44 protein-coding genes are annotated in these 42,714 nt (G+C 72.6%); 25 read left to right on the top strand and 19 right to left on the bottom strand.

Annotation, left to right across the window (positions count from 1 at the left end; all coding sequences use genetic code 11):
- Positions 1–29 precede the first annotated feature (29 nt).
- On the bottom strand, positions 30–1,169 hold the full coding sequence (locus tag AB0J04_RS29610; protein WP_363171630.1) for an aminoglycoside phosphotransferase family protein: 1,140 nt from the start codon (positions 1,167–1,169) through the stop codon (positions 30–32).
- A 232-nt stretch (positions 1,170–1,401) separates the two neighbouring features.
- Here AB0J04_RS29610 and AB0J04_RS29605 point away from each other — a divergent pair, with 232 nt between their 5' ends.
- Positions 1,402–2,904, top strand: a complete 1,503-nt coding sequence (locus AB0J04_RS29605; protein WP_363171629.1) for a hypothetical protein — start codon at positions 1,402–1,404, stop codon at positions 2,902–2,904.
- Between the two features lie 26 nt (positions 2,905–2,930).
- Here the strand turns inward: AB0J04_RS29605 and AB0J04_RS29600 are convergent, their stop codons facing one another.
- Positions 2,931–4,313: a SpoIIE family protein phosphatase gene (locus AB0J04_RS29600; protein WP_363171628.1), complete on the bottom strand. Its 1,383-nt coding sequence runs from the start codon at positions 4,311–4,313 to the stop codon at positions 2,931–2,933.
- A 350-nt stretch (positions 4,314–4,663) separates the two neighbouring features.
- Between AB0J04_RS29600 and AB0J04_RS29595 the strand changes: the two genes are divergently transcribed.
- On the top strand, positions 4,664–5,077 hold the full coding sequence (locus tag AB0J04_RS29595; protein ID WP_363171627.1) for an SsgA family sporulation/cell division regulator: 414 nt from the start codon (positions 4,664–4,666) through the stop codon (positions 5,075–5,077).
- A 13-nt stretch (positions 5,078–5,090) separates the two neighbouring features.
- On the opposite strand, the gene AB0J04_RS29590 is transcribed toward AB0J04_RS29595, so the two are convergent.
- Both AB0J04_RS29590 and AB0J04_RS29585 read right to left on the bottom strand, forming a co-directional pair.
- Positions 5,091–6,116, bottom strand: coding sequence for a Gfo/Idh/MocA family oxidoreductase (locus AB0J04_RS29590; RefSeq protein WP_363171626.1), 1,026 nt, complete (start codon positions 6,114–6,116; stop codon positions 5,091–5,093).
- Positions 6,117–6,174: 58 nt separating this feature from the next.
- Complete coding sequence (locus tag AB0J04_RS29585; protein WP_363171625.1) at positions 6,175–7,269, bottom strand: chemotaxis protein; 1,095 nt, start codon at positions 7,267–7,269, stop codon at positions 6,175–6,177.
- 131 nt (positions 7,270–7,400) lie between these two features.
- Between AB0J04_RS29585 and AB0J04_RS29580 the strand changes: the two genes are divergently transcribed.
- Complete coding sequence (locus tag AB0J04_RS29580) at positions 7,401–8,180, top strand: alpha/beta fold hydrolase (protein WP_363171624.1); 780 nt, start codon at positions 7,401–7,403, stop codon at positions 8,178–8,180.
- A gap of 20 nt (positions 8,181–8,200) precedes the next feature.
- On the opposite strand, the gene AB0J04_RS29575 is transcribed toward AB0J04_RS29580, so the two are convergent.
- Together AB0J04_RS29575 and AB0J04_RS29570 are read right to left on the bottom strand one after the other, a co-directional pair.
- The gene (locus AB0J04_RS29575) at positions 8,201–9,661 is read right to left on the bottom strand and encodes an FMN-binding glutamate synthase family protein (protein ID WP_363171623.1); all 1,461 of its coding nucleotides are present in this window, start codon (positions 9,659–9,661) and stop codon (positions 8,201–8,203) included.
- Entirely contained in the window at positions 9,662–11,323 is a 1,662-nt protein-coding gene (locus AB0J04_RS29570; RefSeq protein WP_363171632.1) for an alpha/beta hydrolase, read from the bottom strand.
- Between the two features lie 189 nt (positions 11,324–11,512).
- On the opposite strand from AB0J04_RS29570, the gene AB0J04_RS29565 reads away from it, so the two are divergent.
- On the top strand, positions 11,513–12,217 hold the full coding sequence (locus tag AB0J04_RS29565; protein ID WP_363171622.1) for a chaplin: 705 nt from the start codon (positions 11,513–11,515) through the stop codon (positions 12,215–12,217).
- 96 nt (positions 12,218–12,313) lie between these two features.
- On the opposite strand, the gene AB0J04_RS29560 is transcribed toward AB0J04_RS29565, so the two are convergent.
- Entirely contained in the window at positions 12,314–13,525 is a 1,212-nt protein-coding gene (locus tag AB0J04_RS29560; RefSeq protein WP_363171621.1) for an MFS transporter, read from the bottom strand.
- 83 nt (positions 13,526–13,608) lie between these two features.
- Here AB0J04_RS29560 and AB0J04_RS29555 point away from each other — a divergent pair, with 83 nt between their 5' ends.
- Positions 13,609–13,974 (top strand): MerR family transcriptional regulator, encoded by a 366-nt coding sequence (locus tag AB0J04_RS29555; RefSeq protein ID WP_363171620.1) that lies wholly within the window; start codon positions 13,609–13,611, stop codon positions 13,972–13,974.
- 41 nt (positions 13,975–14,015) lie between these two features.
- The gene (locus AB0J04_RS29550) at positions 14,016–14,792 is read left to right on the top strand and encodes a GNAT family N-acetyltransferase (RefSeq protein ID WP_363171619.1); all 777 of its coding nucleotides are present in this window, start codon (positions 14,016–14,018) and stop codon (positions 14,790–14,792) included.
- A gap of 63 nt (positions 14,793–14,855) precedes the next feature.
- Here the strand turns inward: AB0J04_RS29550 and AB0J04_RS29545 are convergent, their stop codons facing one another.
- Entirely contained in the window at positions 14,856–15,119 is a 264-nt protein-coding gene (locus AB0J04_RS29545) for a GlsB/YeaQ/YmgE family stress response membrane protein (protein WP_363171618.1), read from the bottom strand.
- Between the two features lie 260 nt (positions 15,120–15,379).
- On the opposite strand from AB0J04_RS29545, the gene AB0J04_RS29540 reads away from it, so the two are divergent.
- A complete protein-coding gene (locus AB0J04_RS29540; protein WP_363171617.1) occupies positions 15,380–16,810 on the top strand; it encodes a hydrolase in 1,431 nt (476 codons plus the stop codon).
- Here the strand turns inward: AB0J04_RS29540 and AB0J04_RS29535 are convergent.
- Together AB0J04_RS29535 and AB0J04_RS29530 are read right to left on the bottom strand one after the other, a co-directional pair.
- A complete protein-coding gene (locus tag AB0J04_RS29535) occupies positions 16,803–16,937 on the bottom strand; it encodes a hypothetical protein (protein WP_363171616.1) in 135 nt (44 codons plus the stop codon). The genes AB0J04_RS29540 and AB0J04_RS29535 overlap by 8 nt on opposite strands.
- 142 nt (positions 16,938–17,079) lie before the next feature.
- The gene (locus AB0J04_RS29530) at positions 17,080–17,670 is read right to left on the bottom strand and encodes a GNAT family N-acetyltransferase (RefSeq protein ID WP_363171615.1); all 591 of its coding nucleotides are present in this window, start codon (positions 17,668–17,670) and stop codon (positions 17,080–17,082) included.
- 100 nt (positions 17,671–17,770) lie between these two features.
- Here AB0J04_RS29530 and AB0J04_RS29525 point away from each other — a divergent pair, with 100 nt between their 5' ends.
- Complete coding sequence (locus AB0J04_RS29525) at positions 17,771–18,538, top strand: metalloregulator ArsR/SmtB family transcription factor (protein ID WP_363171631.1); 768 nt, start codon at positions 17,771–17,773, stop codon at positions 18,536–18,538.
- Between the two features lie 93 nt (positions 18,539–18,631).
- Here AB0J04_RS29525 and AB0J04_RS29520 read toward each other — a convergent pair whose 3' ends face one another.
- Entirely contained in the window at positions 18,632–19,072 is a 441-nt protein-coding gene (locus AB0J04_RS29520) for an SPW repeat protein (RefSeq protein ID WP_363171614.1), read from the bottom strand.
- A 126-nt stretch (positions 19,073–19,198) separates the two neighbouring features.
- Positions 19,199–19,894: a type 1 glutamine amidotransferase domain-containing protein gene (locus AB0J04_RS29515; protein ID WP_363171613.1), complete on the bottom strand. Its 696-nt coding sequence runs from the start codon at positions 19,892–19,894 to the stop codon at positions 19,199–19,201.
- Positions 19,895–20,114: 220 nt separating this feature from the next.
- Between AB0J04_RS29515 and AB0J04_RS29510 the strand changes: the two genes are divergently transcribed.
- Complete coding sequence (locus AB0J04_RS29510; RefSeq protein WP_363171612.1) at positions 20,115–20,903, top strand: SGNH/GDSL hydrolase family protein; 789 nt, start codon at positions 20,115–20,117, stop codon at positions 20,901–20,903.
- Between the two features lie 25 nt (positions 20,904–20,928).
- On the opposite strand, the gene AB0J04_RS29505 is transcribed toward AB0J04_RS29510, so the two are convergent.
- On the bottom strand, positions 20,929–22,296 hold the full coding sequence (locus tag AB0J04_RS29505) for a deoxyribodipyrimidine photo-lyase (protein WP_363171611.1): 1,368 nt from the start codon (positions 22,294–22,296) through the stop codon (positions 20,929–20,931).
- 145 nt (positions 22,297–22,441) lie between these two features.
- Here AB0J04_RS29505 and AB0J04_RS29500 point away from each other — a divergent pair, with 145 nt between their 5' ends.
- From AB0J04_RS29500 to AB0J04_RS29485, 4 genes are all read left to right on the top strand, one after another.
- On the top strand, positions 22,442–22,609 hold the full coding sequence (locus tag AB0J04_RS29500; protein ID WP_363171610.1) for a hypothetical protein: 168 nt from the start codon (positions 22,442–22,444) through the stop codon (positions 22,607–22,609).
- A gap of 80 nt (positions 22,610–22,689) precedes the next feature.
- Positions 22,690–22,779 (top strand): putative leader peptide, encoded by a 90-nt coding sequence (locus tag AB0J04_RS29495; RefSeq protein ID WP_363171609.1) that lies wholly within the window; start codon positions 22,690–22,692, stop codon positions 22,777–22,779.
- 209 nt (positions 22,780–22,988) lie between these two features.
- Positions 22,989–23,543, top strand: coding sequence for an NADPH-dependent FMN reductase (ssuE, locus tag AB0J04_RS29490; RefSeq protein WP_363171608.1), 555 nt, complete (start codon positions 22,989–22,991; stop codon positions 23,541–23,543).
- A 33-nt stretch (positions 23,544–23,576) separates the two neighbouring features.
- Positions 23,577–24,188 carry an LLM class flavin-dependent oxidoreductase gene (locus tag AB0J04_RS29485; RefSeq protein ID WP_363171607.1) on the top strand — a complete coding sequence of 204 codons (612 nt, stop codon included), beginning with the start codon at positions 23,577–23,579 and terminating at the stop codon, positions 24,186–24,188.
- Between the two features lie 172 nt (positions 24,189–24,360).
- Here AB0J04_RS29485 and AB0J04_RS29480 read toward each other — a convergent pair whose 3' ends face one another.
- Positions 24,361–25,389: an acyl-CoA dehydrogenase family protein gene (locus AB0J04_RS29480; protein WP_363171606.1), complete on the bottom strand. Its 1,029-nt coding sequence runs from the start codon at positions 25,387–25,389 to the stop codon at positions 24,361–24,363.
- Positions 25,390–25,489: 100 nt separating this feature from the next.
- Here AB0J04_RS29480 and AB0J04_RS29475 point away from each other — a divergent pair, with 100 nt between their 5' ends.
- From AB0J04_RS29475 to AB0J04_RS29465, 3 genes are all read left to right on the top strand, one after another.
- A complete protein-coding gene (locus AB0J04_RS29475; protein ID WP_363171605.1) occupies positions 25,490–25,840 on the top strand; it encodes a YciI family protein in 351 nt (116 codons plus the stop codon).
- A 3-nt stretch (positions 25,841–25,843) separates the two neighbouring features.
- Positions 25,844–27,046 carry an RNA polymerase sigma factor gene (locus tag AB0J04_RS29470; protein ID WP_363171604.1) on the top strand — a complete coding sequence of 401 codons (1,203 nt, stop codon included), beginning with the start codon at positions 25,844–25,846 and terminating at the stop codon, positions 27,044–27,046.
- A gap of 147 nt (positions 27,047–27,193) precedes the next feature.
- Positions 27,194–28,519: an aldehyde dehydrogenase family protein gene (locus tag AB0J04_RS29465; RefSeq protein WP_363171603.1), complete on the top strand. Its 1,326-nt coding sequence runs from the start codon at positions 27,194–27,196 to the stop codon at positions 28,517–28,519.
- A 121-nt stretch (positions 28,520–28,640) separates the two neighbouring features.
- Here the strand turns inward: AB0J04_RS29465 and AB0J04_RS29460 are convergent, their stop codons facing one another.
- Complete coding sequence (locus AB0J04_RS29460) at positions 28,641–29,111, bottom strand: pyridoxamine 5'-phosphate oxidase family protein (RefSeq protein ID WP_363171602.1); 471 nt, start codon at positions 29,109–29,111, stop codon at positions 28,641–28,643.
- 412 nt (positions 29,112–29,523) lie between these two features.
- Here AB0J04_RS29460 and AB0J04_RS29455 point away from each other — a divergent pair, with 412 nt between their 5' ends.
- Complete coding sequence (locus AB0J04_RS29455; protein WP_363171601.1) at positions 29,524–29,919, top strand: VOC family protein; 396 nt, start codon at positions 29,524–29,526, stop codon at positions 29,917–29,919.
- A gap of 56 nt (positions 29,920–29,975) precedes the next feature.
- Positions 29,976–31,052 carry an adenosine deaminase gene (locus AB0J04_RS29450; RefSeq protein ID WP_363171600.1) on the top strand — a complete coding sequence of 359 codons (1,077 nt, stop codon included), beginning with the start codon at positions 29,976–29,978 and terminating at the stop codon, positions 31,050–31,052.
- Here AB0J04_RS29450 and AB0J04_RS29445 read toward each other — a convergent pair.
- Positions 31,037–31,549: a DUF664 domain-containing protein gene (locus AB0J04_RS29445; RefSeq protein ID WP_363171599.1), complete on the bottom strand. Its 513-nt coding sequence runs from the start codon at positions 31,547–31,549 to the stop codon at positions 31,037–31,039. The two genes, AB0J04_RS29450 and AB0J04_RS29445, sit on opposite strands and share 16 nt — an antisense overlap.
- Before the next feature lie 25 nt (positions 31,550–31,574).
- Entirely contained in the window at positions 31,575–32,456 is an 882-nt protein-coding gene (locus AB0J04_RS29440) for a LysR substrate-binding domain-containing protein (protein ID WP_363171598.1), read from the bottom strand.
- Positions 32,457–32,564: 108 nt separating this feature from the next.
- Between AB0J04_RS29440 and mgrA the strand changes: the two genes are divergently transcribed.
- The 5 genes from mgrA (at position 32,565) to AB0J04_RS29415 (ending at position 38,553) form a co-directional block, all read left to right on the top strand.
- Positions 32,565–33,560, top strand: coding sequence for an L-glyceraldehyde 3-phosphate reductase (mgrA, locus tag AB0J04_RS29435; protein WP_363171597.1), 996 nt, complete (start codon positions 32,565–32,567; stop codon positions 33,558–33,560).
- A gap of 586 nt (positions 33,561–34,146) precedes the next feature.
- A complete protein-coding gene (locus AB0J04_RS29430; RefSeq protein WP_363171596.1) occupies positions 34,147–34,557 on the top strand; it encodes a hypothetical protein in 411 nt (136 codons plus the stop codon).
- Between the two features lie 58 nt (positions 34,558–34,615).
- Entirely contained in the window at positions 34,616–36,955 is a 2,340-nt protein-coding gene (locus AB0J04_RS29425; RefSeq protein ID WP_363171595.1) for an FHA domain-containing protein, read from the top strand.
- A gap of 9 nt (positions 36,956–36,964) precedes the next feature.
- The gene (locus AB0J04_RS29420; RefSeq protein ID WP_363171594.1) at positions 36,965–37,573 is read left to right on the top strand and encodes a hypothetical protein; all 609 of its coding nucleotides are present in this window, start codon (positions 36,965–36,967) and stop codon (positions 37,571–37,573) included.
- Positions 37,573–38,553 carry a serine/threonine-protein kinase gene (locus AB0J04_RS29415; protein ID WP_363171593.1) on the top strand — a complete coding sequence of 327 codons (981 nt, stop codon included), beginning with the start codon at positions 37,573–37,575 and terminating at the stop codon, positions 38,551–38,553. Before AB0J04_RS29420 ends, AB0J04_RS29415 begins: the two co-directional genes overlap by 1 nt.
- Here the strand turns inward: AB0J04_RS29415 and AB0J04_RS29410 are convergent.
- Complete coding sequence (locus tag AB0J04_RS29410; protein WP_363171592.1) at positions 38,544–38,957, bottom strand: nuclear transport factor 2 family protein; 414 nt, start codon at positions 38,955–38,957, stop codon at positions 38,544–38,546. The two genes, AB0J04_RS29415 and AB0J04_RS29410, sit on opposite strands and share 10 nt — an antisense overlap.
- A 48-nt stretch (positions 38,958–39,005) precedes the next feature.
- Positions 39,006–40,271 carry a streptophobe family protein gene (locus AB0J04_RS29405; protein ID WP_363171591.1) on the bottom strand — a complete coding sequence of 422 codons (1,266 nt, stop codon included), beginning with the start codon at positions 40,269–40,271 and terminating at the stop codon, positions 39,006–39,008.
- Between the two features lie 377 nt (positions 40,272–40,648).
- Between AB0J04_RS29405 and AB0J04_RS29400 the strand changes: the two genes are divergently transcribed.
- Positions 40,649–42,055, top strand: a complete 1,407-nt coding sequence (locus AB0J04_RS29400) for a DUF6777 domain-containing protein (protein ID WP_363171590.1) — start codon at positions 40,649–40,651, stop codon at positions 42,053–42,055.
- Positions 42,056–42,174: 119 nt separating this feature from the next.
- A complete protein-coding gene (locus AB0J04_RS29395) occupies positions 42,175–42,627 on the top strand; it encodes an ATP-binding protein (RefSeq protein ID WP_363171589.1) in 453 nt (150 codons plus the stop codon).
- Positions 42,628–42,714 lie beyond the last annotated feature (87 nt).

The following is a 42,714-nucleotide window of genomic DNA, read 5'->3' as shown; positions in this document are numbered from 1 at the left end:
GTTCGGGCGCACCGCGGACCTTCGTCCCCTCAGCGAGTGCCGACCGCCGCTCGCACCGCCCGTCGGGCGAGCTGGCAGTCGTCGTGCAGGCGCCGCAGCAGCAGGCGCTGTTCCTCGCCGGACGGCGCGGCGCCCGGGTGGGCCGCCCCCGGGGTTGTCGGGGCCGTGTCGTGCATCGAACGCTGCACGGCGGTCTCGTAGGTACGGATCTCACGGGTCAGGACCAGCATCAGGTTCACCAGGAAGGCGTCCCGCGAGGCCGGGCCCGCCGACTGGGCGATCTGGCTGATCTGACGGCGCGCCACCGGCGCGTCGCCCAGTGCCGACCACAGCGTCGCCAGGTCGTAGCCCGGCAGATACCAGCCCGCGTGCTCCCAATCCACCAGCACTGGACCGGCCGGTGAGAGAAGGATGTTCGACAGGAGGGCGTCGCCGTGGCAGAACTGGCCCATGCCCTGCCGGCCCGCGGTGGCCGCGATGCCGTGCAGCAGCTTCTGGAGGTCGCCGAGGTCCCGGTCGGTGAGCAGACCCAGCTCGTGGTAGCGGGAGATCCGGGCCGCGTAGTCGAGCGGCGCGTCGAACGCCCCCGCCGGCGGCCGCCAGGCGTTGAGCCGGCAGACCGCGCCGAGCGCCGCCCGCACGTCCGCCCGCGGCGGGGCCTCGGTGGGGTGCCGCTGGAGTGCCGCCACGCGCCCGGGCATCCGCTCGATCACCAGTGTGCAGTTGTCCGGGTCCGCCGCGATCAGTCTCGGCGCCCGCACCGGGGGGCGGTGCCGGACGAACGTGCGGTACGCGGCTATTTCGTGCCGGATCCGCTCCGCCCACACGGGGGAGTGGTCCAGTAAACACTTGGCGACAGCCGTACTGCGTCCTGTCGTGCCGACCAGGAGCACCGAGCGGCCGCTGCGCCGCAGCACCTGGACCGGGGCGAACTCCGGGCAGATCCGGTGCACCGAAGCGATCGCCGTGCGCAGCTGGGCGCCCTGAGGGCCGGACAGGTCGAGTCTTCCGCTGAGCGGTTGCGTGCCGAGCCCCGCGGGGCGCCGGGTCAGACCCGCGCCGAGCGCGGGGCCCGCCGACCGCGCGGGGTCGAGGTAGGGGCCGCCGCCGCCCGGGCGGGAGTGCAGCGACCGGGGCGGGGCGGACACGGAGGACGATGCTGCGTACATGGGAGAAACAGATCCCTTCGTGTGCCGGACGTCAGAACGCTGCCCCGACCGGTCCACCCGGGTGCACCCTGGGGAGTGTCCCTCGGCGACCGGGTCGGGGTGGCGCTTTCCTACCTGACACCCATCGCCCGGTGGCACACCATCTGGCGAACCCTGGCGAACCCTGGCGAATAGTCGCCCGGCAACTTTCCCGGGGCTACTGTCAACTCAGCCGAGAACCTGGGGGCTTGACGTGAGCGGACAACCCAACACCCGCCTCTCGGATCTGTTCGGCCTGGCCGGCTGGTCCAAGGGTGAACTCGCGAGGCTGGTCAACCGGCAGGCGGCGGCCATGGGCCACCCCCAACTGTCGACCGACACCTCCCGGGTGCGGCGGTGGATCGACACGGGAGAGACCCCGCGCGATCCGGTGCCGCGGGTGCTGGCGGCTCTGTTCACCGAGCGTCTCGGCCGTGTCGTGACCATCGAGGACCTCGGTCTGGTCCGGCACGGGCGTACAGGGAAACGGCCCGGCGGCGGGAGTGTCGATCATCCCGACGGTGTGCCGTGGGCGCCCGAACGGACTGCTGCGGTCCTCACCGAATTCACGGGAATGGACCTCATGCTCAACCGACGCGGCTTGGTGGGCGCGGGTGCCGCGCTCGCCGCGGGATCAGCTCTCAGCAGTGCCATGTACGAGTGGCTCCACACCGACCCCACCCTCTCCGCCGACGCTACCGTCATCGACCATCCCCACCTCCATCATGCCGACCCCGCTGGGCTCGACCGCTACGAGGCGGCCCCCATCGGAACGGAGGAGGTCGACGAACTCGAGCGCTCGGTCGAGGTGTTCCGAGCCTGGGACGCGGCCCGCGGGGGCGGGCTGCAACGCAAGGCCGTCGTGGGACAGCTCAACGAGGTGGGCGGCATCCTCGCCTACCACCATCCGACCCATCTCCAGCGGCGCCTGTGGGGCGTCGCGGCCAACCTCGCCGTGCTCGCGGGCTGGATGTCGCACGACATCGGCCTGGAGCCCACAGCCCAGAAGTACTTCGTCATCGCCGCCCATGCCGCACGCGAGGGCGGTGACCGGCCGAGGGCCGGCGAGGCGCTCTCCCGGGCGGCCCGTCAGATGGTCCACCTCGGCCGGCCGGACGACGCCCTCGACCTGATGAAACTGGCCCAGTCCGGGGCCGGCGGCGAGGTGCTGCCGCGCACCCGGGCGATGTTCCACACCATCGAGGCCTGGGCGCAGGCGTCGATGGGCAAGGGGCAGGCCATGCGCCGCACCCTCGGCCGGGCGGAGGACCTCTTCGTCTCCGACAAGGGCGACGTGACACCGCCGTCCTGGATGCAGACCTTCCGGGACGAGGATCTGTACGGCATGCAGGCCCTGGCGTACCGCACGCTGGCCGAGTTCGACCCGCAGGCCGCCGTGCACGCCCAGCACTACGCGGAGAAGGCCCTCGCGCTGCGCGTAGACGGGCGCGAGCGGTCGAAGATCTTCGACCATCTGTCCATGGCGTCCGCCTGCTTCATCGCGGACGACCCCGAACAGGCGGACCGGTTCGCGCGGTTGGCCCTGATGGCGATGGGGTCGAACTCCTCCCGGCGCACCTGGGACCGGCTGAGCCAGATGTACCGGCTCACCGCGGAGTACGCCAACTACCCGAGGATCAGCGAGCTGCGCGAGGAGATCAGGCTGGCCCTGCCGAAGCAGAAGGGGGGCAGGTCGGGCAACAGCGTCCGGACGTGAGGCTCGTGGGGCTCACGATGTGAGGTTCACCTGGTGACCCGGGCGACGAGCACACAGGCGTCGTCCGCGCGTTCGGCCTGGTCGCATTCCTCCAGGACGATCCGTATGCAGTCCTGTGCGGTGCGCGGACCGTCCAGCCGGGGGGCCAGGGCGAGGAGCTGTTCGGCGGGCGCGAGTCCGTCGGTGTGCAGCAGGAGCAGGTCGCCTGCTTCGAGGGTCTCTTCGGCCTGCCCGTAGGCGGCGTGTGCGGTGGCTCCGAGGAGCACGCCCTCCGGTGCGGTCAGCCGGCGCCCCGTCCCGTCGCGGAACAGCAGCGGGGCGGGGTGTCCGGCCTGCGCCCATGCCAGGGTGCGGGTGTCCGGCCGGTAGCGGCAGCAGACGGCGCTGCCCAGGGCCGGCTGGACGGCGGCGTCCAGTAACTGGTTGAGCCAGGACATCAGTTGGGCCGGGCCGGTGCCCGCCATGGCCATGCCGCGCAGGGCGCCCAGCATCATCGCCGTGGTCGAGGTGACGGCCGGGCCGTGTCCGGTGAGGTCGCCGACGCTGAGCAGTGTCTGGCCGTCGGAGAGTTCCAGGGCGTCGTACCAGTCGCCGCCGATCAGCGAGGTCGTCGCGGCGGGCAGGTAGTGCGCGGCGAGGTCGAGCGAGCGGGGGCCCTGGTGCGGCAGGCGCACGGAGCCGCGCCACGGCGGCAGGACGGCCTCCTGCAGTTCGACCGCGAGCCGGTGCTCGGTCTGCGCCCGGTGGCGCTGGCGCTGGAGCGAGTCACGGCTCTCGCGCACCGTGCGCTGGCTGCGGCGCACCTCGCTCACGTCCCGCAGGACGGCCCACATCGAGACGGTGCCGCCCTCGGCGTCGAGCACGGGCTCGCCCATCATGTGCACGGTGCGCGGCTCGCCGGCCGGGCGGACCACACGGAACTCCCCGTCGATCGGCCGGGCGTCGATCAGGCAGTCCGTGACCATCGCCGTGAGCTTCGGCCGGTCCTCCTCGAGGACGAGCGAGGGCAGTTCGTCGAGGGTGAGCGGGGGAGCGGCGGGGTCGCGGCCGAGGATCCGGTAGAGCTCCTCGGACCACACGGCCTCGTCCGTCATCAGGTTCCACTCGGCGCTGCCGACCCGGCTGAGCAGCGACTCGCGCCGGGCGGTCGCGGGCGCCGCGGCCGGCACCGGCGGCGGGCCGTCCCGCAGCTCGGCCAAGTGGGCGTCGAGGTCGTCGAGTTGGTGCAGCGCGAGATCGTAGAGCGCACGCTGCCAGCGGCCCTGCGGGTCCGTTCCGTCGTCCTGCGCGTTCTGCCGTACCGCGTCCATGTCGCCCTTGAGCCGTCGTGTCTGGGTGATCAGCGCGTCGACCGAGCCGCGCCCTGGCGGCTGGGCGGCTGAGCGGTCCGCAGAGACATGGGGCGGCATGACGCACTCCGATGCGGGAACGGTACGACGAAGGCTGACGCAAGGGCCGTTACGACTGTTGCACAGCCCGAGACACCCTGTAAGGGATTTGGCAACACACGATTCGGTGATGCTTCCGGCATATGCCAGTGTCCTCACGGAGGGGCGGTGAGGGGTGGGTCGTGAGCGCCCGGGGGAGGTCAAGTCGTAGGTGACGTACGTGACTTGGGGGACACCTGAGGGGGGCGAGGTGACTGTCGGGCTCGCGTTCTACGGCTTTATGTTCCATAGGTCTACCCGTGTGATGCAGGTCACATGAATTCGATCCCGGTTTCGCGTAATGCAAAGCGCCTCTATGAGGTCGTACATGCATGGACATCACTCTTGAACAACCCGTCCGCGCCAGCTTGATCACCGCGGAGGACCAGGAGCTGCCCGTGCCCGCCACGCTCCGCTACGACGCCGACGACCCCTTCGCCGTGCACGTCGACTTCCCGTCGGAGGTCTCCCTCGCCGGCGAGGCGGTCACCTGGACCTTCGCCCGTGCCCTGCTGGAGCAGGGCATGAGCGGCCCGGCCGGGAGCGGAGACGTGCACATCTGGCCCTGCGGGCCGGACCGTACGGTGATGGAGTTCCACTCCCCGCTGGGGATGGCCCTGCTCCAGTTCGACAGCGGCGCCCTGCGCCGTTTCCTGCTGCGCAGTTACGCGGTGGTCGCGGCGGGCCGGGAGGACGTCGGCGCCGCGGTCGACCAGGGGCTGCAGGCCCTGCTCGGCAACGTCTGAGGCCCGCCCGGTGTCAGGAGCCGCCCCCGGCGTACAGGCCGGGACGCGGGGCGAGTTCGACGGCGACGCGCCCGCCGCTCTCCAGGGACCGGACCCCCGCCTCGGCGACGACGGAGGCCGCATAGCCGTCCCACACGCTCGGGCCGGTGACCCGGCCCCGCCGGGCGGCGTCGACCCATGCCTGCACCTGGCGGTCGTAGGCGTCCACGAACCGCACCAGGTAGTCCTGGGGCACCTCCGCGCCGGCCGCGCCCCGCGTGGTGACGAGCATCCCGTGATCGTCGCCGACACGCGCGCTGCCCGACTCGCACACGGCCTCGCAGCGCACCTGGTACCCGAAGCCGCAGTTGACGAAGACCTCCACGTCGACCAGGGCGCCCCCGTCGGTCTCGAAGAGCACGAACTGAGGGTCCAGCAGGCCCTGCGGGGCGTTCGACGAGGGGCGCGGACGCAGCACGGTGACGGCGGTCAGCTCCTGGCCGAGCAGCCAGCGGGCCGCGTCGATCTCGTGCGACACCGAACTGTCGACCAGCATCGCGCTGGTGAAGTCCGGCGGCGAGGAGACGTTGCGGTGCACACAGTGCAGCATCAGCGGCCGCCCGAGCCGCCCGTCGTCCAGCAGGGCCTTGAGCCTGCGGTACTCGGCGTCGTAGCGGCGCATGAACCCGACCTGCGCCAGCCGCCGCCCCAGCCGGGCCTCCGCCTCCAGCACCCGCAGCGCCCCGGCCGAGTCCGGCGCCATCGGCTTCTCGCACAGCACCGGAAGGCCGCGGGCGAACGCCGCGAGCAGCGCCTCCTCGTGCGCCGGACCGGGCGAGGCGATCAGCACGGCCTCGACGCCGGGCGCGTCGAGCGCGGCAGCCGCCTCCGTGTGGACCGTCGCCGATCCGATGCCGGCCACGGCCTCCTCGGCGTGCGCGGCGTCCGGATCGGCCACGGCGACGACCCTGGCTCCGCTCACCACGCCGTCGAGGCGGCGTATGTGGTCGGCGCCCATGTGCCCGGCGCCCAGCACGGCCACGCCCAGCAGGTCACCCACGCGCGCTCTCCCTCCCGGCGGACGATCACGCCGTAGCGTACGCCGCCGGGAAAAAGCGTCAGTACCGCAGCACCCCCGCGATCCCGTCCGCGTCGCGCAGGGTGCCGTCGGGCACGAAGCGCACCTCGGCGCCCGTCTCCAGACACTGCTCGACGATCTCGTCCACGATGTCGTCGCGGGCGTCGAGGTCGCCGCTCACGGCCGGGACGAGATGATCCCCGTCGTCGCGGACCGTGACGCGGTAGTTCTCCTCGACGGCCAGCAGCCGGACCCGGCCGTCCCGCGAGCTCTGCCAGAGCTCGTCGACGCCGGCCGCGAACGTCTTGTGGCCGCGGGCCGAGTCGAGTTCGCGGGCGACGGCCGCGGTGTCCCGGCGGACCTCCGCGTCGAGCAGCGGGCGCACCGCCTGCCAGACGGCGTCCGGCGTGCCGTGCGAGAGCCCGCCGTGCGCGATGTGCACCGCGTCCCGGGTGACCGTGCCCAGCTCGTCCAGGGCCGACAGCGCCGCCTGCTCGCCGGTGACGTACAGCGGTCGCGGGTCCTCGCGCAGCAGTCTGCCCACGGCGGTGTCGGCGTCGCGCAGGAAGTGGCGGGTGCCCTCGTCGCGGAAGGTGCTGGGCAGGTCGCCGATCCGCTCCTGGCGCTCGGCGTCGAAGTTCTCCCGGCTTCTGGTCAGCGGGAAGCCGCTGTCGGCCGCCTCGGCGACCCGGTCGGCGCCGCCGTTCCACAGCGTGACGCGGTCGGCAGAGACCGACAGCACCCAGAACGGCCGTTCCGCGGCCTGCGCGGAGACCAGGTTGCGGGTCAGGAAGGTGTCGGAGAAGACGACGCGCTCGGGGACGGCACGGGCCAGGGACCACACCTGGTGCTCGCCCGGGGCCGCGTAGATGACCAGGCCGTCCTCGGTGTGCGCCAGATCGACCTCGGCGAGCGCCCGGTCGAGCTGGTCGGCGACGTCGGCGCGCCGCTCGCGGGTGACCGCGGGGTCGGCGTCCAGCTGTTTCTTCGCCTCGGCCACGACATTGCGCAACCGGACCCGGTCCTGGGTGTTCTCGGGTTCCCGGCGATGGGTCGGCGTCAGCACGGACACTGCGGGATAGGGGCGCGGGCGGCGCAGTTCGGAGAGGGTCGCGGGGCTGAGTGCGTGCTCCATATGAGCACGATAGGTCCGATTCGTCCGCGGGGCACCGCCGGGATTCTTTCTCGTCGGACGACGGTGACGGCGACCCCCGCCGCCGGTTACCGTACGCGTCAGTAACCGGGACCGCACCGCAGGAGGCACCCATGCCGCAGCTCGAAGTCGACGGCGCAGCACTGACGTACGACGACGAGGGCCCGCGCGACGGCGACGGCGTGCCCCTGGTGTTCGTGCACGGTTGGACCGCGAACCGGCACCGCTGGGACCACCAGCTGGCGCACTTCGCCCGGCGGCGCCGGGTGATCCGCCTCGACCTGCGCGGGCACGGCGAGAGCAGCGGGGCGGGGGTGAGGACGGTCGCGGAACTGGCGAAGGACATCCTCGCCCTCCTCGACCACCTGGAGATCGAACGGTTCGTGCCGGTCGGCCACTCGATGGGCGGGATGATCTCGCAGACCGTCGCGCTCTCCCACCCCGAACGGGTCGAGCGCATGGTGCTGGTGAGCTCCATCGGCCGGATGACCTACAGCCGGGGCCGGGGCCTGCTGATGGGTGCCTCCACCCTCGTCCCGTTCAAGCTGTTCGTCGCCGCCAACATCCAGCGCGCCTTCGCACCGGGCTACCCCCGCGACGAGATCCGCGCGTACGTCAAGGCATCCGCGGACACCCCGCGCGAGGTGGTCATGACGCTGTACGGCGCCATGCGGGCCTTCGACGTGCTGGACCGGGTCGGGGAGATCCAGGCCCCGACCCTGATGATCCACGGCTACCACGACATCCAGCTCCCGGTGGGGCAGATGCTGCGGATGGCCAAGGCCTATCCGGACGCGGTCGTCCGCATCCTCGACGCCGGCCACGAACTCCCCGTCGAGAAGCCGGCCGAACTGACGGCGGCGATCGACGCTTTCGTGTCCGTCGAGCCGTAGCGGCCGCCCGTGCGCGGTCCTCAGCCGAAGCTGTCCGGGGTCGCGGCCTTCCAGTCCGCCGCCCAGGACTGCGGCGGCCCGGCGAGGAGTTCGCCCGGCGCCAGCCAGTCGTACAGCTCCGCGTACGAGACCGGCAGGCCCGGCCCGGCCCTGCGGACCAGGTGGGCGGGGGTGAGCTCGTCGGGCTCGCGGACGCCCATCGCGGCCATGATCCGCACGGCGTCGCGGACCGTCTCCCGCTGGTAGTCCCGGACCCGTCGGGCCTTGTCGGCGACGTTCAACGCACGTGCCCGCGACGGGTCCTGAGTCGCGACGCCGGCCGGGCAGGCCCCGGTGTGGCAGCGCCGGGCCCGGACGCAGCCGAGGGCGAGCATCATCGCGCGGGCCGCGTTCGTGTAGTCGGCGCCCTGTGCGAGACGTCTGACGATGTCCGCGCCCGTGGCCACCCTGCCGCTCGCCCCGATCCGCATCCGGTCCCGGAGCCCGACGCCGACCAGGGCGTTGTGCACGGTGATCAGCCCCGGGGTGAGCGGCATGCCGAGCCGCCCGGCGAACTCCGTCGGCCCGGAACCCGTGCCGCCCTCCGAGCCGTCCACGACCACGAAGTCCGGTGTCACCCCCTCCGCCGCCATCGCCCGGCAGAGCGCGAGGAACTCCCGCCGAGACCCCACGCACAGCTTGAACCCGGTCGGCTTGCCGCCCGCCAGTTCCCGCAGCCGGGCCAGGAACAGCACCAGATCCCGCGGCGTCGAGAACTCCCGGTGGCAGGACGGCGACAGCACCGTCACGCCCTCCGCAACCCTCCGCTCCCGCGCGACCTCGGCGCTCACCTTCACCCCCGGCAGCACCCCGCCGCTTCCGGGGGCCGACCCCTGGGACAGCTTCAACGACACGCACCTCACCTCGGGCAGCGCCGCCTTGTCGGCGAACTCCCGCGCGTCGAAACCGCCGTCGGCGTCGCGGCAGCCGAAGTACCCCGATCCGATCTCCCAGACGAGGTCCCCGCCGCCCCGCAGGTGGTACTCGGACAGCCCGCCCTCCCCGGTGTCCTGCGCGAAACGGCCCAGCGCCGCACCCCGGTTGAGGGCGAGGACCGCCTGCGCCGACAGCGACCCGAAGCTCATCGCGGACACGTTCAGCAGCGCCATGTCGTACGGCAGCCGGCAGTCGGGCCCGCCCACGCGTACCACCGGCGGCTCCTCGGCCGCGTGGACCGGGCGCAGTGACGGCACCAGGAACTCGTCCGCCTCCTCTGCTGTTTCGGTGTCCCGGGTCCGTTCCGTCCGATGGCGCAGATGCGCGAGAAGGGGGTAGTTGCGGGGGAGGGAGCGTCGGCGCTGGAGCAGGTCGTGGGCGCCCAGGCAGGTCAGCGCCAGCAGCGGCCCGGCCGCGAGCCACCACCGGGCCGACAGGGCGATCGAGGCGACCGTCGCCCCGGCCGCGGTGAGGGCGACGAGCAGCAGCGGCAGGAAGCGGCGCACTCAGCCGTCGTCCTCTTCGGGCCCGCACGAACTGCCGTTCGGCGGGAGGGAGCCGTACAGCAGGAAGTCGTCGACCTTGCGGTGCACGCACCTGGACGACCCGTACGCGGTGTGGCCCTCGCCCTTGTTGTCGAGCACCACGGCCGAGGAGCCGAGGCGCTTCGCCGTCTCCTCGGTCCAGCGGTACGGCGTGGCCGGGTCGCCGCGGGTGCCGACCAGGAGCATTTTCGGGGCGTCGAGGTCCTTCACCTTGGCGCGGATGAAGTCCGTGCCCTTGGGGCGGCCGTAGCACATCAGGACCTCGGTGAGGCGGTACCGGCCGAAGACCGGGGACGCCTTGTCGTACGCGGCCCGCAGCCGCTGGAGGTCCGCGGTGATCTGCTCCGCGGTGGGGCGGTCCGGGTCGTCCGCGCAGTTGATCGCCATCAGCGCGGCGGGCAGGTTGTCGAGGGGGACGTCCTCCGCGTCGACGAGCGCACCGGGGGCGGGCTCGTCGCGGACGGCCGCCCGCAGCGACATCGCGTGCGGCGCCCGCAGCGGCGTCCGGAGCGAGAACGGGAGTGGGAGGGCGAAGCCGCCGCCCGTGAAACCCAGGACCCCGTTGGCGTCGCCGCTCTCGATCAGCTGGGCCAGCGCCCGTTCCAGCAGCGGCCACAGCTCCCTGCTGTACAGCCCCTGTCCGAGGGCACCGACGAGGTCCTGGCCGGTGAGGTCGCCGCCGAAGTCGGTCGGCAGCGGATCCTCGTCGAGCGAGCGGACGAGCCGCACGACCTCCTGGCGGGCCACGCGCGGATCCTGGCCGAACGGGCAGGCGATGTCCTTCACGCACCAGCCGACGAAGTCGTCCAGGGCCACCTGCTGCCCGCGCGCGCCCACGATCCCCTGCTCGGTGAGCGGCTCCGTCAGCGTGTCGACGCCGTCCAGGACCACCCGGCCCACCTTGTCGGGGAACTGCGCGGCGTAGACCGCGCCGAGTCGGCTGCCGTACGAGAAGCCGAGGTAGTTGAGCTTCTTGTCGCGGAGCGCCTGCCGCATCACTTCCAGGTCCCGGGCCGCGTCGACGGTGCCTATGTGCGGCAGGACCGGCCCGGAGTGCTCGGTGCAGTCGGCGGCCGCCTGCTTCAGCCGGGCGAGGAGCGCGCGGGGATCGGAGAGCGCCGAGTCGTCGTCCAGCGAGGCGAGCCCGCTCTCCTCCCCCTCCCCGCAGCTGACGGGGGAGGAGCGGCCGACGCCCCGGGGATCGAACGTGACCACGTCGTAGCCGTCGGTAAGATCCATGAACTCCTTGCCCCCGTAGGCGAGTTCAGGGACGCCCGGACCGCCGGGACCGCCGAAGTTGAGCACCACCGAGCCACGCCTGTCGCCCGTGGCCCGGTAGCGGGCGAGCGCCAGGTCGAGCGTGCCCTTCTTCGGGTGGGCGTAGTCGACGGGGACCGTCAGCTTGGCGCACTGCATGTCGTCGGGCATGCCCTCGCCCTTGCACGCCGACCAGGCGACCTTCTGACCGTAGAACCGGGACAGATCAAGGCGGTCGTCCGCGTCGCCGTCGCGGCTCGCGGTGGCCGTCGGCAGGCCCGCGCCCAGCATCAGCAGGGTCAGTGCGGCGGTCACGGCGAGCGCGCGGCTTCGCAGCCCGGGCCGCGTCGACAGCTTGGCCAGCATCAGCGCCTCCAGGGACGCGCGCAGCGGTCCGCGGCGGCGCCCTCGATCACGATAAGCGGCCTCCCCGTGACCCGCCTCCGGGCGGGAGAACGGTGCGAAAGGGCGTTCTGGCATAACCCGGATGGTTCGTCGGCGTTCTAACGGGTGCGGGCGAGTGCCCGCGATTCATGTCTGGAAGGCAGGGACCCCATGAGACGGGTTACCCGAACCGGTGTGCTGGCCGTCGCCGCAGTCTCCGGCGCGATGGCTGTGACACTGCCCGCACACGCCGACTCGGCGGCGAACGGCTCCGCGGCCGGCTCGCCCGGGCTGATCTCCGGCAACGGTGTCCAACTGCCGGTGCACCTCCCGGTGAACCTGTGCGGGAACACGGTGAACGTGGTGGGCGTGCTGAACCCCGCCGCCGGCAACACCTGCGCCGACGTGGGCAAGGCCGCCGCGCCCGGGGCGTCCGGCGCGAGCTCCGAGGGCGGCGCCACCGCGCAGGGCGGCACGCAGGACTCGCCGGGCGTCGTCTCCGGCAACGGTGTCCAGCTGCCGGTCCAGCTCCCGGTGAACGTCAGCGGCAACAGCGTGAACGTCGTCGGCATCGCGAACCCGGCGTTCGGCAACGAGTCCGTCAACGTGTCCGGCGAGGAACCCGCCGAGCCCGAGCAGCCCGCCGAACCCGAGCTGCCGATCCGGCACGACCCACCCATGGAGCCCCAGCACCCGGGTCCGAAGGCCAACCCGCAGGCCCCTGCCCTGGCGGCCCAGGCCGCGGCGCCGGACGACGTGTCCTCGCTCGCCCGCACGGGAGCCGACGCCACGCTGCCCGCCCTCGTCGGCAGCACGGCCATGCTGCTCGGCGGCGCGGCCCTCTACCGAAGGTTCCGCCCGCGCACGGAGCGCTGAGCCGCTCCCGTCCCGGCGGCAGGACGGCCCGCAGGCCCCGTCGAACAGCTCCACAGTCGATCTGTCGATCTGTCGATCAGGGGCCTGTGGCCGTGCTCAGCCGCCGGGGGACCGTCGGCCCGGGACCGCCGGAAAGGCGTGCCGACGGCCCACCGCGACCGCTGTCAGAGCCAGCGCGATCAACGGGAACGCTGTCCAGGGCAGAGCCCCCGCGCCCCATCTCTCCAGCACGACGCCCCCGGTCAGCGAGCCGCCCGCGATGCCGGCGTTGTAGACCGTGGTCTGCAGGGAGGTCGCCACGTCCGAGGCGGCGGGCCCCGAGGCGTGCACCAGCGCCGTCTGGATCAGCGTCGGCGCCCCGCCGAAGGCCGCGCCCCACAATGCGACCGACGCCAGCAGGACGGCGGGCGCGTCCGCGTGGCGGCCGAGGGCGAGCATGACCGCCGCGCAGAGGGCGAGCGCGCCGAGCAGCGTGGCACGCGGCCGCCGGTCGACGAGCAGGCCCGTCGCCCAGATCCCGGCCACCGTGGACGCCCCGAACACCAGCAGCACCACATCCGTGCGCCCGAAGCCCGCCTGCTCGGTGAACGGGGCGATGTAGGTGTACATCACCTGGTGGCCCAGCAGCAGGAACAGCGTGACGGACAGGATCACGGGGAGCCCCGGCAGCACGGCCACCCCCGTGAGCGGCACGCGCTCGCCCCGGGCCTCGCCGGGGAAGTCCGGGACCCGCCACCGCACCCAGCCCACCAGCAGCACCGCCAGACCGGCCGCCAGGCCGAACGCCGCCCGCCAGCCCACCGCCCCGGCCAGCGCGGTCCCGGCCGGCACGCCCAGCGACAGTGCGAGCGTGATGCCGGCGAGCACGACGGCGATCGCCCGGCCGCGCCGCTCGGCCGGCGCCATCCGGGCCGCGTACCCGGCGAGCATGGCCCACAGCGTGCCGCCCAGGACACCGGCCGCCAGCCGCGCCGCGAAGGTGACGCCGTACGAGGACGACAGCGCGACCACCGCGTTGCTCAGCGCGAAGCCCAGCAGGGCGCCGAGCAGGACCGGCCGGCGCGGCAGGCCGCGCAGCAGCGCGGTCACCGGGATCGCCGCCGCGAACGAGGCCGCCGCGTACCCCGTGACCAGGAAGCCGACCCGCGCCTCGGACACGCCGAGGTCCGGCGCCATGCGGGGCAGCAGCCCGGCGGGCAGCAACTCGGTCAGCACGGCGGTGAAGGCGGCCGTGGACAGGGCGAGCAGCCCTGACCAGGGCAGGGGAGCGGGCACGGCGGTGCCCTCGACCATGGATGCGGTGGACATGCGACCATGGTCGAACGTTCACATCAGTGTCAAGGCAAGGGCGGCCCGCTGACGAGTCGCCGAGGGCTTTTTCGGAGCGCGGCATGAAGATCGGCGACCTCTCGCACCGCACCGGCGTCCCCACCCGGCTGCTGCGCTACTACGAGGAGCAGGACCTGCTCCACCCCGACCGCGGCGAGAACGGCTACCGCGACTACGGGGAGGCGGCCGTCCGGGACGTCCAGCAGATCCGCGGACTGCTCGACTCCGGCCTCACCACCGAGATGATCCGCACGATCCTGCCGTTCCTGTCCGGGCCCGACGAGATCGTCCTGCCCGCGCAGCATCTGACCCCCGAGACCGCCGCCCTCCTGGAGGGTCACATCGACCGTATCCAGGCCCGGATCGACTGCCTGGCCCGCAACCGTGACCGGCTGAGCGCGTATCTGGCGGCGGTGGCGCGGCGCTAATTGCGTTGTGGGGCCCGCGCCGAGGTGCTGGAGTGGGAGGCATGGATCATGCCGCGGTACTCGCTCTGTACGACCGGGACATGCGCGAAGGCGCGCGCCCCGAGAGCTCCGACGCCCGCGTCGAACGGACCGGAGGCGTGGTCCGGCACATCGGCGGCGACGGCGGCTGGAGCGGCGTCCTGTGGTCCGATCTGGATGCGGTCGGGGCCGACGCGGCGATCGCGGCGCAGATCGCCTACTTCACCGGGCTCGGTCACGAGTTCGAGTGGAAGCTGCACGGCCACGACGGCCCCGCCGACCTCGGTCAACGGCTCACGGCGGCCGGTTTCACGGCCGACCCGGAGGAGACCCTGATGATCGGCGAGACGAGCGATCAACTGGTCGACGTCGCACCGCCGGAGGGCGTCCGCATCGTCCCGGTCGCCGACCGGGCGGGCGTCGAGCTCATGGTCGAGGCGAACGAGAAGGCCTTCGGCCGTGACGGTTCCTGGCTGCGGAACCTTCTGCTCGCCCGCCTCGCCGACGACCCGGACGCCCTTGTCGCCCTTCTCGCGATGGCCGGGGACGTGCCGGTGAGCTCGGCGCGGATGGAGCTGATCCCCGGAGTGCGGTTCGCCGGCCTGTGGGGCGGCGGTACCGTCGAGGGCTGGCGCGGTCGCGGCGTCTACCGTGCCCTGATCGCCCATCGCGCCCGTATCGCCGCCGAGCGCGGCTACCGCTATCTCCAGGTCGACGCCTCGTCCCAGAGCCGCCCCATCCTGGAGCGCCTCGGCTTCGCCGCGGTCAGCACGACGACCCCGTACGTGTACGCGCGCTGAGCGCTGCGCGGGAAGTGCCGCCGACCGGCCGTCGGTTACGTCGGCGGTCGCTCCCGCCGTCCGTCAGCGGCGTCCCTTCGACCGGTCCAGGGCCGCTACGCCCACTGCGGCCAGGCCGATCTGGATCAGCCACTCGATCCAGTCGGGGCCCTTGGTGTCGTCCACGCCGATCCCCGTGGCGAGCGCCGAACCGATCAGCGCGGCCACGATGCCGACGCCGATGGTCCACAGCACGCCGATGCGCTGGCGGCCCGGGACGACGAGCCGTCCCAGCGCGCCGATGATGATGCCGATGAAGATGGCACTGATGATGCCGTCGATCTCCATCTCCGCCCTCCGCTTCTGAGCGAGACGCCATTGCAGTGCTTGTGCCCGCTGGAGGGTGGGGCAGTCCGTTCCGTTTCGCGGCCGACCGCTGCCCGCATTTCTGCTCGCGTTATTGCGCTCCTTTGATGTTCACGGGCCAGTCATGTCATGTACCTTTCAATCGTTCCACGCGTGTAGAACCCTTCGATGCGGGGTCTACGCGCGCAGATTTGGCGCCCGCACCCGCCTCGTGTCCCCCCTTCCCCACGGAGGTTCGCCGGATGCTCGGATCACAGAGATCCCGCCGTAAGGTCACCACCCTCCTGGCCGGCCTCGGGCTGCTCGTCACCGGAGCCGCCCTCCAGGTCTCCACCAGCGCCACGCCCGCGCAAGCGGCCACCCCCCACCGCATCCTGTTCGACAACGGCCACGCCGAGACGGCCGGGAACGCCGACTGGATCATCTCCACCAGCCAGCCCGACCCGCTCGGCGAGGACTCCTCGCCGTCCTCCGAGAGCGACTGGACCGGCGCCATCTCCTCCTGGGGCGTCGCGCTCCAGAAGACCGGCGACTACAGCCTCGAGACGGCCACCGGCGCCCTCACCTACGGCGGCACGTCGACGACCGACCTGTCGAACTTCGACACGCTGGTCCTCCCGGAGCCCAACACGCTGTTCACCACCGCCGAGAAGACGGCGATCATGAACTTCGTGAAGAACGGCGGCGGCCTGTTCATGGTCTCCGACCACACCGGCGCCGACCGCAACAACGACGGCGAGGACGCGGTCGAGATCCTCAACGACCTGATGACCAACAACAGCGTCGACTCCACCGACCCGTTCGGCTTCTCCATCGACTCGCTGAGCATCAGCTCCGACTACCCGAGCGCCATCGGCGACAGCAGCGACCCCGTCCTGCACGGCTCCTTCGGCACCGTCACCAAGAGCCTCATCGCCAGCGGCACGACGGCCACCCTCAAGCCCGCCGACAACTCCAGCGTCAAGGGCCTGCTCTACCGCACCGGTTACTCCGGCAACACCGGCGCCTTCTTCGCCACCAGCACCTTCGGCAGCGGCCGCGTCGCCTTCTGGGGTGACAGCTCGCCCATCGACGACGACACCGGCCAGTCCGGCAACACCCTCTACGACGGCTGGAACGACTCCGGCGCCACCAACGCGGCCCTCGCCCTCAACGCCACCGAGTGGCTGGCCGGCGGAAGCGACAGCGGCGGCGGGGACGACGGCGGCGACGGCACCTGCACCGCCGCCCAACTGCTCGGCAACCAGGGCTTCGAGTCCGGCAACACCACCTGGACCGCCACCAGCGGCGTCATCACCAATTCCAGCAGCCAGGCGGCCCGCACCGGCTCGTACAAGGCCTGGCTGGACGGCTACGGCTCCGCCCACACCGACACGCTGTCCCAGACGGTGACCGTCCCGAGCGGCTGCACCACCGCCACGCTCAGCTTCTACCTGCACATCGACACGGCCGAGACCACCACCAGCACCGCGTACGACAAGCTGACGGTCACCGCCGGATCCACCACCCTGGCCGCCTACTCCAACCTCGACGCGGCCAGTGGATATGCCCTGAAGAGCTTCAGCCTCGCCTCCCTGGCGGGCACCACGTCCACCATCACCTTCACCGGCGTCGAGGGGTCCACCCTCCAGACGTCGTTCGTCATCGACGACACCGCGCTCAACGTCAGCTGATCCCCGCGTCGGTCCACCCGGCCGGGGCCCACCCGGCGGCGGCCGGCACCTCGGCCGCGATGTCGATCACTGTGCGCCCGTCGGTCACCACCCGCAGGGTGTCGGCGGGCGCACGGCCGTCGGGCATCCGTGCCTTGCGCGCCGCCCCACAGCGCCTGGGCCGGCTCGGCGTAGTTCCCCGGAGGCCTCCCAGCCCACCGTCGTCCTGCCGACCCCGGCGCGGCCGCCGATGAGCAGGGCCTCCGCACGGTGCGCGCGCCCGACGGCCGTCACTCCCGGTCACCGTCGTCCTGCCGGAGCGACCAGGTGCGCAGCAGGACTTCCCGGCCCTTGGCCTGCCGGGCCACGGGCGCGTCGTCCGCGAGCGCGAACCCGCACGCCCGGGCCACCGCCTCACTCGCGACGTTCCCGCGCTCGATGCACAACACCACGCGCCGCGGCCGCAGTTCGCGCACCGCGAGTTCCGTGATCAGACGCACCGCCCGGCCGGCGAGCCCCTGCCCGCGGTGTCCGGCGCCGACCCCGTAGGCGAGTTCGGCGTCCCGCTCGTCGGCCGTGCTGCGGAACAGCAGTACCTCGCCCTTGGGGCGCCCGCCGTCCGTGGTGACGGCGAGCTGCGCCGTCCGTCCTTCGGCCCGGCTGCCGCGCGCCCGGTCGAGGTAGGCGCGGGCGGCCGCCGCGTCGAAGGGCGAGACGACCGGGGTCCACCGGGCGATCTCGGGGTCGTCGTACAACTCCACCAGGTCCTCGAGATCGTCGTCGGTCCATTCGCGCAGCGTGATCCCCGGCCCGTCGAGCCGCAGCGGCGCGGGCGGCACGACGAAGCTGCTGTTGGTCTCCATGCTTTTGTCGGTCTCCATGCGGCGATCCTGGTCAGTGGGCCCCTCACTTGACATGCAGGTAATTGCCTGCATAACGTTGGGTGTGCGATCAGAAGACGACCCGGTGGCGGACCCGGGCATGGACAAGGCCTTCAAGGCGCTGGCCGACGACACGCGCAGACGGCTTCTGGACCGGCTGCACGAGCGCAACGGGCAGACCCTGGGCGAGCTGTGCGCGCACATCGACATGGCGCGCCAGTCCGTGACCCAGCACCTGGCCGTCCTGGAGGCCGCCCACCTGGTCGTGACGGTGCGGCGGGGGCGGGAGAAGTTGCACTACCTCAATCCGGTCCCGCTCCACGAGATGCAGGAGCGGTGGATCGACAAGTTCGAGCGCCCGCGGCTGCGCCTGCTCTCCGACGTCGGACGACGAGCCGAGGAAGCCATGACCGACAAGCCCACCTTCGTCTATGTCACCTACATCGCCAGTACGCCGGAGCGGGTCTGGGACGCGCTCACCGACGCCGACCTGACCGCCGCCTACTGGGGCCACAGCAACGTCTCCGACTGGCGGCCCGGCTCCCGCTGGGAACACGTCCGCACGGACGGCACCGGCATCGCGGACGTCGTCGGCGCCGTCGTCGAGAGCGAGCGTCCGACCCGGCTGGTCACCACCTGGGCCGCGCCCGACGAGGAGGGCCGGCCGGACCGGCACTCCCGGGTCACCTTCGACATCCGGCCGCACGCCGACATCGTCCGCCTCACCGTGACCCACGAGGATCTGAACGACGAGGGCGAACTCGCCGACGTCTCGGGCGGCTGGCCCGCGGTCCTGTCCAACCTCAAGTCCCTCCTGGAGACGGGCCGGACGCTGCCCCAGGAGCCGTGGCTGGTCCCGGGCCGCTGAGGCGCACGGCGCGGCGGGGCAGGCGCGGCGCAACGGCCGGGTCGGCCCGCGGGTGCGGGTCGACCCGGCCGTCTTCCGGGTGGTGGGCGGGGGTTACGGCGTCGGCGTGCTCTTCGCCGCCGTGGCCGTGCACATCAGCCCCAGGATCAGGGCCAGGGCGCCGATGATGATGTTGTTGACCGCGACACCCGCGTCCGGGCTGTCGCCGACGACCCACGGCGCGATGATCATCCAGATGCCCGCCGCGCACATGGCCCAACTGAGGCCGTACATACGGGCGGGAGCCGCGGTGAATCCGAGGCCCAGCAGGCCGATCGCGATGCCCACGATCAGGTTGTGGGTCACGAGCGCGGGCTGGCTGGCGGTGTAGTGGAGTATCCACGGGGACACGGCGCAGTACAGACCGAGCAGGAACACCGGTCCGTCCACGAGCGCCACATCACGACCACCGAGCATGCGGGCGTACCGCGCCTGCATCTCGGAGACATCGGGGTGCGTCGACATGTCACCTCTGGTGGGCGAGACGTTGGCCATGATTCGTCTCCTTTGACTTTCAGGGCCCGACCGCTTCGGTGCGGTGTGCGGTAAGTGCCGCGCATGTTCATTCTGCGCTTATTCGGCTTTTATGTGTAGAGGTGGGACGCACCCGCACCCGTGGTTTCAGCCCAGCTGCTTCAGCAGCTCGACGGCGAGCGGAGCGGAGGAGGCCGGGTTCTGGCCGGTGACCAGGTTGCGGTCCACGACCACCTTCGGCGCCCACGGCTCACCCACCTGGACGTCGACGCCCGCCTCGGCCAGCCGGTCCTGGAGCAGCCACGCGGCCTTCTCGCCGAAGCCCGCCTGGATCTCCTCGGCGTTGGTGAACGCGGCGACCCGGTAGCCCGCGAAGGCGTTGGCGCCGTCCTCCCGCACCGCGGCCAGGAGCGCGGCCGGGCCGTGGCAGACGACGCCCAGCGGCCTGCCCGAGTCGAGGGCGTCCACGAGGAGCCGGCCCGACACGGCGTCGACGGCCAGATCCTCCATCGGGCCGTGCCCGCCGGGGTAGAAGACGGCCGCGTAGTCGCCGAGGTCCACATCCTCCAGGCGGATCGGCTCGCGCAGTTCGCTCATCGCGGCGAGCGTGGCGGCGATCCGGTCGGCGCCCTCCTGTCCGCCGTTCAGCTCGGCGGCGAGGCTGCCCTTGTCCACCGTCGGGACGACGCCGCCGGGCGTGGCGACGACGACCTCGTGACCGGCTGCCCGGAACGCCTCGTAGGGCGCGGCGGCCTCCTCGGCCCAGAAGCCGGTGGCGTGCTGCGTGCCGTCGGCGAGCGTCCAGTGGTCGACGCCGGTGATCACGAAGAGGATCCTGGCCATGGTGTTGCTCCCGGTGTGTGAGGGGTCCCGAGGGGTTCCGCGGGTTGTTACGAGGTGAACGTAGGCCGTGCGAGGCGAGGGAATCCAATGGGGATCGGGTTCCCTGGGAATATCGACCACTATCGAGTGTTATTGGGCACCTATCTGCATAGCCAAAAAAGTGAGTAGGCTGGGCTGCTGGTTCCACACCCGCGTTCCACCCACCGCACGGGGGCTGCCCATGTCCGGCACGGAAGTCCACTACACGCGTTACGTGGCCCTCGGCGACAGCCAGACCGAAGGGCTCGGCGACGGCGACGACAGCACCGGCCTGCGCGGCTGGGCCGACCGGTTCGCCGCGCGCCTCGCCGACCACAGCCCCGGCCTGGGGTACGCCAACCTGGCCGTGCGCGGCAGACTGGCGGGCCAGGTGCACGCCGAGCAACTCGGCCCGGCGCTCGCGCTGCGTCCCGACCTGGCCACCGTCGTCGCCGGGGTCAACGACCTGCTGCGCCCCCGCTTCGACGCCGACGAGGTCGCCGGCCACCTGGAGGCCACGTTCGCCGCGCTGACCGGACAGGGCGCCCGCGTCGCCACCGTCACCTTCCCGGACCCCACCCGGCTGATCCCGCTCGCCCGGCCCCTCGCCCCGCGGGTCCTCGCCCTGAACGCCCGCATCCGGGAGGCGGCCCAGCGGCACGACGTGGTCGTCGCCGACGCCGGCCGGCACACCGTGGTCACCGACCCGCGGCTGTGGAGCCCGGACCGGCTGCACGCCTCCCCGCTCGGTCACGAACGGATCGCCGCCGCCGTCGCCCACGCCCTCGGCCTGCCGGGCAGCGACGACTCCTGGACCCACCCGCTGCCCGCCCCGCCGCACCCCGTCCGGTCCGGTCCGCGGGCCGGCCTCGGCGAACTGCGCTGGGCCGCCGGATTCCTGGGCCCCTGGGTCGGCCGACGCCTGCGCGGCCGCTCCTCCGGCGACGGCCGCACCGCGAAACGACCCGCGCTCCTGCCCCTGCACGAGTGAGCGCGGCGCGCCGGGCGGACGGAATTCATCCGGGTCCGAGGCCGAGCCCCCGCCCCCTCCTGAAGCGCGCGAGCCCGTCGGAGAGGTCGACGACCCGATCCGGGTAACCGGCCGCCGCCGCCCGGTCCGGGCCCCGCAGTCGCCACGGCTCGTGCACCGCCCCGCCCGCGACCCCCGCCAACTCGGGCACCCAGCGCCGGACATACGCCCCGTCCGGGTCGTACCGCCGCGCCTGGGCGACGGGGTTGAGAACCCGGTTGGGCCGGGAATCGGTGCCGGTGCCCGCCGTCCACTGCCAGTTGAGCTGGTTGTTGGCCACATCCCCGTCGACCAGCAGGTCCAGGAAGTGCCGGGCGCCGATCCGCCAGTCGACGTACAGCGTCTTGGTGAGGAAACTCGCGGTCAGCAGCCGGCCCCGGTTGTGCATCCAGCCCTCCTCGCGCAGCTGCCGCATCGCCGCGTCCACGACCGGATAGCCGGTACGGCCCTCCCGCCACGCCTCGATGTCCGCGCCCGCCGTCCGCTCCGTACGCCAACGATCCCGCCGGGGGCGGTAGTCGGCGGCGGCCGCGTCCGGCCGTGCGGCCAGCACCTGGCGGTGGAAGTCGCGCCACGCGAGCTGCCGCACGAAGGCCTCGGCGCCCGGGCCGCCCACGGCCCGCGCCCGGTGCACGAGTTCGACGGGGGAGACGGTGCCGAAGTGCAGATGGGGCGAGAGCCGGGACGTCGCGTCGCCGGCCAGGTCGTCGTGCCGGTCCGCGTACACGGCGATGCCGTCGCGCAGCCAGCCGGCGAGCCGCGCGCGACCCCCGCTCTCCCCGCCCGGCACCGGGCCCCGGTACGAGGGCAGCGGCTCGGAGACGACGTCCTCCGGTACCCGCACGGTCCGGGGCGCGCCGAGCGCGTCGCGCAGCGGCTGCCGCGACCAGTGCCGGAAGTACGGCGTGAACACGGCGAAGTGGTCCGACGCGGCCGGAGTCAGCACGCCGGGCGCGACCGCGGTCGTCACCGTGTCGTGCACGTGCAGGCGTACGCCCGCCCCCTCCAGCGCGCGCCGCAGTCGCTCCTCGCGGCGCTGCGCGTACGCGCTCACGTCGGCCGACACATGCACCTCGCCGACGCCCGCCTCGGCGGCCACCCGGCACACCTCTTCCACCAGGTCCCCGGAGCGGACCACGAGCCGCCCGCCCCGGGCCCGCAGACCCGCGTCGAGATCCCGCAGACAGTCGGCGAGGAACGCCAGCCGGTTGGGCGCGGCGAACCCGGCCTCGGCCACGGCCCGGTCGCGCACGAACAGCGGCACCGTCCGCCGGGATCCGGCGAGGGCGGCGCGCAGCGGCGGATGGTCGTGCAGCCGCAGATCACCGGTGAACAGGACGAGCGAGACGTTCATGGTGGCCGATCATGACCGACGGCGGGCGGCGTCCGCGGACGCCGCGCGCGGGCCCGGCCGAGAGGCCCCGACATGATCGCGCCGATCCCGGGCAGGCGCACTTGTGACGACAGTCGTCCGCGACACGGCCGGAGGTGTCCTCGCTATGCGCGCGAAGGTGTTGGAGCGGTTTCCCGCGGGGGCTCCGCGCGGATCCTGGCCGGCGGAGGAGTACGCGGCGCGCCGACGGGCGGAGGGGGAGCCCGCGACCGTGGTGATGGACCTGAACGCGGACGCGTTCCTCGTCGTGGTCCCGGCGTCCGACGAGGACTGAACGCCCGCAGCGTTCAACGGTCCGCGATACGAGACCGGTCGGGTTTTCCTTGACTGCCGTCGGCGACGGCTGCCACGATCATGGGCATGATGATGCGACTGGACCTCACGCGGCGACGCCATGTCGACCTCGCGCGCGTCTCCAGCGCCTCCTGTTGCGTCGCGGCCTGATCCCCTCCGAGATCCGCCGCGCTTTTCGATTTCCTGCCTGATTCCCGCCTGATTCCACCTGAATCCGCCGTGTCCGCGCGCCTTTTGGCATGCGTGCAACCCGGCGTCGAGGCGCGCCCTGGATTCGGCGTGCCCGAAACATGCCGCAACAGGACTGCACAGCGCACCACCGCGCCGACTGCACTGCATCGCATCGTGAAAGAGGACCCATGGCCACCGTCCTGTCCGTCTCCGGCAGCCCCTCCGCCTTCTCCCGCACCGGCCGCCTGCTGCGCCACCTCGACCAGCGGCTCGCCGCCCAGGGCCACGAGGTGATCCCGCTCGACGTCCGGACGATCCCGGCCGAGGCCCTGCTCGGCGCGGACTTCCGGCACCCGGCGATCGTCGAGGCGACCGATATGTTCGCGCGCGCCGACGGCGTCGTCGTGGGCACGCCCGTCTACAAGGCGTCCTACTCCGGAGTCCTCAAGGCGCTCCTCGACCTGCTGCCGCAGTACGCGCTCACCGGCAAGACGGTCCTGCCGCTGGCCACCGGCGGCTCCACCGCCCATGTCCTGGCCATCGACTACGCCCTGCGTCCCGTCCTCAACTCCATGGGCGCGGCCCACATCGTGCAGGGCTGGTTCACCCTCGACAAGGACATCACCGCCCACGAGGACGGCTCGGTCGCGGTCGCCCCGGGCGCCGCCGAGGCGCTCACCCAGGTCGTCGACCAGTTCTCGGCCGCGCTGGGGCGGACGCCGTACCTGGCCGCGGCGAGCTGAACTCCAGCCCCCACCTCGATCGGAGACCCCCATATGTCTCTCACCTTCCACTGGTTCCTCCCCACCAACGGCGACAGCCGCCATGTCGTCGGAGGCGGTCACGGGACCCCTGCCACCGCCTCCGGACGGGACCGGCCGCCGACGGTCGCGTATCTGAGCCAGATCGCCAGTGCCGCCGAGGACCTCGGCTTCGTGGGGGCGCTCACCCCGACCGGGGCCTGGTGCGAGGACGCCTGGCCGGCCTGGGCGGAGGCGGACCGACTGCTCGCCGGGTTCGACGCGGAGACCGTGAAGTCCGTGCAGGCCGGGCTGGCGCGCAGGGAGTCCGAGGGACAGCGGCGGATGCTCGCGCTGCACGGCGGCGGACGTGACGGGCTGGAGATCCACCCCAATCTCTGGGCCGGGATCGGTCTGGTGCGCGGGGGCGCGGGGACCGCGCTGGTGGGGAGCCACGAGGAGGTCGCCGAGCGGATCAAGGAGTATGCGGCGCTGGGCATCGAGGAGTTCGTGCTGTCCGGGTATCCGCACCTGGAGGAGGCGTACTGGTTCGGGGAGGGGGTGCTGCCTCGGCTGGCGGGGGAGGGGCTGTGGGAACACCCTGCGGGGCGGTGGGCGGATTCGGCGCAGGTGCCGTTCTCCGGCTGAGAGGTGAGAGCTGAGAGGTGAGAGCTGAGAGCTGAGGGCTGAGAGCTGAGGGCTGAGAGCTGAGGGCTGAGAGCCGGGGGCTGAGAGCCGGGGGCTGAGAGCTGCGACGGGCGTCCGCGGTGCGTCGGCGGGTGCGGGTCCGCGGCGGCTGATCGCGCGGTTCCCCGCACCCCTACCGGACCAGGGCGTTCACATGTGACCGGCGTGACTCCCGCGTCTGGCCCTGGACCAGGAGGAACAGGGACTCCCTCGCCAGGCGTTGGGCGCTGTCGGTCAGGAGCATCGTGCGGCCGCCGCCCGTGACCACCGCTGCCGTGGTCGCTGCCCGCATCACCTCGCAGGCCTGTGTCTTGAGGGCCAGACGTTCCACCAGGTGCTCCTGGGCCGGCGCGGTGTCGGCCAGGGCGTAGGCCCGGTCGCGGATCTCGGTCAGGCGGGTGCGCAGGGGCGCCGCCGTGTCCTCGTCCAACAGGGTCAGGGCCGTCTTCGTGATGCCGAAGACCGCCGGGTTGGCGTTCACCGTCTTGAGCCGGTCCGCCGTCGACCAGGTCTCGTACGGGGTGCGCAGGGCCACCGCCTCCTCGGGGAGCCACAGGCCGTCCAGTGCGAGGGAGACCGTGCGCGCCGCGGTGAGCGCGGCGAGGCGCAGCGGCGCCGAGGCCCGCAGGCCCGGCTGCTCCCGCGCCTCGGCGAAGGCGAACAGCGCCTCGCCCGCCTCGGTGATCCCGGCGAGCAGCATCACGTCGTTCAGGCCCCACCCCGTGTACCAGGGCACGGTCCCGTCGAAGCGCCAGCCGCCGCGCTCACGGGCAGCCCGCACGGGCGTGCGCGGGTACGCCCGCAGATGCGCGTACGCCACCCCGGACAGCAGCTCCCCGGTGGCCAGCCGGCCGAGCAGGCGCTCGCGCACCGGGCCCTCGCTCCTGACCAGCGTCAGCACCGGCGTGTGGTGCTGCGTCTGCACGAACCAGGTCGAGCAGCAGGCCCCGGCCAGGATCTCCGCCGTCTCGCGCACCACCGCGCCGGGCGCCGCGGCCCCGCCGTACTCGTGCGGCGCGTTCAGGCCGAGCAGACCCGAGCGCCTGATCTCCGTCAGATGGCCGACGGGGACTTCCGCCTGGTCGACCTGTTCGGCGTGCGGGGCGAGCAGGTCGTCGGCGAGGCGGCGGGCCTGGGCGAGGAGGGGGTGCGCTGAGGTCATGAGCAAGATTCTTTCCCGATTCCCGGTGTGGGGTGTCGATCCGGGGGACTGCCGTTCGTGTAGGAGGTGACACAGACCGAACGACGCCAAGGAGGACGTCATGCAGCACTACCTGCTCAGCGTGATCCAGCCCACCGGCGGTGAGCCGCCCGCCCCCGACGAGCTGGCGGAGATCATGCACCGGGTGGAGGCCTACAACGACGAGCTGCGCGCCGCCGGGGTCTGGGTCTTCGCCGGCGGACTGCACGGACCGGAGACGGCCACCGTGCTGCGTCCCGAGGACGGCGACGTGCTCATCACCGACGGCCCGTACGCCGAGGGCAAGGAGTACCTCGGGGGCCTCTGTCTGATCCGGGCCGCCGACCTGGACGAGGCCCTGGAGTGGGGCAGGAAGGCCGCCCTGGCCATCACCCTCCCCATCGAGGTACGCCCTTTCGTCGGCACCCACTGAACGGTGTCCGACACCACCGACGTCGAGACCGTCTTCCGTGCCGAGTACGGGCGCGCGGTCTCCGTCCTCGTCCGCTTCCTCGGTGACATCGACCTTGCCGAGGAAGCGGTCCAGGACGCCTTCACCACCGCCGTGCGGCGCTGGCCGGAGACCGGCGTGCCGCCGAGCCCGGCCGGCTGGATCATCACCACCGCCCGCAACCGGGCCGTCGACCGGCTGCGCCGCGAGTCCACCAGGGACGCCCGGCAGGCCGAGGCCGCCCTGCTGCTCGCGGCCGACCCGCCCGTGGAGGAGGGCCCTGTGCGCGACGACCGGCTCCGTCTGATCTTCACCTGCTGCCACCCGGCGCTCGCCCCGCAGGCGCGGGTCGCCCTCACCCTGCGGCTGCTCGGCGGCCTCAGCACCGCGCAGATCGCCCGCGCCTTCCTCGTTCCCGAGCCGACCATGGCCCAGCGCCTGGTCCGCGCCAAGGCGAAGATCCGCGACGCGCGCATCCCGTACCGCGTGCCGCGCGACGCCGATCTTCCCGACCGGCTGAAGGGCGTGCTCGCGGTCGTCTACCTGATCTTCAACGAGGGGTACGAGGGCGATCCGGGCCTCTGCGCGGAGGCCGTGCGCCTCGGCCGGCTCCTCACCGAGCTGATGCCGGACGAGCCCGAGGCCACCGGGCTGCTGGCGCTGATGCTGCTGGTCGAATCCCGCCGCAGTGCACGCGGGACGGCCGACGGCACACTCGTCCCGCTGCCCGAGCAGGACCGGGGCCGCTGGGACCGGGACCTGGTCGCCGAGGGCCAGGCGCTCGTCCGTCGCTGCCTGCGCCGCAACCGGCCCGGGCCGTACCAGATCCAGGCCGCCGTCCAGGCCGTCCACAGCGACGCGCCGACCCCCGCCGAGACCGACTGGCGGCAGATCCTGAGCCTGTACGACCAGCTCATGGCGCTCGCCCCGAGCCCGGTGGTGGCCCTGAACCGGGCGGTCGCCGTGGCCGAGACCGAGGGGCCGGGGCGGGCCCTCGCCCTCGTCGACGCGCTGGACCTCGGCGGCTACCACGTCTGGCACGCGGTCCGCGCCGACCTGCTGCGCCGCCTGGACCGCGCCGCCGAGGCAGCCGTGGCCTACGAGGCGGCCGTCGCGCTGAGCGAGAACCCGGCGGAACGCGCCTTCCTCGAACGGCGGGTGCGTGAACTCGCCCGCCGGGCCCCTTGAGGACCCTCCCCGCCCCGGGAATGTATTTTGGTACATGAAAGGTTGGCATATACACCGAGCTGACCGCTCGCACCCGGAACACCCGGAAAACCCGGGCCGACCCCGAGAACCCAGGGCCGACAGGCCCGCGCACCCCAGCGAGGCACCGTGACCACCGCCGCCACCCCCGAGCAGCCCGCCGACGTCGTCGCCCGGCTGCGCGCCACCTTCCGCACCGGCCGCACCAAGCCCGTCGCCTGGCGCACCGATCAGTTGCGCCGGCTGCGCGACCTGCTGACGAAGGACGGCGCCGTACTGGCCGCGGCCCTCCACGCCGACCTGGGCAAGAGCTCCACCGAGGCCTACCGCACCGAGATCGACTTCACGGTCCGCGAGATCGACCACACCCTCGACCACCTCGACGAGTGGCTGCGCCCCGAACCCGCCCCGGTCCCGGCCCACCTGGGCGCCGACGCGCGTGCCTGGACGCAGGTCGACCCGCTCGGCGTCGTCCTCGTCATCGCGCCCTGGAACTACCCCGCGCAGCTCCTGCTCGCCCCGCTGGTCGGCGCCCTCGCCGCCGGCAACGCGGTGCTCGTCAAGCCCAGCGAGCTCGCGCCCGCCACCTCCGCCGCCCTGGCCCGGCTGCTGCCGGCCCATCTCGACACCGACGCGGTCGCCGTCGTCGAGGGCGGGGTCCCGGAGACCACCGCTCTGCTGGCCGAGCGCTTCGACCACATCTTCTACACCGGCAACGGCGCCGTCGGCCGGATCGTCCTGCGCGCCGCCGCCGAGCACCTCACCCCGGTCACCCTCGAACTCGGCGGCAAGTCCCCGGCGTTCGTCGACCGCGACGCCGATCTCGCCGTCGTCGCCGACCGGTTGGTCCGCGGCAAGTTCCTCAACGCAGGGCAGACCTGCGTCGCCCCCGACTACGTCCTCACCGACCCGGCGACGGCCACCGCCCTCGAACCCCTGCTCGCGCGCGCGGTCGAGGCCGTCTACGGCGCCGACCCGCAGACCTCCGGCGCATACGGCCGCATCGTCGACGAACGCCACTTCGACCGGCTCGCCGGGCTGCTCGGCTCCGGCCGGATCGTGGTCGGCGGGGCCAACGACCGTACGGACAAGTACATCGCGCCGACCGTCCTCGCCGACGTCGACCCCGCCTCGCCCGTCATGCGGGAGGAGATCTTCGGCCCGATCCTGCCGATCGTGACCGTCGACGACCTGGACGAGGCGATCGCCTTCATCAACGACCGCGACAAGCCCCTGGCTCTGTACGTGTTCACCGAATCCGACGACACGCGCGGCCGCGTCGCCGCCGAGACCTCCTCCGGTGGACTCGGCCTGGGTCTGCCGCTCGCCCATCTCACCGTCTCCGACCTGCCGTTCGGCGGAGTGGGCGAGAGCGGGATGGGCAGCTACCACGGGCGCTACTCCGTCGAGACGTTCGGCCACCGCAAGGCGGTGCTGGAGAAGCCGCTGCACTGACGCCCGTCGAGGCCGGGCGCCGCGGGCACCTGGAACCTCGGCGATCCGCGGGTCGGCCGCATCGGCTTCGCCGCGATGCGCCGCGTCTCGAGGACGAGGAACTCGGTGCCCCGGACGCCGCTCACCGCGGGTCCTGAACGACCCACACCCCGTCCCGCATCAGGTGCCGCCGGGGGAGCTCATGAACCTCGCGCCAGGCCTGGACCGCCGTCGGGCGCATCCGGAACCAGGCGTACTCCGCGCGCTCCCGGCGCGGATCCCAGCCCGTCTTCGCCAGGAACGCCTCGGCGGCGGCCGCCGGCGCCTCCCGCGCCGCGTACGTCCGCACCTCCGCGTCGACGAGCACCACGTCCAGGGTGTCCCCGAAGGCCAGCCGGGCGCGTCGGCCGTCCCGGAGGTTGCGGCCCGTGGGGTTGGTGGGCCGCGTGGCCAGCCACAGGTGCTCGCCGTCCCAGACGAACCACAGGGGGACGAGACACGGCAGGCCCTCCCGGTCGGCCGTGGCGACCCAGACGTCGATCTCTCGTTCCAGCCGGTCCAGGACCTCGCGCTTGCGCCGCTCGGGACTGCGGGGCGGCTCTGTGATCTTCATCTCCGGGACGGTAACGGGGAAGCGAGCCGCCCGCCTCGGGCCACGGCCCGGCCTTCACCTCGGACTCGCGACCTAGGTCCGGCCCGGGCCGTGTCCGCAAAGTCCCGCCCGCCCCGCGACGCCCGGCACGCCCTCTCGCCGCACCGGGCGAATGTCCGAGTACGCCCAGCACGAGGGCTTCCGCCCGGCACGCCGGGAGCACGCTCCCCCACGCTCGCCTTCGCCCCCGCGGGGGGACCCCGATGACGCCGCGTGGCCCGCCCTGCGGGCGAACGGCAGGACGTTGCGCACACGACCCGGGACCTGTCCGGAGCGCCCTCGCGGAGGCGACTGGCGCGGGGGACGTTTTACGTATAACCTCTCCCGACGATCGCCCCTCCCGCCCCTCCCGCACGCACCCCGAAAGGCCCCGATGAGTCGTATCGCCCTGGTCACCCTCGTCGTCGACGACTACGACGAGGCGATCCGCTTCTACACCGAGGCGCTCGGCTTCCGGCTCGTCGAGGACGAACCCCGCCCCGACGGGGCCCGCTGGGTCGTCGTACGGCCCGGGGAGCGTCAGGACGGCGTCGGACTGCTGCTCGCCCGCGCCAAGGGCGAGGCCCAGCGCGCCCGCGTCGGCGACCAGACCGGCGGCCGCGTCGGGTTCTTCCTGCACACCGAGGACTTCGCCGGCGACCACGCCCGGATGCTCGCCGCCGGCGTGACCTTCCTGGAGGAGCCCCGCCACGAGCCGTACGGCTCCGTCGCCGTCTTCCAGGACCTGTACGGCAACCGCTGGGACCTGCTCCAGCCCGCCGCCGCCTGAGAACCGCCTGCCGAAACCCGAACCGCCTGCCGAACCACCTGCCGAGGAACACGCACATGACCGCGCCCACCGCTCCCCGCATCGACACCGACACGCTCCGCCGGCTCCCCAAGGCCGTCCTGCACGACCACCTCGACGGCGGCCTGCGCCCCGCCACCGTCGTCGAGCTCGCGGAAGCGGTCGGCCACACCCTGCCCACCACCGACCCCGACGCGCTGGCCGCCTGGTACTTCGACGCGGCCAACTCGGGTGACCTGGTGCGTTACATAGCCACCTTCGAGCACACCCTCGCCGTCATGCAGACCCGCGAGGGCCTGCTGCGCACCGCCGAGGAGTACGTCCTCGACCTCGCCGCCGACGGCGTCGTCTACGCCGAGGTGCGCTACGCCCCCGAGCTGAACACCAACGGCGGTCTCACCATGGGCGAGGTCGTCGAGACCGTCCAGGAGGGCCTCGCGGCGGGCATGGCCAAGGCCGCCGCCGCCGGCGCCCCCGTCCGCGTCGGCACCCTGCTCTGCGGCATGCGGATGTTCGACCGCGTCCGCGAGGCCGCCGACCTGGCCGTCGCCTTCCGGGACGCCGGCGTCGTCGGCTTCGACATCGCCGGCGCCGAGGACGGCTTCCCGCCCGCCGACCACCTCGACGCCTTCGAGCACCTGCGCCGCGAGAGCGTCCCCTTCACCATCCACGCCGGCGAGGCCCACGGGCTGCCGAGCATCCACCAGTCCCTCCAGGTGTGCGGCGCCCAGCGCATCGGGCACGGCGTGCGCATCACCGAGGACATCGTCGACGGCAAGCTGGGCCGACTGGCCGGCTGGGTGCGCGACCGCCGGATCGCCCTGGAGATGTGCCCCACCTCCAACCTCCAGACCGGCGCCGCGACCTCCATCGCCGAACACCCGATCACCGCGCTGAAGGACCTCGGCTTCCGGGTCACCCTCAACACCGACAACCGGCTGGTCTCCGGCACGACCATGACCCGCGAGATGTCGCTGCTCGTCGAGCACGCGGGCTGGACCCTGGAGGACCTGCGCACGGTCACGGTGAACGCCGTCAAGAGCGCGTTCATCCCGTTCGACGAGCGCAAGGCCCTCATCGAGGACGTCGTCCTGCCGGGTTACGCCGCGCTCTGAAGCAGACCGCGGACATAGGCGGCCTGTCCGACGTGCTGGAGATCGTCGGACAGGACGCTGACCAGCCGTACGCCCAGCGTGACCGGCGGATCCCAGCGCTCGTCCACGACGCGCTCCAGGTCCGCCGCCGTGAGCGTGCGCAGCGCCGTCAGGCTCTGCGCGTGCACGGCGTCGTGGTACCCGGTCAGCAGGCCGCCCTCGGACACCCGCACCTTCGCGACCTGCGCCGCGCTGTGTCCGTACCCGGTGTCATGGCGCGGCAGGTCCAGGCCGAACCGCTTCTCCCAGTCCTGGGCCAGCCACACCTGGTCGAGCCCGAAGGCGTCGGCCAGGTGGTCGTCCTGGACCCGGGTGAGGTGCCAGACCAGCCAGGCGATCGAGTTGGCCGAGTCGCCGGGCCGGGCGCCCAGGCCGTCGGGGTCCAGGCCCTCGACGGCGGCGTGGACCTCTTCCTGGATGCGGTTGTACCCGTCGATGAGGATGTCCTTCGCATGCATACGTCCACCATCGCGCAGCACGCGCTCACGCGCCCCCTGTTTCCAGCAGCCCCATCAGCGCCCGGGCCGCCGGACTGGTCGCGCGGGCGGGCGGCAGCAGGGCGACCGTCTCGTACCGCGCCTCGCCGACGCCCTTGAGGGCGAGCGCGGTGAGGGACTCGCGCTTGTGCCGGAAGTGGCGCGGGACGACCGCGACGCCGAGGTTCTCGTCCACCAGGTCCAGCAGACTGTGCACGTCGTTGACCTCCAGGGCGACCGTGCGCCGCACCCCCGCCTCGGCGAACGCGGCGTCGGTGGCGCGGCGCGGGCCCCAGTCCGGGTGGAAGTCGACGAACACCTCGCCGGCCAGGTCCTGCGGAGTGAGCGCCGCCGCCCCGGCGAGGCGGTGGTCGGGATGGCACAGCACGTACATCGGCTCGGTGGCCAGCGGTACGCAGCGCAACTGGTCGGTGTCCGTCTGGGTGCGGTAGGCGAAGGCCAGGTCGAGCCGGCCGGCCGCCACCTCCTCGCCCAGCGCGCCCGAGCCGGTCTGCCGCAGTCGGATCTCCACGTCCGGATGCCGCCGCCGGAACGCCGCGAGCACCCCCGCCACATGCACCCCGGCGATGCACTGCTCGGTGCCCACGGACAGGGTGCCGCGGACCACGCCCTGCACGGCGGCCACCGCCTCGTGGGCGGCCCGCACCTGTGCCAGAACCCGCTCCGCCTCGGCGAGCAGCGCCCGGCCGGCCTCGGTCAGCGTCACCCGCCGGGTGGTCCGCACGAAGAGGGGCGCGCGCAGCTCCCGCTCCAGCGCGCGGATCGACGCCGACAGGCCCGACTGGGAAACCATCAGGCGCTCGGCGGCCCGGGTGAAGTGCTGGTCCTCGGCGACCGCGACGAAGTGTTGGAGGTGGCGCAGTTCCATGATTGAGAAGCGTATCCGCTGAATCTCATCGGATTCTTCTGTTGGACCACTGCTGTGGGCAGCGCCAGAGTGGATGACACCTGCTGAAACTGATCTCCTGGAGACGCGTTGTACACCGCACACCCCGACCGCTACGCGGACATGCCCTACCGGCGCACCGGACGCAGCGGCCTGAAGCTCCCCGCGCTGTCGCTCGGACTGTGGCACAACTTCGGCCCGGCGGACCGCACGGTCGAGACGCAGCGGGCCATCCTGCGCCGCGCCTTCGACCTCGGCGTGACCCACTTCGACCTGGCCAACAACTACGGCCCGCCGCCCGGCGCCGCCGAGTCCGCGCTGGGCGAGGCCCTCAAGGCGGACTTCGCGCCCTACCGGGACGAGCTGATCATCTCCACGAAGGCCGGCTACCTGATGTGGCCCGGCCCGTACGGCGAGTGGGGCTCGCGCAAGTACCTGCTGTCCTCTCTGGACCAGAGCCTGACCCGGATGGGCCTGGACTACGTCGACGTCTTCTACTCGCACCGCCCCGACCCGGAGACTCCCCTGGAGGAGACGATGGGCGCCCTGCACTCCGCGGTGCAGCAGGGCAAGGCGCTCTACGTCGGCGTCTCGAACTACTCGGCGGAGCAGACCCGCGAGGCCGCCCGGATCCTCGGTGAGCTGGGCACCCCGCTCCTCATCCACCAGCCGCGCTACTCGATGCTCGACCGCCGCCCGGAGAGCGAGGGCCTGCTCGACGCCCTGGACGAGCTCCAGGTCGGCTCGATCGTGTTCTCGCCGCTGGAGCAGGGCCTGCTGACCGGCCGCTACCTGGACGGCATCCCGGAGGACTCGCGCGCGGCGAGCGACAGCCCCTTCCTGAACTCCGAGGCGCTGACCGAGGAGCTCGTCGGCAAGCTGCGGGCCCTCGACGACATCGCCAAGTCCCGGGGCCAGTCCCTCGCCCAGCTCGCCCTGGCCTGGGTGCTGCGCGGCGGCCGGGTGACCTCCGCGCTGGTCGGCGCGAGCAGCGCCCGGCAGATCGAGGACAGCGTCGGCGCCCTGGGCAACCTGGACTTCGAGGACGCCGAGCTGGCCCGGATCGACGCGGTGATCAACGGCTGAGCCGCTCCGTCAGCCGCACGGTCACCGAGTCGCCTCCTGCTTTCCGATGGCCTTGCGCACCTCGGCCTTGACAGGGAGCCGGGCTCTTGCGCAGGACGGTCGTGAATTCGGCGTCCAGTGTTCCGTTTGTGCTCATGATCTGCTCCGCTCGCGGTGATCCCTTTACGGGTGGACCGCCGCGAGCGGAGCAATTGATCGCCTTGGCGCGCGTTTCGGCCTCGAAGCCGTCAGCCACGGCGTTTTCGTCACGCTCAGTATTCGCGGGTACGGGGAAGTCAGCCCGTGCCGAGGCCGTCGATCCTGGTCAGGACCGGGATAGGCGGCCTTCGTCGATCCGGCGTGTTCGCCGGGTGATCGGCCTGCCCGCGCCCGCCACCCTGGTCGATTTTTCGTCAGGAAATGACGTCGTGCCCGGGTGCTCGCCGTATTTCGGCCATGAGCGTCGGCGAATATGCCAAGAGACTGGCCGGAAAGTCATGGTGACACTGTTTCAGTAGTGAACATACTCGAACGTCAAGGCACTTCACTCACAGGAGCCGCACGGAAGCGAGGCGCAACCGACACGCGAGCACCGGGGGAGAGGGACGTGCACGACGAATTCCTGTGCCATGTCACGGCGTACGGAGTCTGCGACGGCCGGCGCATCGGTGTACCGCTCGGCACCTACCGGGCGCCGACGCTGGCACTCGCCCTGTGGTGGCTGCGCGACCGGGCGTCCTGGATGGCCGAACGGCTGGATCCGCAGCCCGAGAGCGAGCACTTCCCGCAGGGGGCTCTGGTCCCGGTGGCCGACACCGTGCCCGACGTGCCGGCGCTGCTGCGGGCCTGGTGTGCGGACGTGGCCCGACAGGAGCTGGTGGCCGACGAGTTGGCCGGCGGCCGGCTCGTGCGGATCGCGGTCGGCGACGAGACGACCGAGTACGAACTGCTCGCCGAGTCCATCGACGCGCTGCGCATGCAGCGGACCGTCCCGGCCCTCGTCGTGTCCGTCGGCTGACGTCCGTCACGGATCTCCCCGTCGGGCACATAAGGTCATCAATCGATAGAATTAGGGCATGGCGGATCGTCCGGTCTCCTCGACTGCGCCCGAACTCGTGCTGGAGACCGAGTCGGGCTCCCTGGTGTTGTTCCCGGGCCACGACTACCACGTCGGCCGGGACCCGCTCAGCGACGTCGTCATCGACGACACCCGAGTCTCCTGGCATCACGCGGTGCTGCGGCCCGAGGGCGACCACTGGACCGTCGAGGACGAACACAGCACCAACGGCACCTTTGCCGACGGCCGCCGGATCCGCGAGTGGGGCGTCGGCCCCGGCAGCGTGATCCACTTCGGCAGTCCCTCCGACGGGCCGTACGTCTCCCTGTCGGACCGCCGTCCACGTGTGGCGCAGCGCCCGACGGCCGTCTCCATGCCGGCGCTGACCAGCACCTTCAAGCAGCCCACCAACGTCCGGCCGATGCCGACGAGCACCGTCCGCATCGGCCGCGCCACCGAGAACGACCTGGTCGTCGACGACCTCGTCGTCTCGCGCCGGCACGCCGAACTGCGCACCCTGCCCGACGGCGGCCACGAGATCCTCGACCTGGGCAGCCACAACGGCACCTACCTCAACGGCTCGCCCGTCACCCGCGCCCCGCTCGGCCCCGGCGACGTCGTCGGCATCGGCCACTCGGCGTTCTGCCTGGTCGGCGACGAGCTCCAGGAGTACGTCGACACCGGCGAGGTCTCCCTCGACGTCCAGGACCTGAGCGTCACCGTCGACCGCGGCCGCAAGGTCCTGCTCGACGACGTGTCCTTCCCGGTGGGCGAGAAGTGCCTGCTCGCGGTCGTCGGACCCAGCGGCGCCGGCAAGTCCACCCTGCTCAACGCCCTCACCGGCCAGCGCCCCGCCGACCACGGCACGGTCGTCTACGACGGGCGCGACCTCTACCGCGACTACGCCGAACTGCGCCAGCGCATCGGACTGGTCCCGCAGGACGACATCCTGCACGCCCAGCTCACCGTGCGCGCCGCCCTCTCCTACGCCGCCGAACTACGCTTCCCGCAGGACACCGCCAAGGCCGAGCGCCGCGAACGGGTCGAGGAGGTCATCCGCGAACTGGGTCTCGAGGAGCGCGCCGAGCAAGCCGTGGACAGCCTCTCCGGCGGCCAGCGCAAACGGGTCAGCGTGGCCCTGGAACTGCTGACCAAGCCGTCGCTGCTCTTCCTCGACGAGCCGACCTCCGGTCTCGACCCCGGCATGGACCGCTCGGTGATGCACATGCTGCGCGGCCTCGCCGACGACGGCCGCACGGTCATCGTCGTCACCCACTCCGTCCTCAGCCTCGAGGTGTGCGACCGGCTGCTGGTGCTCGCGCCGGGCGGCAAGGTCGCCTACTTCGGCCCGCCCGACGACGCCCTCGCCTTCTTCGGCTTCGACCACTGGCCCGAGGCGTTCGAGGCGTTCGAGGGCGACCACGACCGGGACTGGGCGGGGGAGTTCCGCGAGTCGCCGTTCCGGCGGGAGTACGTCGTCAACTCCAGCGAGCAGCCCAGGCTGCCGCGCTCCGGCCCGGTGATCGTCCTGCCGCCGCCCCGGCCGCGCAGCAGGGTCGCCCAGCTCGGCACCCTGATCCGCCGCTACTCGGCCGCGCTCGGCGCAGACCGCACCTTCCTGGCCATCATGATCGCGCTGCCGTTCATCATGGGCGCCATGGACCGCGCCCTGGCGGGCAGCAAACTCGTCCTGGACAGCGCGATGGACGCGCTGCTCATCCTGTGCGTCGGCGGCGTGCTCACCGGCGCCGCCAACGCCGTGCGCGAACTCGTCAAGGAACGCGTGATCTACCAGCGGGAGCGGGCCGTCGGCCTGTCCAGATCGGCGTACCTGATGTCCAAGGTCGTCGTGCTGGGCACGATCACCGTCGTCCAGGCGGTGGTGCTGACGCTCGTCGCCCTGCTCGGCGTCGACCTCAACGCACCGGGCGGCAAGGGCGTGTTGATGCCGCCGCTGCTGGAGATCACCGTGGCCGTCGCCATGCTCTCCTTCGCCGCGATGATGCTCGGCCTCCTCGTATCCGCGCTCGTGCGCAAGGAGGAGGTGACGATGCCGCTGCTGGTGCTGATCGCCGTCGTCCAGGTGGTCTTCTGCGGCGCGCTGCTGAAGCTCGACGGCAAACCCGTACTGGAGCAGCTGGCCTATCTGGTGCCGGCCAGGTGGGCGTTCGGCGCGATGGCCGGCACGATCGATCTGGCCCGGATCGTGCCCGGCGCCAAGACCGCGGATCCGCTGTTCGAGCACTCGGCGGGGGTGTGGCTGCTCAACATGGGCATGCTCGTCGTGCTCTCGGTGGTCTTCGGATTCGTCGTGTCCCGGCTGCTGCGCCGCCACGAGCCCGTCGTGATGCGGAAGTAGGCGCGGCCGATGACGACTCCCGGATTCCGTCCCACGCACGTCGTCCCCCAGCACGGCATGCCCGCCTGGGAGGCCCCCGACCCGGCCCGGCCCACCGTGCCGCTCGACGCGCTGCTGCCCGTCCGGCTCATGGAACGGCGCGGCGACTGGGCGCACGTGCTGTGCTCCAACGGCTGGTCGGCCTGGGTCGACGGCCGCTTCCTGGTCGCCGTCCCCCAGGACCCGCCCCGCTCCGACGGCCCCCTCGCGACCGCCGCCGACCCGCGCCCCCTCCTCGGCCGCGCCGAACAGTCCCTCGCCCGCTACCGGGCGGCAGTGGAGGAGGTGGCGGACGGCGGCCTCGACGGCGAGTCCTTCCGCCGCCGCACCCACGGGCTGCGGATCGGCGTGGTCGTCGACGGCGAGGACATGTGGCTGTACGACTCCGCCCGCAGACGCTGGGTGTACGGCGACGGCACCCGCCTCAGCACCTACGCCACGGACCGGGCGCCCGAGGGGGGCGACGCGTTCGACGCGAGGGACGTGACCGGTGCGACCGCCGACACCGACGCCACCGACGTGCTCGACGACCAGTCCCACGCCCCCACCCGGATCGTGCGCCCCGACTGGGAACCCTGATGCCACGCGGCACGAGCCCGTTCTCCGGCCGGCCCTCCGAACTGGTCGGCCGGCAGATCGCCGGCTACCGCATCGAGCGCGAGATCGGACGCGGCGGGATGGCTGTCGTCTACCGCGCCCGTGACCTGCGCCTGGACCGCACGGTCGCGCTCAAACTGCTCGCCCCGGAACTGGCCCGCAACGACACCTTCCGCAAACGGTTCACCCATGAGTCACGCGTGGCCGCGGCGATCGACCACCCGCACATCGTGCCCGTGTTCGAGGCGGACGAGACCGACGGCGTGCTGTACATCGCCATGCGGTACGTCGAGGGGAGCGACCTGCGCCATCTCCTCGACCGCGAGGGCCCGTTGCCGCTGCAGACCGCCGTCCGGATCGCCGCGCAGGTCGCCTCCGCGCTGGACGCCGCGCACGATCACGGGCTCGTGCACCGTGACGTCAAGCCCGGCAACATCCTGGTGTCCCGGGGCACCGACAGCGACCATCCCGAGCACGTCTACCTCACCGACTTCGGCCTGACGAAGAAGTCGCTGTCCCTGACCGGCTTCACCACGGTCGGTCAGTTCGTCGGCACCCTCGACTACGTCGCCCCCGAGCAGATCTCGGGCCGGCCGGTCGACGGCCGCTGCGACGTCTACGGACTGGCCTGCGTGGTCTACGAGTGCCTCGCGTCGCGTCCGCCCTATCTCCGCGACGACGACATGGCCCTGCTCTGGGCCCACCAGAACGCCGACCCGACCCCCCTGACGGAGTTGCGCCCCGACCTCCCCCCGGACATCGACGGGGTGTTCGCCCGGGCCCTCGCCAAGAACCCCGAGTCCCGTCACCCGACCTGCGCCGCCTTCGTCGCGGAGCTGAGGTCGACCGAGACCGGCGGCCACCGCCGCTCCCGCCCCCCGAGGGAGCCGGCCGCCCCCTCGGGCCCCGCCTCCCGCCCGCCGAGCTGGGCCCGCCCGGTCCTCGACCCGCGTCAGCCCTGAACCACCCCGCCGAGCGGCACCCGCCGGGCGGTCACCTTCCGCCGGGCGACCCGCCAGCCCGCGCCGGTCCGCACCACGACGTCGTCGTAGGTGACGGATCCGCACGTGCCGTCCGCCTTGACGCCGAGTCCCTTCGAGCGGGCCCGGACCCGGCCGTCGCCGAGCGATTCGAGGACCACGTTGGTGACGTGATGCGCGACCGGGTTCGCGGCGCCCAGTGCCAGGGCCGCTTCGCGCAGCGCGTCCGGTCCGATGAGGATGCTCTGGCCGAAGTCGGTGAGGTCGAACACGACGTCCGAGGCGAACACCTCGGCAAGCCGGTCGAGGTCGCCTTCGTCGACCAGATGACCGTGCAGCGCGATCAACTCCGTGATGGCCAGGCGGTCTTCGAGAGTCAGTGTCATGGTGTGCACCCTGCCACGCCCGACGCCCGACGCCGGACGCCGCAGTCGTCAGAGCGACGGAGTCTCGCCCCGGCGGTGGACCGGTCGGGCCGCCAGGGCGCCCAGGAAGCCGGTGACCAGGCCCCAGAGGGCGGCGAGGCCGAGGGCGGGCCAGACGTCCGGGTGCAGGAACAGTTCGCCGGACAGGCCGGAGAGGTCGTTGACGCCGAACACGCTCAGGCCGTAGTGCGCGGTGATCCGGCCGATCAGACAGAGCGTCAGCACGGTGAGCACCAGTGCCAGTGCCATGTGCACGGCGTGCTGCCAGGCGCGCATCCGGGCAGGGGAGCGCGCCGCCGTCACGAACGCCGCCCCCAGCAGCAGCACCGCGTCCACCACGACCAGCCACCACACCCGGCCGTCGTACTCGGCCATGCTGCTCAGGTTGAGCGCGGCCGTGTCGTCGCCGCGCAGCACCTCGTCCAGCACCGGTGGCATGGGCAGCCCGAAGGGGCCCTCCACCCGCCCGTTCCAGGTGGCCCCCAGGCCGATGGTGAACACCAGCCACACCACGTTGGGCAGGCCCAGCAGGATCACCGCGAAGGTCTCCCGGGCCTGGCCGCGGGTCGCCGCCACGACCAGGGCGATGACCAGCCCCAGGGCGACGCACGCGAGGAGCAGCACGACCATCGCGTGGGCGGCCGGGCGCACCGACTCCTGGAAGCGCAGCAGCCGGGCGGGCAAGGGAGCCCCGCGCGACACCAGCAACGCCAGTACCAGCACAGCGGCCAGCCACAGCAGCCCGACCAGGAGGGTGAGCGGCACATCCGTGGTGAACCCGACCTTCGGGCGGACGCCGAACAGGTCGCCGAGTTCGCTCAGCGTGTCGTCGCCGAGGTCGACGGTGAAGGTCTTGCGGGCGGCGAGCGCCAGGCCCAGCAGGCCCAGCAGCCACACCACGGCGATCCGGACGGCCCAGCCGACCAGCTCGGGGGCCCCGGCCACCGCCCGGTGCCGCAGCGGCCGCAGGAATCCCGCGCCGACGACGAGCGCCCCGACGAGGGTGACGGACAGCGGCGTCACCGTCAGACCGACCTGGGTGCCGGCGAGCCCGCCCGCGCTGCCGGAGAGCTCGACCGTGCCGCCCACCGCAGTGACGACCGTCGCCGCGACCACCTGGGGAAACGCGTCCTGGGGCAGATCAGAGGCGCCCGCCGCCCACAGCCCCAGCGCGGCCACGACCACCATGGCGATCAGCCCGGCGAGTGCCGCGGCGACCGCCTGAACCCACCCGTGGCGGGATACTGCCTGGTCATGCAGGGTGCGCACGCTCACCCTGTCCACGCTAAGCAGCCCCGGGAGTGTGCGCCTGTCGGGTGGGCCGTCCGCGTCCGGATGACGCTCGGGTGACGCCCGGCCGGCGTCCCGGCCGGCGTCCGACCGGCGTCCGACCGGCGTCAGGCCCGCGTCCCGACCGGCGTCCCGACCGGCGTCCGACCGGCGTCCCGACCGGCGTCCGACCGGCGTCAGGCCCGCGTCCCGACCGGCGTCAGGCCCGCGTCCCGACCGGCGTCAGGCCCGCGTCCCGACCGGCGTCAGGACCGCGTCCGGCTTGCGAGTGGCACCCGTCCGGAGCACACAATGGGTTCGTTGTGGAAGAAAGTGGCGCACATCGGATTATTCGCCACGGGAAACCCACGTCGGGAGTGCTTGTGAGCGTCGAACCGCCGTCATCAGGCCGCCCCACAGAACCCCGCACCGGACAGTCCGGCGGGCAACCGGCCGGCCCGCCCTCCGGACCGCTGTCGGGTCCCTCCGAGCCGCCCTCGCGCTCCTCGGGCCCGCCCTCCCAGCCGCCCACCCCGCCACCGCCCGACGACGGCTCCGACGACTCCTCGGACGGCGGCTGGGAACCGCGACGGCCGTGGTGGCGGTCCGCTCCCCGGATCGCGCTGATCACCACCGCCGTCGTGGCCGCGACGGCCCTCGCCCTGGTGCTCACCCTGCCGGGCGGCGGCAGCTCGAACCAGGCCGGCGAGCTCTTCATGCTGCCGGCCGGCGAGACGGGCCCGGACAGCTACACGGAGTCCCCCACCAGGAGTTCCGCCTCGCCCGCCTCCGTCGCCCCGTCGTCCTCCACCCCGCCCGCGAACGCCGTCCCGGGCGTCGACGGGGGACAGGCCGGACTGTACGGCGGCACCCTCAACGTCTCCAGCTGCGACGTCGAGCATCAGATCAAGGCCCTCACCGCCGTCCCCGCCAAGAACAGGGCGTTCGCGGGCGTCGCCGGCATCGCCCCCTCCCAGGTCCCCGCCTACCTGCGCTCCCTCACTCCCGTGCAGCTGCGCCTGGACACCCGGGTCACCAACCACGGATACCGCGACGGCGCCGCGACCGGCTACCAGGCCGTCCTGCAGGCCGGCACGGCCGTCCTCATCGACGCGCGCGGCGTCCCGAAGGTGCGCTGCGCCTGCGGCAATCCGTTGACCCCGCCCGTCGCCCAGCAGAGCGGCTACAAGCGGACCGGCACCACCTGGCCGTCGTACAGCCCCTCGACGACCGTCGTGGTCAACCCGTCCACGACCGTCATCAAGGTCTTCGTGCTCTACGACCCGAACCCCGACCACCACTGGATCGCCCGACCGCGGGGTGACGACGGCGACAAGGACCGGCCCACGAAACCTCCGGCCAAGCAGACGCCGTCCATCATCGTCGGCAAGCCGAGCCCGTCGACCGGCTCCGGCTCGCCCACCTCGCCGTCGACGTGCGTCCCGCCGCCGTCCGGGAACGCGAACGGCAGGCCCTCGGGCTGTGCGCCGCCGTCGTCGTCCGAGTCGTCCTCGCAATCCCCGTCGTCGGAGTCTCCGTCCTCCGAGCCTCCTTCCTCCAAGCCCCCGTCGTCCGAGCCGCCGTCGTCCGAGTCGCCGGCCTCGGAACCTCCGGGCCTCAACGAGCAGAGCCCCGAACCGCCGTCGTCGGAGCCTCCGAGTTCCGCGCCCCGGAGCGCCGAGCCCCCGAGCTCCGGCTCGCCGCCCGGACCGCTGCCCGAGACCTCCCTCTCCTCGCTGCCCGAATCCCTGACGTCGTCCGCGCCGACGAGCGGCGCACCCGCTGCGTGAGGTGCCGCATGGGCGGCGCGGGGACGGTGTGACGACACGGGGACTGCACGGCCCGGCACGGGGTACGAGCACAGGTGCACATCAGCGTCCGGCCAGTCCGGCCTCCGAGAGAGAAACGCATGATCGAGCACCTGGACGGGGCAGTGATACCGACTGGTTTCGACGTACCCGTGGAACCGCTGCGGCGGGCGGCGCACTACACCGGTGAACCCGGCTGCATAGCCGAGGCCCGTGCCTTCGCCGCCCACTTCGTCGACCAGCTCAGAACGGAGTGGTGCGCCGCGATCGGCACCCGGGCGAGCGGTGAGGTGATGCTGGTGGTCAGCGAGCTGGTCACCAACGCCGACCGGCACAGCAACGGCCCGTACATCCTCGAACTGGAGGGAACGGACGCCTCGGTCACCGTGTGCGTCTACGACAGCAGCGACGCGCTGCCCCTGCGGTTCCCGAAGGACCCCGAGCGCATCGGCCGACACGGTCTGGAGATCGTGCACGCGTTGGCGGCCGAGGTCACGGCCGAACGCGTGCCGGTCGGCAAGCGCGTCCGAGCCGTGGTCAGCTTCGAGAGCTAGTGCCGCGGCAGGCAACGTTCGCCCCGTCGCGACGCCCGGCACGCACTCTCGCCGCACCGGCCGAAAGCCCAAGTACGTCCAGTACGA

Origin of the sequence: Streptomyces sp. NPDC050263 (assembly GCF_040655955.1) — a bacterium.
Classification (GTDB): Bacteria; Actinomycetota; Actinomycetes; order Streptomycetales; family Streptomycetaceae; genus Streptomyces.
The sequence above is the reverse complement of the archived record's forward strand: the minus strand, read 5'-3'. Positions and strand labels throughout refer to the sequence as shown.

Bases quoted from the DNA above. Each gene is read 5' to 3' on its own strand.
- AB0J04_RS29395 (WP_363171589.1), top strand. From the start codon at position 42,175: ATGATCGAGCACCTGGACGGGGCAGTGATACCGACTGGTTTCGACGTA.
- AB0J04_RS29535 (WP_363171616.1), bottom strand. From the start codon at position 16,937: ATGCCCGACGGCCGTGCGCCCGCCGACACCCTGCGGGTGGTGACCGAC.
- AB0J04_RS29475 (WP_363171605.1), top strand. From the start codon at position 25,490: ATGCAGCACTACCTGCTCAGCGTGATCCAGCCCACCGGCGGTGAGCCG.
- AB0J04_RS29495 (WP_363171609.1), top strand. From the start codon at position 22,690: ATGGGCATGATGATGCGACTGGACCTCACGCGGCGACGCCATGTCGAC.
- AB0J04_RS29530 (WP_363171615.1), bottom strand. From the start codon at position 17,670: ATGGAGACCGACAAAAGCATGGAGACCAACAGCAGCTTCGTCGTGCCG.
- ssuE (WP_363171608.1), top strand. From the start codon at position 22,989: ATGGCCACCGTCCTGTCCGTCTCCGGCAGCCCCTCCGCCTTCTCCCGC.
- AB0J04_RS29560 (WP_363171621.1), bottom strand. From the start codon at position 13,525: ATGTCCACCGCATCCATGGTCGAGGGCACCGCCGTGCCCGCTCCCCTG.
- AB0J04_RS29580 (WP_363171624.1), top strand. From the start codon at position 7,401: ATGCCGCAGCTCGAAGTCGACGGCGCAGCACTGACGTACGACGACGAG.
- AB0J04_RS29570 (WP_363171632.1), bottom strand. From the start codon at position 11,323: ATGCTGGCCAAGCTGTCGACGCGGCCCGGGCTGCGAAGCCGCGCGCTC.
- AB0J04_RS29420 (WP_363171594.1), top strand. From the start codon at position 36,965: ATGACGACTCCCGGATTCCGTCCCACGCACGTCGTCCCCCAGCACGGC.
- AB0J04_RS29425 (WP_363171595.1), top strand. From the start codon at position 34,616: ATGGCGGATCGTCCGGTCTCCTCGACTGCGCCCGAACTCGTGCTGGAG.
- AB0J04_RS29585 (WP_363171625.1), bottom strand. From the start codon at position 7,269: ATGGAGCACGCACTCAGCCCCGCGACCCTCTCCGAACTGCGCCGCCCG.
- AB0J04_RS29445 (WP_363171599.1), bottom strand. From the start codon at position 31,549: ATGCATGCGAAGGACATCCTCATCGACGGGTACAACCGCATCCAGGAA.
- AB0J04_RS29450 (WP_363171600.1), top strand. From the start codon at position 29,976: ATGACCGCGCCCACCGCTCCCCGCATCGACACCGACACGCTCCGCCGG.
- AB0J04_RS29485 (WP_363171607.1), top strand. From the start codon at position 23,577: ATGTCTCTCACCTTCCACTGGTTCCTCCCCACCAACGGCGACAGCCGC.
- AB0J04_RS29565 (WP_363171622.1), top strand. From the start codon at position 11,513: ATGAGACGGGTTACCCGAACCGGTGTGCTGGCCGTCGCCGCAGTCTCC.
- AB0J04_RS29550 (WP_363171619.1), top strand. From the start codon at position 14,016: ATGGATCATGCCGCGGTACTCGCTCTGTACGACCGGGACATGCGCGAA.
- AB0J04_RS29555 (WP_363171620.1), top strand. From the start codon at position 13,609: ATGAAGATCGGCGACCTCTCGCACCGCACCGGCGTCCCCACCCGGCTG.
- AB0J04_RS29415 (WP_363171593.1), top strand. From the start codon at position 37,573: ATGCCACGCGGCACGAGCCCGTTCTCCGGCCGGCCCTCCGAACTGGTC.
- AB0J04_RS29410 (WP_363171592.1), bottom strand. From the start codon at position 38,957: ATGACACTGACTCTCGAAGACCGCCTGGCCATCACGGAGTTGATCGCG.
- AB0J04_RS29480 (WP_363171606.1), bottom strand. From the start codon at position 25,389: ATGACCTCAGCGCACCCCCTCCTCGCCCAGGCCCGCCGCCTCGCCGAC.
- AB0J04_RS29455 (WP_363171601.1), top strand. From the start codon at position 29,524: ATGAGTCGTATCGCCCTGGTCACCCTCGTCGTCGACGACTACGACGAG.
- AB0J04_RS29500 (WP_363171610.1), top strand. From the start codon at position 22,442: ATGCGCGCGAAGGTGTTGGAGCGGTTTCCCGCGGGGGCTCCGCGCGGA.
- AB0J04_RS29595 (WP_363171627.1), top strand. From the start codon at position 4,664: ATGGACATCACTCTTGAACAACCCGTCCGCGCCAGCTTGATCACCGCG.
- AB0J04_RS29540 (WP_363171617.1), top strand. From the start codon at position 15,380: ATGCTCGGATCACAGAGATCCCGCCGTAAGGTCACCACCCTCCTGGCC.
- AB0J04_RS29505 (WP_363171611.1), bottom strand. From the start codon at position 22,296: ATGAACGTCTCGCTCGTCCTGTTCACCGGTGATCTGCGGCTGCACGAC.
- AB0J04_RS29520 (WP_363171614.1), bottom strand. From the start codon at position 19,072: ATGGCCAACGTCTCGCCCACCAGAGGTGACATGTCGACGCACCCCGAT.
- AB0J04_RS29460 (WP_363171602.1), bottom strand. From the start codon at position 29,111: ATGAAGATCACAGAGCCGCCCCGCAGTCCCGAGCGGCGCAAGCGCGAG.
- AB0J04_RS29525 (WP_363171631.1), top strand. From the start codon at position 17,771: ATGGACAAGGCCTTCAAGGCGCTGGCCGACGACACGCGCAGACGGCTT.
- AB0J04_RS29545 (WP_363171618.1), bottom strand. From the start codon at position 15,119: ATGGAGATCGACGGCATCATCAGTGCCATCTTCATCGGCATCATCATC.
- AB0J04_RS29600 (WP_363171628.1), bottom strand. From the start codon at position 4,313: ATGCCGCCCCATGTCTCTGCGGACCGCTCAGCCGCCCAGCCGCCAGGG.
- AB0J04_RS29510 (WP_363171612.1), top strand. From the start codon at position 20,115: ATGTCCGGCACGGAAGTCCACTACACGCGTTACGTGGCCCTCGGCGAC.
- AB0J04_RS29610 (WP_363171630.1), bottom strand. From the start codon at position 1,169: ATGTACGCAGCATCGTCCTCCGTGTCCGCCCCGCCCCGGTCGCTGCAC.
- AB0J04_RS29515 (WP_363171613.1), bottom strand. From the start codon at position 19,894: ATGGCCAGGATCCTCTTCGTGATCACCGGCGTCGACCACTGGACGCTC.
- AB0J04_RS29440 (WP_363171598.1), bottom strand. From the start codon at position 32,456: ATGGAACTGCGCCACCTCCAACACTTCGTCGCGGTCGCCGAGGACCAG.